We start from the raw sequence: 57671 nt of genomic DNA, 5'->3' as shown, positions 1-57671 counted from the left end.
CCCCGGGTGTGCAGCCGGGCGAGCGCGGTCGTCACGGTGAGTTCCTCGGCCCGCTCCGCACGCAGCGCCGGGACCAGATCGGCGTCCGCGGCCGTGAGGCTGTCGCGGCCCATCGCGCACAGCGTCCCGTCGGGGCCCAGCTCCAGGAAGGTGCGTACGCCCGCGGCCTCCATGGCGCGGACCGCGTCCGCGAACCGCACCGTCCCCCGGGCGTGCCGCACCCAGTACTCGGGCGTCCGCAGCTCCTCCGCGGTGATCTCCCGGCCGGTCAGCGCCGATACGACGGGGATCTCCGGGGAGCCGAACGCGAGCCCGGCGACCACCCGGCGGAACTCCGGCAGCATCGGGTCGATGAGCGGCGAGTGGAAGGCGTGACTGACCGTCAGCCGCTTGGTCTTGCGCCCCTGTTCGGCGAAGTGCGCCGAGATCTCCAGCACCGCGTCCTGCTCACCGGCCACCACCACGGAGGCCGGACCGTTCACCGCGGCCAGGTCGACCCGTGCCGACCGCTCGGCCACCAGCGGCAGCACCTCCTCCTCGGCCGCCTGTACGGCGACCATGGCGCCGCCCTCCGGCAGCTCCTGCATCAGCCGGCCGCGCGCCGCCACCAGGGCCGCCGCGTCCGCCAGGGACAGCACCCCGGCCACGTGCGCGGCGCTCACCTCGCCGATGGAGTGCCCGGTCACATACTCCGGACGGACCCCGTGGTGGGCGACGAGCCGGAACAGCGCGACCTCCAGCGCGAACAGCGCCGGCTGGGTGTACTCGGTCCGGTCCAGCAGCCCCTCGGTGCCGTCGGCGCCGAACACCACCTCGCGCAGCGGCCGCCGCAGATGCCGGTCCAGCTCCGCGCAGACCTCGTCGAACGCCTCGGCGAACACCGGCGAGGCGCCGTACAGCTCGCGGCCCATGCCCACGCGCTGGCTGCCCTGGCCGGTGAAGAGGAAGCCGAGCTTGCCGCGCACCGCCTGACCGAGCGTCACCCGCGGGTCGGGGCGGTCCTCGGCCAGTGCCGCAAGGGCCCGGGCGAGTTCCTCGCCGCTCTCCGCGACGACGGCGGCCCGGTGCTCGAACGCCGTCCGGGTGGTCGCGAGCGCATGGCCGACCGCCACCGCGTCCGGCGCGTCCGCGGCGTCCAGCCGGGCCAGCAGGGCGCGCGCCTGGTCCCGTACGGCCTCGGGGCTGCGCGCCGACAGCAGCCAGGGCACCGCCCGCGGCGCGGTGCCGGCACCCGTGTCCGCGGCCTCCTGCTCGGGCGCCTGCTCCAGCACCACATGGGCGTTGGTGCCGCTGATGCCGAACGACGACACCCCGGCGCGGCGCGGTCGGCCGGTCTCCGGCCACGGCGTGGCCTCGGTCAGCAGCTCCACCCGCCCCGCCGACCAGTCCACGTGCGGCGTCGGCTCGTCCACGTGCAGGGTGGCCGGCAGCACGCCGTGCTGCATCGCCAGCACCATCTTGATGACACCGGCGACACCGGCCGCCGCCTGGGTGTGCCCGATGTTGGACTTCACCGAGCCCAGCCACAGCGGATCGGTGCGGTCCTGGCCGTAGGTGGCCAGCAGCGCCTGCGCCTCGATCGGGTCGCCCAGGGTGGTGGCGGTGCCGTGGGCCTCCACCGCGTCGACGTCCCCGGGGGCCAGCCGGGCGTCGGCCAGCGCCTGCCGGATCACCCGCGCCTGCGCGGGGCCGTTGGGCGCGGCCAGCCCGTTGCTCGCCCCGTCCTGGTTGGTGGCGCTGCCCCGCACCACGGCCAGCACCCGGTGCCCGAGCCGCCGCGCGTCGGACAGCCGCTCCAGCGCCAGCACGCCGACGCCCTCGGCGAGGCCTGTGCCGTCCGCCGCCGCGGCGAAGGAGCGGCACCGCCCGTCCGCGGACAGCCCGCGCTGCCGGCTGAAGCCCTGCAACTGGTGCGGCGTGGTCATCACGGTGATGCCACCGGCCAGCGCCAGCGAGCACTCGTCCCGGCGCAGCGCCTGGCACGCGGCGTGGATCGCCACCAGCGAGGCCGAGCAGGCGGTGTCGACGGTGACCGCGGGGCCCTCCAGGCCGAGCGTGTACGCGATCCGGCCGGAGAGCACGCTCGCCGCACCGGAGGTGAGGAAGTACCCCTCGTACTCGCCGAGTTCGGCCGGGGGAACGCGGGCGTAGTCCTGGAAGGCGGTGCCCATGTACACACCGGTGCGGCTGCCGTGCAGCGTCGTCGGGTCGATTCCGGCCCGCTCCAGCGTCTCCCACGAGGTCTCCAGCAGAAGCCGCTGCTGGGGGTCCATCGCGACCGCCTCGCGCGGCGATATGCCGAAGAACTCCGCGTCGAACTCCGCGATGTCGGTGAGGAATCCGCCGTGGCGCGTGTACACCGTGCCCGGGCGGTCCGCGTCCGGGTCGTACAGCGCCTCCAGGTCCCAGCCCCGGTCGGTGGGGAACCCGGAGACCGCGTCACCGCCCGCGGCGACGAGCTGCCAGAACTCCTCCGGGGTCCGGATGCCACCGGGCAGCCGGCAGCCCATGCCGACGACGGCGATCGGTTCCTGCGCGGCGGCGAGCAGCTCCTTGTTCTCCTGCCGCAGCCGCTCCGTCTCCTTCATTGACGCGCGCAGGGCATCGACGATTTTGTCCGGCGACGTGGCCATGGTCCCTCACTGATCGGTTGCCTTGGAACGACGTTCTTCGCGGTGCGTTGCTACTCTTCGCCGAGCATGAGCCGCACCAGATCGTCGGCGTCCATCTCGTTGATCCGCTGCTCTGCTGCCATCAGTTCCTGCGCACGTTCCCGCGCCCTTTCGTCTTCCGGTTCCGCTTCCGGCTCGCGGGTCTCCGCACCGTCCGCGAGCGCCGTTTCCAGCAGGAAATCCACCAGTTTCCCGAGCGAGGGCCGGTCGAAGATCACGGTGACCGGCAGCCGGAGACCGGTGTCCTCCTGGAGCCGGTTGCGCAGCTCCACCGCGATCACCGAGTCGACGCCCAGCTCCTTGAACGGCTGGCGGTCGCCGATCGCGTCCGGGTCGGCGTACCCGAGGACGCTCGCCACCTGGGCGCGGACCACCCGGGCGGCCTCCTCCCGGCGCCGCCCCGGATCCAGCTCCGTGAGCCGCCGCGCCCAGGTCCCGGCCTCGCCGCCGGCCCCTTCCGGATCCGCCGGCTCCGACTGCCGTACCGCCTCCCGGACCTCGGGCACCTCGTCGAAGAACCGGCTCGGGCTCTTGGCGGTGAACGCCGCGTGGAACGCCGTCCAGTCCACGTCGGCGACGACCGGCGCGGCCGCGTCGTCGTCCAGGCACCGCGCCAGCGCCCCGATCGCCCGCTCCGGGTCCAGCAGCCGTATCCCGCGCCGGACGATGGCCGCGTCCATGCCGTCGCGGGCCATCATCCCGTCGCCGGCCCAGGGCCCCCAGATCACCGAGGTGGCGGGCAGCCCCTGGGCCCTGCGGTACTCCGCGAGGGCGTCCTGGTAGGCGTTGGCCGCCGCGTAGCCGCCGTTGCCCGCGCTGCCCCACATCCCGGAGACGGACGAGAACAGCACGAACGCGTCCAGGTCGTGGGTGATTTCGTGCAGATGCAGCGCGCCCTCGGCCTTGGCCCGGACCACCTCCGCGAAGCGCTGCGGGGTGAGCGCGTCCAGCGGGACGTTCTCGATCAGACCGGCCGTGTGGACGACCGCCCGCACCGGGTGGCCCTCCGCCTCCAGCTCGGCCAGCAGCCCGGCCAGCGCGGCCCGGTCGGCGACGTCGCAGGCGCGGACCGTGACCCGGGCGCCGAGCGCGGTCAGGTCCCGGGTCAGCGCGTCGGCCCCCGGTGCCGCGGGTCCGCTGCGGCTGACCAGCACCAGATGCTCCGCGCCCTGCCCGGCCAGCCAGCGTGCGGCGTGCGCGCCGAGCGCGCCGGTGCCGCCCGTGACGAGCGTGGTGCCCCGCGGTGTCCAGGACGGCCCGGTACCGCCGTCCGGCCGCGGCGCGCGGACCAGCCGGCGCACGAACACCCCGGCGTCGCGGACCGCGACCTGGTTCTCGCCGTCGCCCGCACCGGCCAGCACCGCGGGCAGCAGCCCGAGCACCGCGGCGTCCGGCTCGTCCGGCAGATCCACCAGCCCGCCCCAGCGCTCCGGCCACTCCACCGCGGCGACCCGGCCGAGGCCCCAGACCGCGGCCTGCGCCGGTGCGGTCACCCGGTCACCGGCACCGACCGCCACGGCGCCCTGCGTCACACACCACAGCTGTGCGTCCGTCCCGGCGTCGGCGAGCGCCTGGACCAGCGTCAGGGCCTCGCTCCCGGACTCCGCGGGACGGTCCGGCGAGCCCGGCGCCGGCAGCCACAGCACCCCGGCCGACGGCGCCCCGGCGCGCAGCCGCTCCGCCAGCTCGGCCCGTCCGAGCTCCGCCGGCACCGCCAGTACGGCCGCCTCGGCGCCGCTGCGGGTGAGGGCGTCCAGCAGGGCCGGCACCGGCCGCCGGTCCGGCGCATCCGCCGCGGTCCGCGGGGCCTCCGGTACGACCACCAGCCACCGGCCGGACAGGGTGCCCAGCGGCGCCCGCGGCAGCGGCTGCCAGGAGATCCGGTACCGCCAGGAGTCCACCAGCTCCCGTTCGTCCTGCCGCCGGCGCCAGTCGGCCAGGGCCGGCAGCAGCGCCCGCAGGGCGGCCACCTCCGCGATGCCCGTCTCGGCGGCCAGCGCCTCCGCGTCCCCGCGCTCCACCACGTCCCAGAACCGGCGGTCCGCCGCGCTCTCCGGCGCCGCGGCGGGCTCCGGAGCGGGCGCCGTCAGCCAGTACCGCTCGTGCTGGAAGGCGTAGGTGGGCAGCTCCGTCCGGGTCGCGCCGGAACCGGCGAACACCGCCGCCCAGTCCACCGGCGCGCCCAGCGTGTACGCCTGCGCCAGCGAGGTCAGGAACCTCCGCGGCCCGCCCTCCCCGCGGCGCAGCGAGCCGACGACCGCACCGGACCCGCCGAGCGCGTCGATCGCCTCCTGGGCGCCCACGCTCAGTACGGGATGAGGGCTGATCTCGAACAGCAGGGTGTGCCCCCGCTTCAGGACCGTGCCCATGGCCCGCTCGAACTGCACCGGTTCGCGCAGGTTGCGGTACCAGTACCCGGCGTCCAGCTCGCGCGTGTCCAGCAGTTCGCCGGTCACCGTCGAGTAGAACGGCACCTCGCCCGCGCGCGGCTCGATCCCGTCGAGCGCCTCCAGCAGGCGTTCCCGGATGGCCTCGACCTGGGCCGAGTGCGCCGCGTAGCTCACCGGGATCCGCTTGGCCCGCACATCCCGGGCGGTGCACACGGCGACCAGCTCCTCCAGCGCCGCGGGCTCACCCGAGACCACCACCGAGGAGGGCCCGTTGACCACCGCGAGGTCCAGGCGCTCGTCCCAGCAGGGCAGGGCGCGCACCCCCTCCGCCGACAGTGCCACCGACACCATCCCGCCGAGGCCGGAGATCGCGGTCAGCGCCTGGCTGCGCAGGGCCACGATCCGGGCCGCGTCCGGCAGCGAGAGTCCGCCGGCGACACAGGCCGCCGCGATCTCGCCCTGGCTGTGCCCGACCACCGCGGTCGGCCGCACCCCGTACGACTCCCACAGCCGCGCCAGCGACACCATCATCGCGAACAGCACCGGCTGCACGACGTCGACCCGGTCCAGACCCGGCGCGCCCGGCACCTCGCGCAGCACGTCCAGCAGCGACCAGTCGGTGACCGCGTCGAGCGCCGCCGCGCACTCGTGCATCCGCTCCCGGAACACCGGGGAGGAGTCCAGCAGTTCCACCGCCATGCCCGCCCACTGCGCACCCTGGCCCGGGAAGACGAACACCCGCTCCGCGTCGCCGGCGGCCCGGCCCTGGACGACCGTCTCCGCCGGGGCGTTGCGCGCCAGCGTGTCCAGGGCGGCCTCCAGCGCGGGCCGGTCGTCGCCGATCAGCACGGCGCGGTGCGCGAAGGCGGCCCGGGTGGTGGCCAGGGAGAGGCCCACGTCGGCGGCGCCGGGTGCGGTCCGCCCGTCGAGATGGGCGCGCAGGGCGGCCGCCTGCGCGCGCAGCGCCTGCGGGGTCTTCGCGGACAGCGGCCACAGCACCGGGCCGGCCGGGGCCTCCACGGCCTCCGCGAGCGCCTCGGGGTCCGGCAGCGCCTCGGCGGCCGGGCGGTCCTCGGGCGCCTCCTCCAGGATGGCGTGGACGTTGGTGCCGCTGATCCCGAACGAGGAGATGCCCGCCCGGCGCGGCCGGCTGCCGCGCGGCCAGGGCACCGTGTCGGTGAGCAGCGCCACCGCGCCCGCGGACCAGTCGACATGCGGGGTCGGCGCGTCGATGTGCAGGCTGGCGGGCAGCCGCCCGTGGTGCAGCGCCATCACCATCTTGATCACCCCGGCGATGCCCGCGGCGGCCTGGGTGTGCCCGATGTTGGACTTCACCGAGCCCAGCCACAGCGGCTGGTCACCGGCGCGGTCCCGGCCGTACGTGGCCACGAGCGCCTGCGCCTCGATCGGGTCGCCGAGCCGGGTGCCCGTGCCGTGCGCCTCGACCGCGTCGACGTCCCGCGGGGTCAGCCGGGCGTTGGCCAGCGCCTGCCGGATCACCCGCTCCTGCGACGGCCCGTTCGGGGCGGTCAGACCGTTGCTGGCGCCGTCCTGGTTGACCGCCGAGCCGCGCAGCAGCGCGAGCACCCGGTGCCCCTGGCGCCGGGCGTCCGACAGCCGCTCCAGCACCACCATGCCGACGCCCTCGCTCCAGCCGGTGCCGTCGGCCGCGGCGGCGAACGGCTTGCAGCGGCCGTCCGGCGCCAGCCCGCGCTGCTGGGCGAACTCCACGAACATGCCCGGCGTCGCCAGCACCGTCACCCCGCCGGCCAGCGCCATGGTGCACTCGCCCTGTTGCAGGGCGCGGCTCGCCATGTGCAGCGCGGTCAGGGAGGAGGAGCAGGCGGTGTCCACGGTGACCGCGGGACCCTCCAGGCCGAGGCTGTAGGCCACCCGCCCGGAGATGACACTGGCCGTGGTGCCGGTCAGCACATAGCCCTGCCCGCCCTCGGCCGGCTCGCCCAGCCGGGGGCCGTAGTCCTGCGCGGTCGCGCCCGCGAACACCCCGACCCGGGTGCCGCGCAGCGCGGTGGGGTCGACCCCCGCCCGCTCCAGCGCCTCCCACGCCGTCTCCAGCAGCAGCCGCTGCTGCGGATCCATGGCGAGCGCTTCCCGCGGGCTGATCCCGAAGAAGCCCGCGTCGAACGCGGCCGCGTCGTAGAGGAACCCGCCCTCCCGGGCGTAGCGGACGTCCGGGTTCTCCGGGTCGTGCAGTTCGGTGCGGGGCCAGCCGCGGTCGGTGGGGAAGCCGGAGATCGCGTCCTTGCCGGCGGCGACGAGCTGCCAGAGGTCCTCGGGCGAGCGCACCCCGCCGGGGAACCGGCAGCCCATGCCGACGATCGCGATGGGCTCGTCGTCCGCGGCCGCCGCCTGCGGGGTGTCGTCCGCCGGCTGCTCGCCCGTCGACCGGGCGCGCAGGAAGCGCACCAGCTCGTCCGGTGTCGGGTAGTTGTAGATGAGGGTGGGGGGCAGGTCGGTCAGACCGGTCGCCTCGGCCACCCGGTCCCGGAACTCGACCGCCGTCAGCGAGTCGAACCCCAGCTCCTTGAAGGTCCGTCCGGTGTCCACGGTGTCGGTCGAGAAGTGTCCGAGCACCGTCGCCACACTCGCCCGCACCAGCTCCGGCAGATCCGCCGCCGGAGCGGTGCCCGCCACCTCATGCGGGGTCTGCCCGGGCGCGGTCGGGGCATTGGCCGGTTCCCGGAGCGCCCGGTCCGGCGCGGCCGGGGCCTCGGCCGGGAGCGGCCCGGGGCCGCCCGCCGCGTCGAACCAGTACGACGCGCGCTGGAAGGCGTACGTGGGCAGGTCGACCCGCTCCTCGGCCCAGCCGGTGAGCGGCGTCCAGTCCACCGTCGCCCCGCGGACGAACGCCTCGGCCAGCGCCGCGACGACCGTGTGCTCCTCGGGCCGGCCGTCCCGCAGCAGGGGCACGACCGAGGCGCCCGGCAGCCCGTCCTCGGCGGCCAGGCCTTCCCGGGTCATCGCGGTCAGCCCGCCGGGCCCCAGCTCCAGACAGCAGGTCACGCCCTCGGCGCGCAGCAGGCGGACGCCGTCGAGGTAGCGCACGCAGGCCCGGATGTGCCGGGCCCAGTAGTCGGGTGAGCCCAGCTCGTCGGCGGTGGCGATGCGGCCCGTGACGTCGGAGATCACCGGGATCCGCGGTGCGGAGTAGTCCAGCCCCGCGGCCACCTCGCGGAACTCGTCCAGCACGCCGTCCATGTGCGGCGAGTGGAAGGCATGGCTGACCCGCAGCCGCTTGGTCCTGCGGCCGTCGGCCGCGAACCGGGCGGCGACGGCCGTGGCGGCGTCCCGGTCGCCGGAGACGACCGTGGTCCGGGGGCCGTTGAGGGCGGCGATCGACACCAGCCGCTCGTCGTCGGGCAGCGCGGCCCGTACCTCCCGCTCGTCGGCCTCGATGGCGATCATCGCGCCGCCCTCGGTGGCCTGCTGCATCAGCCGTCCGCGCGCCGCGACCAGGGTGCAGGCGTCGGCGAGGGAGAACACCCCGGCGACATGCGCGGCGGCCAGCTCGCCGATGGAGTGGCCGAGGAGGACGTCGGGGCGCGGCCCGCACCGCTCCACCAGCCGGAACAGCGCGACCTCCAGCGCGAACAGCGCGGCCTGGGTGTAGCGGGTCTCGTCGAGCAGCTCCGCCTCGGGCGTGCCCGGGTCGGCGAAGAGCAACTCCCGCAAGGGACGCGGCAGATGGGGATCCAGTTCCGCGCACACCTCGTCCAGGGCGGCGGCGAACACCGGGACCGTGGCGTACAGCCGGCGTCCCATGCCGGGCCGCTGGCTGCCCTGCCCGCTGAACAGGAACGCCGTACGGCCCGCGCCCCGGGCCGTGCCGCGCACCACGTTCGGCGCGGGCACCCCGCGGGCGAGCGCCGCCAGGCCGTCCAGCAGCTCACCGGTGCCGTCGCCCAGCACGACGGCGCGCTCCTCGAACGCGGTGCGCCGGGCGGCGAGCGTGAACCCGACGCCCGCCGGGCTCAGTTCCGGGCGGCCGGCGACATGCGCGTGCAGCCGCTCCGCCTGGGCGCGCACCGCGGCGGCCGAGCGGCCGGAGACCACCCACGGCAGCGGCGAGAACGCCCCCGGCGTCCGCGCGGGCGCCGGCTCGGCCACCGGCACGGCCTCGGAGAGCACCACATGGCAGTTGGTGCCGCCCATGCCGAACGAGCTGACACCGGCCCGCAGCGGGGCGTCCTCGCGCGGCCAGCCGGTCAGCTCCGTCTGCACCCGCAGCCGCAGCTCCTCGAAGGGGATCCGCGGGTTGGGGGTATGGAAGTTGAGGCTCGGGGGCAGCTCCCGGCGGCTGATGCCGAGCGCCGTCTTGATGAGCCCGGCGACGCCGGCCGCGGCCTCCAGATGCCCGATGTTGGTCTTCACCGAGCCCACCAGCAGCGGTGCGTCCGGCTCCCGACCGGGGCCGAACACCGCGCCCAGCGCGGCCGACTCCAGCGGGTCGCCCTTCTTCGTCCCGGTGCCGTGCAGCTCGACGTAGCTCACCTCGGCCGGGTCGACCCCGGACCGCTGGTACGCCTCGCGCAGCACCTCCTCCTGCGCCCGGGCGTTGGGGACGGTGAGCCCCTCGCTCGCCCCGTCGTTGTTCATCGCCGTGCCGTCGATCACGCAGTAGATCCGGTCGCGGTCGGCGAGCGCGCGGGAGAGCGGCTTGAGGACGACCAGACCGGCGCCCTCGCCCCGCACATAGCCGTTGGCGCGCGCGTCGAAGGTGAAACAGCGGCCGTCCGGGGACAGTCCGCCGAACGTCTCGGAGTGCCGGGTGCTCTCCGGGGAGAGGTTGAGGTTCACCCCGCCCGCGAGTGCCAGCTCCGCCTCGCCCCGCCGCAGACTCTCGCAGGCCAGGTGCACCGCGACCAGCGAGGACGACTGCCCGGTGTCCAGCGCCATGCTCGGCCCGCGCAGATCCAGGGTGTACGACACCCGGTTGGCGATGATGCTGCGGTGCAGGCCGGTCATGCTGTGCCGGCCGGCCGTGGCCGTGCCGTCGCGCCGCACCGCGGTGGCGTAGTCGTCCCACATGACGCCCACGAAGACACCGGTTCTGCTGCCGCTCAGCTCCGCCGGGACGACACCGGCGTCCTCCAGCGCCTCCCAGCTCAGTTCCAGCATCAGCCGCTGCTGCGGATCCATGGCGGCGGCTTCCCGGGGCGATATGCCGAAGAATTCCGGGTCGAACTGGTCGACCTGGTCCAGAAATGCACCGGCACCGGCATCGAGCCCGCGTCCGGCCGGGGCCTGCGATACGGCGTCGGTACCCTCGCGCAGCAGTGTCCAGAAGGCCTCGGGGTTCGGTGCGCCAGGGAATCGGCAGGACAGTCCGACAATGGCGACGGGTTCACCGGTCACGCTGGTGCGGTCAGCTGCGAATGGCCGGGCGGTGCGCATGAATCTCCCGAAAGTCCGACGACCGAGAATGTGGCTGGAAGAGAGCGGAAGAAGGGACGGAGGAAGGGACCGGGATACCGGGCCGCGCCCTGGTGGTGCGCGGTCGCTCAGGGTGGCGGAGCGTGTCCGTCCGCCGGTGCAGACTGCCTGATCGCATCAGGCACAGTCAGTAGACCCCGACGCTCCGTGGGCTGTCCAATAACATCGCCCATGGCATCGATAACCCGTCTTATGAGGGGCGTGCTCAACACGGCGGAAACAACTCGGAAATAGCGCGGAATAGGGGCTCCAGGTGGGCCGAGTAGTGCGTTGACAAACGGAGTTCACTGTTTGTAGCGTCCGAGCGGCGGTGCGCGTGCACCGGTCGGGGAAATAAGGAAGGGCATATCAGGGATGGCCGAACAGCAAATTCCCACCGCGGCGGATGTCGGCAGCATGTACGACCAGTCGACGGACCTTCTCTCCGAAGTGATGGGGGGAAATATCCACCTCGGTTACTGGCACAGTGACGAGGACGACGCGTCGGTCGAGCAGGCCACCGACACCCTGACCGACATGGTCGCCGAGCGGCTGGGACTCTCCTCGGGCCTCAGGGTGCTGGACGTCGGCTGCGGCAGCGGCAAGCCCGCCGTCCGGATCGCCGGCCGGTGGGACGTACACGTCACCGGCATCACCATCAGCGCCCAGCAGGCGGAGACGGCCGCTGCCCGGCCCGAGGTCGGCGAGAACAGCGGCCAGGTGGCCTTCCGGCAGGGCGACGGCATGGCCCTGCCCTTCGGCGACGCGCAGTTCGACGGCGTCTACGCCATCGAGTCCTTCCTGCACATGTCCGACCGCGGCAAGGCCATCGCCGAGGCGGCGCGGGTGCTGCGCCCCGGGGGCACGCTGGTCACGGCCAACCCGTACCAGCAGGGTGAACTGGACGAGCGGGAGGCCGAGATCGTCGCGGCGAACCGCCGGCTCTTCCAGATCCCGCCGCTCGGTGACGCCGACACCTACGTCGCCCACATGGAGAACGCGGGCCTGAAGGTCGTCGAGGTGCTGGACATCGGCGAGAACGTGCGGCGCAGCCACACGCTGGCCGCAGCCGCCATCCGGCAGGCCACCGAGACCTTCGACGACGCGTTCAGCGAGCAGCTCACCGAGGCCGCCGACATCATCGAGCGCTTCGGGGACCTGCCGCAGGTCGGCTACGGCATCATCGTCGCCCGCAAGCTCTGACGCACAGAGCGGTCAGGACAGGATCCGGCGCAGCAGATCCCGCAGCAGCGCCCGGTCCTGTTCCGGCAGCGCGGCCAGCGGTTCGCGGGCGAAGTCCAGCGAGGCGTGCACCTGCCCGGCGGTGGACCGGCCCGCGTCCGTGGCGAGGACCAGTTTGACCCGGCGGTCGGCGGGGTCGGGCCGGCGCTGCACCAGACCGCGGGCCTCCAACCGGTCCACCAGCCCGGTCACATTGGACGGTTCGCACTTGAGCTGCTCGGCGATCCTGCGCATCGGCAGCGGGCCGTGCGACAGCAGGGCGAGCAGCCGCGCCTGGGAGCCGGAGAGCCCGTGCACGGCCGCGGCCGCCTCGTACTCGCCGTAGAAACGGGACACCATCGTGCCGATGAGGTCGATGACCTCCAGGGTCAGCGGAGACCTGGCTAACGTCATTTCACCAGCTTAACCATGCAGGTGACGGACTGTCCGGAGTCAGTACAGTTCGGCCAACGCAAAGGCCAGATCCAGTGCCTGCTCTTGGCCCAGGCGGGAACCGGCCAACTCCAGCCGGACCCCGCCCGGATGGCCGCCGAGGGCGCGGAGCACCTCGAAGAAGCCGCCGATCTCGTCCAGCACCCGGGCGGGCGTCCCGTCGGGCACCGGGTCGCACACCCAGCCCACCGGGGCGCCGCTCGCGGTGGCCTTCGCCACCAGCCCGGGCAGCCGGTCCCGCACCGCCGCCGCGCCCATCCGGACGAGGAACGTCAGCCGTCCCGGCTCGCGCCCCGGATCGAGGCGGTCGACCAGCGCAGGCACCTCGTCGGCCGCCGTGGCCGGCCCCAGCCGCACCCCGAGCGGGTTGCGGATGCCCGCGGCGTACGCCACCTGCGGGCCGTCGGGCCGGCGGGTGCGCCCGTCGAGCCAGAGCAGATGCCCGGACAGACCGTACCGTCCGCCGCGCTCGGCGGTCCGGGTCAGCGCCCTCTCGTACGCCACGTCCCGCGCCTCGTGACCGGTGAAGAACTCCGCCCTGCGCAGCGCCTCCGGCGTCGCCCCGCAGGCCTCCATGAAGCGGATCGCCGCGGCGATCCGCCGGGTCAGGCGGGTGTGCCGGGCTCGCGCGGGGGAGCGCGCCACGAAGTCCTGGATCTCTCCGTGCACCCGCCGTACGTCGGTGTGGTGTCCGGCGGTGAGCCCGCGCAGCAGGTTCAGGGCCGCGGCCGTGGCCTGGTACGTCCCCCGCGCCGGCGCCCCGTCGCCGAGCGGTCCGACCACCTTCACGACCGGACGCGCACCCGCGTAGGAGAGTACGACGGCCATCCGCAGCAGCGTCCCGAACGCCTCGGCGACCTGCCCGCCCGCGACGTCGTCCGCGGCCAGCAGGAACGCCTCGCCCCGCGCGACCGCGGCGAGCCGCGCCCGCAACCGGTCGCACTCACCGGGCAACAACAGCGGCGGACACCCCGCCAGTTCGGCGAGCGCGCCATCGACCCCACCCATCAGCCACCCCCCTCACCCACGCCACCGCGCTCGGGACCCGCTCCGGTGCCGGAGGGCGTGCCGCCGAGGAGCGCCGGCTTCGTGCCCGGGCCCGCGGGTCCACCCCGTGGGGGTGCCGTGGTCGGCCGGGGTGCCGGGTTCGGGGCCGGATCCGGGGGTCCACCTGGTGGGGGTGCCGTGGTCGGCCAGGGTGCCGGGTTCGTGCCCGGGCCCGCGGGACCACCCCGTGGGGGTGCCGTGGTCGGCCGGGGTGCCCGGTTCAGGGCCGGATCCGGGGGTCCACTTGGTGGGCGTGCTGTGCTTGGCCAGGGTGCTGGGGTCGTGCCCGGGCCCAGCGGCCCACCCGGCGGGCGCGCCGCTCTCGGCCGGGGTGCCGGGCGCGCGGCCGGGTGTCTTCCGGCGGGGGGACGGGGGGTTCTTGTTGTGGAGGGGCCGGGTGGGGTGGTCACGAGCGGGGGCCGGTCACCGAGGCGGCCGTGCGGCCGCGGGCGAGGGAGGTCACGGCGCCCGCGACCACCAGATGGCCGCTCCGGCCGCCCGCCGACATGATCGACTCGGGGTGGAACTGCACCGCGGCCAGCGGCCGTTCCCGGTGCTCGACCGCCATCACCACGCCGTCCCAGGTCTCCGCGGTCACCCGCAGCTCCGCCGGCATCTGCGCCGCGCTGGCGTACAGCGAGTGGTACCGGCCCACCGTGAACTCCCGGGGCAGCCCCGCCAGCAGCCGGCTGTCCTGCGCGGTCACCCGGACCTGGGACGACTTGCCGTGCACCGGCCGGTCCAGCACCCCGAGGCTGCCGCCGAAGTACTCGACGAGCCCTTGCAGTCCGAGGCAGACCCCGAACACCGGCAGGTCCAGCCGCTCCGCCTCGGCGAGCGTCGCGCCCAGCCCGAAGTCGGCGGGGCGGCCCGGCCCCGGTGAGAGCACCAGCAGATCGGGCCGTTCCCGCGCCAGCACCGGCAGATGCCCGGGGCTGCGGTACGTCGTCACGCTCGCGCCGGTCTGCCGCAGATAGTCCGCCAGGCAGTGCGCGAACGAGTCACGGTGATCCACCATCAGGATCCGCAGCCCCTCGCCCGGCCGGTCCGGGCCCACGGTCAGCGGCCCCGGACCGGAGTGCGGCAACGGCACGGTGAGCACGTCGAGCAGCGCCCGCGCCTTCAGCTCGGTCTCGGCCTCCTCCGCCTGCGGCGAGGAGTCGTACAGCAGGGTCGCCCCCGCCCGCACCGTCGCCACCCCGTCCCGCACCTGGATGGTGCGCAGGGTCAGCACCGTGTCCAGTGTGCCGTCGAAGGCGAGGCAGCCCACCGCGCCCGCGTACCAGCGGCGCGGCGAGCGCTCCACCCGCTCGATGAACTCGACCGCCGCCAGCTTGGGCGCCCCGGTGACGGTCACCGCCCACAGATGGGCGAGAAAGCCGTCCAGGGCGTCCCGGCCCGGCGCGAGCACCCCGCGCACCCGGTCCACGGTGTGGATGAGCGTCGCGTACGTCTCGATCCGCCGCCGCGCCGTGACCTGCACCGAACCCGGCACACAGACCCGCGCCTTGTCGTTGCGGTCGACATCCGTGCACATGGTCAGCTCCGACTCCTCCTTGACGGAGCCGAGCAGTTCCCGCACGCGTTCGGCGTCCTCCAGGGCGTCGCGGCCCCGGCGGACGGTCCCGCTGATCGGCGCGGACTCCACCACCAGCCGGTCGCCGAGCCCGGCCGGGTCGCCCTCGCGCCGTACCCGTACGAACATCTCCGGGGAGGCGCCGATCAGATACTCGCCCTCCCCGAGGTTGGCCAGCAGGCTGTGCGGAGCGGGGTTGGTCTCGCGCAGCCGTCTGAAGAGCACGGAGGGCGGCTCGGCGCAGGCTCGGCGGAACACCTGGCCGGGCACCACCTCGAACAGGTCGCCGGACCGGAACAGCTCCTTGGCCTGTTCGACCACCTCGGCGTACTCACCGGGCGCGTGGTCGCGCAGCCGGCCGGGGGAGCCGGGGGCGAACGGCGCGGCCTCGGTGGTGCGCTCCAGCCCCTCGGTGCTCGTGCCCTCGGCGCTGAACTCGTAGACGTGCCGCAGCGCCTCGTCCCGGCGCAGATCCAGCTCGTGGATCTCGTCCGGCAGATGCAGCACCAGGTCGCGGTCGTCCGGGTCGCGGACCTGGTGCAGCTCGACGGGCTCCACCTGGAACAGCAGGTCGTAGCCGAACGCGCCGTACAGGCCCAGCAGTCGGTCGTCCGGTCCCGCCATGGCCGCGAGCAGCGCGCGCACCGCCTGGAACACCCCGGCGTGCGCGGTACGGTCCTCCTCCGCGAAGACCCCGCCCGGCCCCGGCGCCCGTCCCACGACCTCGTCGGCGTCGGCCGACCACTCGGTCAGCACCGGCTCCAGCGCCGCCCGCAGCGCGGGAAGCAGCACCCGGCCCCGGGAGTTGAGCGCCCGGACGGCCACCCGGTCACCGCGCACACTCACCTCGACCGGCGGATCGGCATAGCCGATGACCAGGTCGTCACCGCAGTACCGCAGCATGCCGCGCCGCTGGTCGAGGGTGTTCTCCAGCCGGGCGCGGGCGAGCCGGGCCGGACCGGCCGGCAGCGTCGAGCGGTGCACGCCCACCCCGGCGGGCGTGGTCCAGCGTGCCGTGCGCCGGTCGGGCCAAGGGGTGCCGACGGCGTCCGTCAGCGACATGAGAACTCACCTGCCTGAAAGAACCGGAAAAGATAAGGGGAGACGGCGCGCGGCCGGCGGACCGGATGCGCGGCTGCCGGGCCGGTCAGGGACGGTCCACCGGCGCACCCGCGCGCAGCACATGGCGCTGGAGCTTCCCGGTGGCGCCGATCGGCAGCGCGGCGACGAACTCCACGAGCCGCGGATACTTGTACGGGGCTATCTCCGACTTGACGAACTCCTGGATGTCCCGCGCGAGTTGCTCACTGGGCTCGACCCCGGGCGCCGGCACCACGAAGCCCTTGACGACCGAGCCGCGCTCCGCGTCGGGCACGCCGACCACCCCGCAGTCGAGGACGGCCGGATGACGCAGCACCGCCTGTTCGACCTCGGGGGCGGCCACGTTGTAGCCGGCGGTGACGATCATGTCGTCGGCGCGGGCCTGGTAGCGGAAGTAGCCGTCGGCGTCGCGGACGTAGATGTCGCCGGTGATGTTCCAGCCGTCCTGGACCTGGGCGCGCTGCCGGTCGTCGCTGAGGTAGCGGCAGCCGGTCGGCCCCTGCACCGCGAGCCGCCCCGGCACGCCGTCCGGCACCACGGCGCCCTGCTCGTCGATCACCCGGGCCCGGAAGCCGGGCACCGGCCGGCCGGTGCAGCCCGGCCGGATGTCGTCGTCGGCGGCCGAGATGAACACGTGCAGCATCTCCGTGGAGCCGATGCCCTCGATGATCCGGTGACCGGTGGCCCGTTCGAAGGCGTGCCAGGTGTCGGCCGGCAGCGCCTCCCCGGCCGACACACAGCGCCGCAGGGACCGCAGATCGTAGGTGTCGATGCGGCGCAGCGCCGTCCGGTAGGCGGTGGGCGCGGTGAACAGCACGGTGACGCCGTGCCGGCCCACCGCGGTGAACAGCTCCTCCGGGGCGGCCTTCTCCAGCAGCAGCGCCGACGCGCCCGCGCGCAGCGGGAACACCAGCAGTCCGCCCAGGCCGAAGGTGAAGGCGAGCGGCGGGCTGCCGCCGAACAGGTCGTCCGGCCGGGGCCGCAGCACCCGCGCCGAGAAGGTGTCCGCGATGGCCAGTACGTCGCGGTGGAAGTGCATCGTCGCCTTGGGCAGCCCGCTGGTGCCCGAGGTGAACGCGATCAGGGCGACGTCGTCCGCGGCCGTCGGCACCGCCGCGAACTGTGCGGGCTTGGCATCGGCGCGCCGGTTCAGCTCGCTCCCGGCGTCCCCGTACTCCATGACCCGCAGCCCCGGCAGCCCGGCCCGCTCCAGCTCGTCGGTGTAGCCGCTGTGGCACAGGGCCAGGCCGATGCGGGCCTTGGTGGCGATCTCGCGCAACTCCGTGGCGCGCAGCAGCGCCATGGTCGTCACCGCCACCCCGCCCGCCTTCAGCACCGCCAGCCAACAGGCGGCCAGCCAGGGCGAGTTGGGCCCGCGCAGCAGTACCCGGTTGCCCGGCACCAGACCCAGGTCCTCGGTCAGCACCCGGGCGATCCGGTCGACATGCTCCCGCAGCAGCCCGTACGACCAGACCCGGCCGGACCCGTCGCGCAGGGCGGGCCGCTGGGCGCCGAACCGGGCGATGGTCGCGTCCAGCAGCTCCTCCGCGCAGTTGAGCCGCCCGGGATAGTGCAGCTCCGGCAGGTCGAAGACCAGCTCGGGCCACTCCCGTCGCGGCGGCAGACTGTCGCGGGGGAAGGTGTCCAGATGCGCGGACGGTGCCAGTGGTTGCAACGTCGCTCCTCGGTCAGGGGCCCCGCCGCGGAGACACGCCGATTTCTCTGTCTGGGCTCCGCGTGCCGGGGCTTCCGGTGAGCCCATGCTGGGGGCGCACCGTCCCTTGCGCCCTGGCCGTGGCACCTTCCTGCACCTTCGGGCAGTGGGGTGGCCCTCGGCCGCCCCGGCGGAGTACAGGCCCGCGCGGGGCCGCCCCGGCTCAGGGCCGCTCTTTCGGATCTTGCCGGCGAGAGAAAGGCCCTAGTCGCGCAGCCGCAGCGCGATGTCGAGCGCCGGCGCGGAGTGGGTGAGCGAGCCCACCGAGAGGTAGTCGACGCCGGTCTCGGCATAGGCGCGGGCGGTGTCCAGGGTGAGCCGGCCGGAGGACTCCAGCAGGGCACGGCCTGCGACGACGGCCACGGCCTCGGCGGTCGCGGCCGGGGTGAAGTTGTCCAGCAGGATCAGGTCGGCGCCCGCGTCGAGCACCTCGTGCACCTGGGGCAGGGTGTCCACCTCGACCTCGATCGCCAGCTCGGGAAAGCGCCGGCGCACGGCCCGGAACGCCTGGGCGACCCCGCCGGCCGCGACGACATGGTTGTCCTTGACCAGGGCCGCGTCGGACAGCGACATCCGGTGGTTGACGCCGCCGCCGCACCGCACCGCGTACTTCTCCAGCGCCCGCAGCCCCGCCGTGGTCTTGCGGGTGTCGCGGACCCTGGCCCGCGTACCGTCCAGGACGTCGGCCCAGCGGCGGGTCGCGGTCGCGATCCCGGACATCCGGCACAGCAGGTTCAGCGCGCCGTTCCCGGCGGTGAGCAGCGCACGGGCGGGAGCGGTGAGGCTCAGCAGCACCTGCCCGGCCTCGACCCGTGCGCCCTCCTCGGCCCGGCGCCGCACCGTGAACCCCTCGGCGCAGGCGACGGACAGGACGGCCTCCACGACCCGCAGCCCTGCCACCACGCCGTCCTGCCGGGCGGTGAAGTCACCCACCAGGACGGCGCTTTCGGGCACCAGGACGGCCGTGGCCCGGTCCACCCCGGTGCCGGTCTCCTCCCCGACCACCCGGCGCGCGACCTCCTCGACGTGCTCGGGGACGAGACCGGACCGCGCGAGCAGCGCCGCGAGATCGGGATCCAGCCCGCACGCGGGCCGGCGGTCGGTACAGGCGAGGACGGAAGTGTTCATGACCACCGTTTCCGAAGGACGCCGACGGGACGCCCCGACGTTACCGCCGGTCGGCACCAATTCCCTTGCTCCGTACACGAATTGGCGCGAAGGCCGGGGGAGGGATCAGGGTGGGGATCAGATCCCTTATCGAGGTGATAGCGCACCTTATTTGACGGCCCTCGCGGCCGGTTGCCACAGTTGCCTGGCTTGAGCGGCGGGTTCCGCGGTGCCTCGCGGACCCCTTCGGAGCCGATTGCCGCCGCACGGTGAGACCGCTGGGCCGCCTCGTCGCCTCACCCTCTGCCCACGACGGCACAACCTTCCCTCAGGAGAGTCCCGTGGACTTCGGTCTGAACTTTTTCCCGGTCTTCACACCTGATCACAAGCCCGCCTCGCAGTTCTACCGCGAGGCCATCGCGCTCAGTCAGATCGCGGAGGAGTACGGCTTCGACCACGTCCAGACCGTGGAGCACTACGGCACCCCGTACGGCGGCTACAGCCCGGACCCGGTGACCCTGCTCTCCGCGATCGCCGCCCGCACCAAGACCATCCGGGTCGCCACCGGCGCGGTCATCCCGGCCTTCTCCCACCCCCTCCAGCTCGCCAGCAAGCTCGCGATGCTCGACAACATCTCCGAGGGGCGCCTGGACGTCGGCTTCGGCCGGGCCTGGCTGCCGCAGGAGTTCGAGTGGCTGGGCGTGTCCATCGACGAGAGTCGCCGCCGCTTCAGCGAGGGCATCGAGGCCTGCCGCCGGCTGTGGACGGAGGAGAACGTCGTCTTCGAGGGCGAGTTCCACTCCTTCGGACCGGTCACGCTGTCGCCCCGCCCGTACCAGCAGTCCGGCCCCCCGGTGTTCGTGGCCTCCGCCTCCAGCCCCGAGTCCTGCGCCGCGGCCGGCCAGGCCGGCTACCACCTCCAGATCGTGCCGACGATCGTCAGCCCCGAGACCGTGGTGGAGATGCTCACCGCCTACCGCAAGGCCTGGGCGGACGCCGGCCACCGGGCGGGCGCGGCGCGCATCCAGCTCAAGTACAACTGCTACCTCTCCGACGACCGCGACGAGGCGCTCCGCCGCGGCGAGGAGATGGAGAACAACCACGTCGTGCTGATGTCGCAGGCCGCCGAGGGCTGGCTGCGCAAGAGCTCGGACCAGTACAAGGGGTACGACAAGCTCGTCGACAAGGCGCGCGAGTACGACTTCGGCAAGGCGCTCGGCGACGGCCGGATCCTGGCCGGCAACACGGACGACGTGGTGCGCCAGCTGGACACCACCCGGGAGAAGTACGGCGACGACCTGTGCGTCAGCATCCAGGTCAACTCCGGCTACACCGACTTCCGGGACTCGGAGCGGACGCTGCGCCTGTTCGCCGAGCAGGTCGCCCCCCGGTTCCGCCCCGCCGCTCGCTGACCGATCGCGGCGAAGCCGCCGGGCCGCCAGGGGCTCATCCCGTCGACGAATGCGAGGTGGACCGTGCTGGAGGCGCGGATGTCCGTGGTGGAACCCGAGACGTTCCGCGACGCGATGAGCAGCCTGGCGTCCGGCGTCGCCGTGGTGACCGCCGCCGACCGCGAGGGCGGCCCGCGCGGACTGCTGGTGTCCTCGCTGTGCTCCTACAGCGCGTCACCGCCGTCGGTGCTGCTGGCGGTCGACCGGCGGTCACGCTGCTACGCACCGCTGCTCGCGGCCGAGGAGTTCGGCGTCCATCTGCTGCACGCCGGACAGGGCGCGGCCGCGACGGCGTTCGCGAGCCGCGCCGACCACAAGTTCGCCGGGCAGCAGTGGTCCTGGGACGGACCGGTGCCCCGGCTGGCCGACGCGCTGGTGTACCTGCGCTGCCTGCGGGCCCGGGTGGTCGAGCACGGCGACCACGCGGTCCTGATCGGGGACGTGACCCGCTGCGAGGCCGCGCCGGGCGAACCGCTCGTCTACTTCCGGCGCACCCTCGACTGGCGGCTGACCGCCCCCGACCGCCCCTGATGCCCGGCCAGGTGCGCCGGTCCGGCGCGTCAGTTCCAGCCGCGGCCGCAGGCGAGGAGCCTGCTCTGGGCGGCGGCGACCTGCGGACGGGACACCGCGTCCCCCTCGCGGGTCGCCAGATACATGGTGGTGATCGGCGGTATCTCGGGGGCGAGCAGCGGGACGAGCGTGCCGCGGGCGAAGTCGTCGGCGCACAGGTACGTCGGGACCACGGCGATGCCGATCGACGCCCGGAGCGCGGCCAGCACCGCCCGGTGGTCCGGCACCACCACATCGGGCGCGTTGGGCGCCGGCCGGTGGAAGACCGACCACCAGTAGTGGTCGATCAGCGGCACCGACTCGGCGTAGGCGACCAGCGGCCGGTCGGCCAGCACCTCCGGCGCACCGCCCGCCACCAGCTCGGGCCGCAGCACGCGGGCCAGCTCGGGCGAGGCGACCAGGCTGCACTCCTCGTCGTACAGGGGCAGTGCGGTGATACCCGTCAGCCGGGGCCGGACCCGGACGACGACGACATCGAGTTCACCCGCGGCCAGCTGGGGCAGCAGGACGTCGGAGAGGGCGAGGGTGGTGCGCAGCTGGAGGCCGTCCCCGAGCATGTCGGCGAGGGCGGGCAGGATCCGCTCGCCGATCAGGTCGCTGGGCGCGCCCAGCCGCAGCGGGCGGGCCGGACCGTCGGTGCCGAAGTAGCGCTGGAGCACGAAGTCCAGGGCGTCGACCGCGCCTTCGGCGTCCCTGGCCAGCGACTCGGCGGCCGGGGTGGGCCGGGAGCCGGTGGCGTGCCGGACGAACAGCGGCACGCCCACCCGTTCCTCGAGCATCCGGATCTGCTGGGTGACGGCGGGCTGGGAGATGCGCAGCCGCTGGGCGGCCTTGCCGAAGGAGCCGGTGCGGTAGACCTCGACGAAGGTCCGTAACAGGGCCGGGTTCAGCGGCCCGGTCTCCTCTTTGCAGTCCGCGGCCGCCGCGTGGCGGTGTGCGTGCGGCTCCGGGGCGCGGCGGCGGTCCGTGGTCGTGACGCGTGCTGAGGGCATGTGGAACTCCCTGTGTTCAGCCGGGCGGACGGTGGGGGGTGAGTACCGGGGGCCGGACGGCCCCAGGGGCTGCTACGGCATCGGACCGGTGCCCGGCGCGCGGTCAGGCCGTGGAGCCGTGCGCATCAGGTGATCCGCGGGGCGGCGGCGCCGGTCCGCTCCGCGACGGGTGGTTCGGCGGCCGGCCGGCCGGAGGTCGTGACGGTCATGCGCCCCTCCCTGGGATCGTCAAGTGCTTAACGAACCCACTGTGCGTGCTGAGGGCGCGAGGACAGCGACGGGCGGCAGCTTGTTGCCGTTCCCGGAGGAACATGGCAAGAAGCTGCCGCCTACAGGCGAAATGCCGTCCCGGGTCAGTCGAAGACCGGCCCGGTCTCCCGGCTCCGCTTGAGCTCGTAGAAGCCGGGCGTCGAGGCGACCAGCAGGGTTCCGTCCCACAGCCGGGCCGCAGCCTCGCCCTTGGGGGCCGGGGTGACCACCGGCCCGAAGAACGCGATGCGTTCGCCGTCCGCGCCGGGCAGCGCGATCACCGGGGTGCCCACCTCCTCGCCCACCAGCTCGATGCCCTCCCGGTGGGAGGCGCGCAGCGCCGCGTCGAAGGCGTCGGTGTCCGCGGCGTCCGCCAGCCGCTCGGGCAGTCCGGCCTCCGCCAGCGCGGCGGTCAGGGTGGCCCGGTCCCGCGGCAGCCCCCGCGGGTGCAGCCGGGTGCCCAGCGCGGTGTACAGCGGGCCCAGGACCTCGGCGCCGAACTCCTGCTCGGCGGCGATGCACACGCGCACCGGGCCCCAGCCCGTGCGGACGATCTCCCGGTAGCGTTCCGGGAGATCGTCGAGCCCGTGCTCGTTGAGCACCGACAGGCTCATCACGTGCCAGCGCACCCGCACCGGCCGCTGTCTCTCCACCTCCAGCATCCAGCGGGACGTCATCCACGCCCAGGGGCAGATGGGGTCGAACCAGAAATCCACCCCGGTCGCGCCGCTGTCCGGCATGGCCGAACTCCTTTCCCCGGCCGGCTGCGAGCCGGTCCGTTCGTTCAGGCCGCTGCCCGCGGCCGGGTCGCCACGGTGACCGTGATGCTGAGGGCGGCGAGCAGGCTGATGATGACGGCGAAGACGAGGGCCGAGGTGAGCAGCGGCAGTTCCATGACCATCACCCCGATGCCGAGCACGGGCACGGTCAGGCCCAGGTAGGCCGAGGCGAAGTAGCTGGAGACGACCTGGCCGACCCGGTCCGGCGGTGCCTGGTGGGACACCATGGCGAGGCCCGCGCGGAAGGCGAGCCCGCTGCCCGCGCCGCCGATCACCGAGCCGACCAGGAAGAGCGCCAGCGAGGTGGCCGGCAGCGCGGCCACGAACAGGCCGAGCCCGACCGGCACCGCCACCATGCCGGCCACCGAGCCCACCCGGGGCGCCAGCCGGGCGCCCACCAGCTGTGCGGCCGCCGCGGAGCCGAACGCGCAGAACGCGACGACGCCCACCATCAGATGGCTGGTGATGTGCAGACCGCTGACCAGGAACTTGCCCGCGAGCGCCGCGAGCAGCCCGAGCAGGGCGAAGGAGCCGAAGACCGCGACCGCCATCGCGGTGAACACCGTCCGCATCTGCGCCGGAACCCCGAGCCGCTGCGGCCGGAAGCGCGCCGGACCCTCCCGGCGTACCGTCTCGGGCATCAGCAGCAGCCCGAGCCCGGGCAGCAGCAGGGCCCCCAGCACCAGGTACGACAGCGTCAGCGGAGCGGACACGTACTGCACCAGCACCCCGGACAGCAGCGCCCCCGTCCCGAGGCCCAGCATGTTGGCGACCGAGGAGGTCAGCGCGGCCCGGCCGCGGTCCTGGAACAGCTCGCCGAGATAGGCGGTGGCCGCGCCGTTGGCCAGCCCCACCGACAGGCCGGTCAGCAGCCGGCCGGCGATGATGCCGGGCAGGGTGTGGAAGCCGGCGAACACCGCACAGCTGGCCAGGGCGAGACAGACCGCCGGGACGATCGTCGCCCGCCGCCCGATCTGGTCGGACAACGAGCCGAAGAGCATCAGGGCACACAGCGCCCCGACCGCGAACGCGGCGAACACGGCCGAGACCACGACCGGGGTGAGAGCGAGCCGCTGGGCGTACAGCGAGTACATCGGGGTGGGCACCGTCCCCCCGAGCAGCAGCGTGAACACGATGTAGGTGACCGTCCGGACCGCCGCCGTCCGGCGTTCGGGCCTGGCGGGTGTGCTGGCCGCCGGCATGTGCAGCCTGGGTGTCGGCATGGGCTGTTCTTTCTCTGACTGACGTACCGGAAGAGGTGACCCGGGCGTGCCGTCGGGGGGGAGCAGCACGCCCGGGTGATCCGGGGGGGGAGGGGAGGAGGGCGAAGGCGTCACACGCTCTGATAGGCGTCCCGCATGGTGCGCTTGAGTGCCTTCCCGGTGAGGCCGATGTGTTCGTCGGGCGCCTTGACCACGAGCCGGTCGATCACCGGGAGTTCCCGCTGGGCCAGCACGGCGTTGATCCGGGAGCGCAGGTCCGCCAGATCGGTGCCGGCCGACGGCAGGTCGACGGTGAGGACCAGCCGCTGCGCGGCCTCGGGGGCCGGCCGGGAGTGGACCAGCGAGCAGTCGAACACCTCCGGCACCTGCCGCATGATCAGCTCCTCGATCTCGCAGCTGTAGATGGTGCCGTGCGGGGTGTCGATGCTGTCGGTGGTGCGGTCGACGTGGTAGAAGCGGCCCTCCTCGTCGCGGTAGGCGAGGTCGCCGGTGAGCCAGTAGCCCCGCACCCGGTTCTTCTCGCTCAGCAGCGAGTTGTTCCAGTAACCGGCGGTCACCGTGGGGGACTTCAGCGCCAGCCGGCCCACCGTGCCGGGCGCCGCCGGCTCGTCCTTGTCGTCGAAGACCTGGGCGTCGATCCAGTCGAAGGGCCGCCCTATGCACCGCCCGTAGCGGTTGGTGGTGGGGGAGTGGACATTGCGGAACATGGCGAAGCCGAACTCGGACGAGCCGAAGTTGTCGATGAACAGCGACCCGGGGGCCGGCCGCCCGCTGCGGTCGCGGTGGTTGCCGAGCTGGACGAGCTTCCTGATGTGCCGCTCGTGGTTGGCGTCACCGGTGGACATCCAGCGGGCGACCGAGCCGAAGTCGTAGCGGTCCAGGTCGAGCCGGCACAGGTCGACGAAGACCTTCGGGAAGGCGGCGACCAGCTCGGGCCGGAACTCCTCGATTCCCCGCGCCAGTTGCTCGCCCTCGCGCGCGGTGACCAGCAGCACCCGGCTGCCCCGGGCCACGCAGGACATCAGCACGGAGATCGCCGAGGCATGGCTCTGCGGCAGCGCGGACAGCACGCGCCGGCCGAGGTCGGCCCCGATCTGCTGCCGGATCCCGAAGAAGAAGCCCGTGTGGTTGAACTGGACGGCCTTCGGGACGCCGGTGGTGCCGGAGGTGTGTGCGATGAGGACGGGGTCGTCGTCCGCGTGGGTGAACGCCGTGTAGGGGCCGGTGGCGTAGGGCTCGGCGTCGTAGTACGGCAGGTCCAGCGCCGTACGCTCGAGCCTGCCGTCGCTGACCACGGCGACCGCGCCGACCCGGGAGACGAACGCGGCCGCGATGTCCGGCCGGAGCCCGCTGTTGAGGAAGACCGGAATGGCGCCGATCTTCGTCAGGGCGATGTAGTGGATCAGATAGCGGACACTCTCGTCCAGGAAGACCGCCACCGGGTCCTTGGCCTCGATGCCGTCACGCTGGTACCCGGCGGCCACCCGGTCGGTCAGCTCGTCCAGTTCGGCGAGCCCGAACTCCCGTACCGTGTGCCCCTCGGGGTGCCGGTACTCCTTGTCCAGCTCGATGACGCTCGCTGCGGCGGTGCCGCCGACGGCGGCCGCGGTGCGGAAGAAGTTGCCCGCGCCCAGCCCGTCGACGAGCATCAGTTCGTCTGCCATCTCGGTCTCGTCCTTCCGCTGTCACGTCGTCGCGTCGGCCACCGGGACCAGCCACTCCTGCATCGCGTCACGGATGTCGCCGGGAATCGGGACCGGGCGGTGCTCGTCGAGCGACATGCACACCAGGACGGCCTTGATCTGCACCCGGACGTCGGACGGGTCCGGGCCGGTGCACGAGAAGCGGAGATGGAACGAACTGGTGCCGATCCGCGGCACCGACAGAGCGAAGCGCACGGTGTCGCCCAGCCGGCTCGGGGCGTGGAAGTCACACTCCAGCCGCACGGTGGGGATGCCGAGGCGCCGCTCGGCGAACAGCCCCGCGTAGTCCGTCCGCAGTCCGGTCTCGAACCACTCCTGGAGCAGCTCGTTCATGAGCAGCAGATACTGCGGGTAGAACACGATGCCGGCCGGGTCGCAGTGGTGGAACCAGATGCGCTTGTCCCGCGCGAAGATCGGTGTCGCGTCGTCAGCAGCTGTGGTGTGCACGGTTCCCGGGTCTCTTCCGTCGCGTCGTGGGGCTGTGCCCTGGCGGGGACGCCTCGCCGGAAGCGTAGGGGGCGGCCCGTCCCGCCCCGGCCCGCGAGTCAGCAAGCTGCCAAACCGGGGGCGGGGACGGGACGGGCCCTAAGGGCCTGTCTTTCGGATCTTGCCGGCGTCGCGGGCCCTGGCACGCACATCTGCTGCGTTGTCGTCGCTCTCCCCCACGCTCGGCTGCGCTCGCGCGGGGGGACCCCCATCGCTCCGCGTCGCTTCCCTCCTCCGCCTTGCCTCTGCACGCAGCAGAGCCCGCTCGGGTTGGCCAGAAGGCGCCGGCGCCGCAGCCGACCTGATCCGAAAGACAGGCCCTAGGTCACCTCGGGCACCAGCGGGGCGCCCACGGGGCCGCCGTCGCGGTACCGCGCAGCGACCGCCCCAGCCCGAAGGAACCGGACCCGCGGGGCTGCCGCTCGATGGGCTCGTGATCGAGGTCGACGTCCGCGTGGACGTCGATGAGCCCCAGCGCGGCCGCCTTCACCCCGGCCTCGAACCGGGACTCCGCCCCCAGCACCTCCATCAGGCTCGCCACGCACCGCCGGTAGGTGCGCACGGAGATGCCGAGCTGGCGGGCGGCGACCTCGTCCTTGCGGCCCGAGCCGAGCAGCCGCAGGATCTGCGGGGTCTTCTCGTCCAGGACGTTGCGCTGGTAGTGGAGGAACCGGTCCAGGTCGCAGGCCCCGTCCCAGGCCGCGTCGAGCAGGGCGACCAGCGGCTCGACCACGACGGGGGAGTGCACCAGGACACAGCGGCGGCTCCGCCCGGGCTGCCACATCAGGATCCGCTTGCGGTCGAACACCACCATCCCGTGCAGATCCACGGTGCTGATCCGGACCCGGGCCCCGTTCTCCCGGCTGATCCGCTCCAGGAACTCCAGCCGGCCGTGGCCGTCCAGCTCGTCCGGGGGGCAGATCACGGACGTCGTGACCGACCGGCCGGCCAGGGCGGTGATGCTCTCCCGGGCCCGCTCGATCTCCTCCCGGCCGTACCCGTTCATCTGGCAGTTGACGAAGAGCACTTCCCTGCGCACCGTCCGCAGCAGACTCTCCGTCAGCTCGACGTACTCGACGGCGTGCTGGTCCGCGATCTCTCCTCGGGCGGGCTGCGCCGGAACCCGGACGACACGCGGACCGGCGCGGCCGTCGATCCGACGCAGTACTGCCTCGACCTGCTGTGTGCCTGTCACTGGACACCTCTCTTCACCGTGCGCGGATCGAACCGTTCCATGCCGCCCGCCGGCGGGTCCGGCGGACGGCGGTCCTGTTCAGTCGAGCGAACCGCGGTGGGGCCGGCTCATACGGGGCCGGTCCCGGTGCGGAAGCGGTTGATGGCGCTCAGGTGGCGGGCGCGCAGCTCCGCGTCCCGCACCCCCAGCCCTTCGTGCGGGGCGAGTGCCAGGACGCCGACCTTGCCGTGGTGCAGATTGCGATGGACGTCGTAGGCGGCCTGCCCGACCTCCCCCAGCGGGTACACCCGCGACAGGGTCGGATGGATCCGCCCCTTGCCGATCAGCCGGTTGGCCTGCCACGCCTCGCGGTAGTTCGCGAAGTGCGAGCCGATGATGCGCTTCAGCGACATCCACAGGTAGCGGTTGTCGAACTGGTGCTGGTAACCGGAGGTCGACGCGCAGGTGACGATCGTGCCACCCTTGCGCGCCGCGTAGACCGAGGCGCCGAAGGTCTCCCGTCCCGGGTGCTCGAAGACGATGTCGACGTCCTCGCCACCGGTCAGCTCACGGATCCGGGAGCCGAACCGGCGCCACTCCTTCGGGTCCTGGGTGTGCTCGTCCTTCCAGAACCGGTAGCCCTCGGCACTGCGGTCGATGATCGCCTCGGCGCCCATCCGCCGGCAGATCTCCGCCTTCTGCTCGCTGGAGACCACACAGATCGGGGTGGCGCCGCCGACCAGCGCGAGCTGGGTCGCATAGCTGCCGAGCCCGCCGCTCGCGCCCCAGATCAGCACGTTGTCGCCGACCTTCATGCCCGCGCCGTTGCGGGAGACCAGCTGCCGGTAGGCGGTGGAGTTCACCAGCCCGGGGGCGGCGGCCTCCTCCCAGGTGAGGTGGCCGGGCTTGGGCATCAGCTGGTTGGACTTGACCAGGGCCAGCTCGGCGAGCCCGCCGAAGTTGGTCTCGAACCCCCAGATCCGCTGCTCCGGGTCGAGCAGCGTGTCGTCGTGCCCGTCCGGGGACTCCAGCTCCACGGACAGACAGTGCGCGACGACCTCGTCGCCGGGCTTCCAGGCGTTGACCCCCGGACCGGTGCGCAGCACCACACCGGCCAGGTCCGAACCGATCACGTGGTACGGCAGGTCGTGCCGCGCGGCGAGCGGCGAGGTACGGCCGTACCGCTCCAGGAACGCGAAGGTCGGTACCGGCTCGAAGATCGAGGACCAGACGGTGTTGTAGTTGACGGAGCTGGCCATGACCGCCACCAGCGCCTCACCCGGGCCGAGTTCCGGGGTGGGCACCTCCTGGACGTGCAGGGACTTGCGCGGGTCCTTGTCCGCGCTGCTCATCCCGGCGAACATCTCCGTCTCCTCGCGCAGCAGCACGGCCGCCCGGTAGGACTCGGGCACCGGCAGCGCGGCCACCTCCTGCGCGGACAGCCTGGGGCGTCCGGACTCGCCGGACTCCGCCAGGACCGACGTCAGCTGGTCCCTCACCTGCCACCGTCCGCGCTGCGGAAGGCGTGCAGCCGGTCCTCGCCGATCCGCGCCCGGGTGGCGGGGTCGGTGATCCCGAGCCCCGGCTCGGGAGCCAGGCACAGCACACCGACCTTGCCGATGTGGCGGTTGGTCTGGATGCTGCGGGCGGCCTCGGCCACCTCGTCCAGCCGGTAGACGGCCGACAGGGCGGGGACGATCCGGCCCTGCTGGATCAGCCGGTTGGTCTCCCACTGCTCCTGGAGGTTGGCGCCGTGGCTGCCGATGATGCGCTTCAGCTTCATCCACAGGTAGCGGTTGTCGAACTGGTGCTGGTAGCCGGTGCTGGAACCGCAGGTGACGACCGTGCCGCCGCGCCGGGCGAGGAACACCGACGCCGCGAAGGTCGCCTTGCCGACGTGCTCGAAGACGATGTGCGGGTCCTCGCCGACCGCCTTGCGGATCGCCTTGCCCAGGCGCTTCCAGCCCTCCGGCCGCTGGAGGCTGCCGGGGTCGCCCTGCTCGATCTCGGTGCGGTCGATGACGACGTCGCAGCCCAGTCCGGCCAGGATCTCGGCCTTCTCCGGGGAGCTGACCACACCGATGGACGTGCCGCCGCCGTTGCGCACGAACTGCACGGCGTAGGACCCGAGTCCACCGCTCGCGCCCCAGATGAGCACCACGTCGCCCTGCTTCATCCGGGCGCCCCGGTCACTGACCAGCATGCGGTAGGCGGTGGCCGCGCACAGTGGGTTGACGGCCGCCTCCTCCCAGGACAGATGCGCGGCCTTGGGCAGCAGCTGGCTGGCGCGCACCACCGTGTAGTCCGCGAGGCCGCCGAAGTTGGTCTCGAAGCCCCAGGCGCGCTGGTCCTCGCCGAGCATGCTGTCGGCGTGGCTGGCCGGCTCCTGGTCGTTGACATGGGCCGTGGCGATCACGACGTGGTCGCCGGGCTTCCAGTGCTGGACGGCGGAGCCGACGCGCACCACCACACCGGACGCGTCGGAGCCGAGGACGTGGTACGGCTGGTCGTGCCGGGCGTGCCAACCGCCCTGGGAGGCGAGGTGCTTGAGGAACCCGAAGGTCGGCAGCGGCTCGAACATCGCCGACCAGACGGTGTTGTAGTTGATGGCACTGGCCATGACCCCGACCAGCACCTCGTCCGGCGCCAGTTCGGGCATGGGCACATCGCCGACGTGCAGGGACTTGCGTACGTCCTTGTCCTCGACACCGACGAACAGCTCCGTGTCCTCGGCGCGGACGAAGGCGGCCCGGTACTGCTCGGGAACCGGGTGCCGCAGCAGCTCCTCGGCGCTGCTCCCCGTCGTGACGGCTTCGGTCAGGGTCGTCATGGTCTTCCTTCGGTGCTCGTGGGGTCGGTCGGGGATCACGGGTGGAGGAGATGGTCGGGCGCGCCGTCCAGCAGGGCGCGGGCCAGCCGTGCGTAGGCCGCCGGCGGCTCCTTCGCCACCTGCTCCCACAGCGGGGCCAGCCGCGCCCGCGCGCCGTCGCAGACGACGGCCGCGAGGTCCTGGGCGTTCGGCTCGTCCCGCGCGTCGGCCTGGGCGGCCCGCGCCAGGACGACGGCCATCGTGAACAGCTCGGTGGCGATGCGGTTGACGGCGATCAGCGTCTGCTGCCGCTCCAGCAGCTCGGCGGCCGGCTGGGCGCTGGTCAGCTCGCGGCAGATCCGGGCCAGCCGCCCGACGTCCTCGCGCACCGCCTGAAGGTGGGCGCGGTTGCCGGGCGACAGGGCACCCGGATCCAGAGCGCCGTCGGTGCCGGGCAGCTCCTGGCCGCCGTCCCGGTAGTAGCCGGCGAGCATCCGCGCGGCCAGATACCGGTCGAGGTTGAAGTCGACGCCACCGGCGACCCGCATGCCGCGGATCTCCCGCTGTGCCTGCTCCACGGGGTGCGGGGCCAGCCCGCGCGCCGCCTTGCTGTCCGCGGTCTCGTACCCCCGCGCGCCCAGCAGCGACACCGTACGGTCCACCACCCGCCACGCCGTCATCGAGGTGAGGTTCTTCAGCGCGTCCCGCTCCCAGTTCAGGGCGGTGGCGTCGGTGTGCAGCATGGCCCAGCGGACCGCGCTGTCCATGGCGTAGACGTCCGCGACGGACTCGGCGAGCAGCTGCCGGATCGCCTCGTACGACGCCAGCGCCCGGCCGTCCACGGCCCGCTCGGCGACGAAGGAGCGGGACCACTCCAGGCAGCGCCGGGCGAGCGCCATCGACGGCGCGCTGGTCACATAGACCCGGGCCAGCGCGTGGATCTCCGCGTACGGCGAGGCCCTGCGCCACTCGGCCTGCGCGGGCAGCGTGTGCCCGGCCGGGACGAACACCTCGGTCAGCCGCAGATGCGAGATCGGGGTGGCGTGCAGGCCCATGAACGCGTGGTGGGCGACCACCTCGAAGCCCTCGGCGGGCAGCTCGACGAAGAACAGGCCCACCTGGTCGCCGTCCCCGCCGCCCTCGACGGTGGCGGTCACCGCGACCAGGCCGGCCGCGGCTCCGTTGGTGATGAACATCTTCTCGCCGGTGAGCAGGTACCCGGACCCGTCCGCGGTGGGCCGGGCCACCGTGGACCGGCCCGTGTTGCCCGCTCCCTCGGGCTCGGTGCTGGCCAGCGCGCCCACGGTGCCGGCGGCCACGTGCTTGGCGAGCAGCTCGCGCAGTTCGCCGTCGGGCACCGCGGGCAGGAAGGCGATCGGGCCGAGGGCGTTGTGCGCGGACAGCAGCATGCTGAGGGCCGGGGCGCGCTCGGCGGCGGTCTCCAGCACCCGGAAGCCGTTGTAGTCCGACAGCGCCAGGCCGCCGTCCTCGCGGGGCAGCAGCATCGCCAGGAAGCCGGCCTCGTGGAGCGCGTCGAGCAGCCCGCCGGGCAGCTCGCTCCGGCCGTCCAGGCCGTCCGGGACATGGGTGTCCAGCACCCGCGTCATCGCCCGGACCGCCTCGTCCCCGGCCCGCCGGTCCGCCTCGGACTGCCGGGGGAAGGAGCGCAGCCGGTCCCAGGGGAACCCGCCCCGGCTCATCTCCTGAAGGACACTCACGGTCATATCAGCTTCCTCAGCGCCTGCATGAACGCCTCCGGATGTTCCCGGAGGTAGAAATGTCCGCCGGGGAACAGCTCCACGGTGCACTCGGCCGTGGTGTGCTCCCGCCACTGGGGCAGATACGGCGACGCCAGGTCGCTCTCCCCGCCCAGCACCGAGATCGGGATGTCCAACGGCTCCTGGCGGACGTGCTGGTAGGTCTCGAAGATGGTGAAGTCGGCCCGGTAGGCGGGCAGCACGAGCCGCACCAGCTCCGGGTCCGCGAGCAGCGGCGCGGGCAGCCCGCCGTAGCGCTCGTCGACGGCGGCGAGCAGCTCGTCGTCGCCCAGGGTGTGCAGCGGGCTGCGCGGGTGCGGCAGGTGCGGCGCCGGGTAGGCGGACAGCACCAGCCGCTCGGGCAGCGGACGGCCCGCCGCGCGCAGCGCGCGGGCCGTCTCGAAGGCGGTCAGCCCGCCGAGGCTGTGCCCGAAGAACACGAACGGACCGGCGAAGTCGACGGACTCGACGAGGCTCTGGACGAAGGTGTCGATGGAGTCCAGCGGGGTCTCCATGACCCGGGTGCCGCGCCCGGGCGGCTGGATGCCCCAGACCTCCACGTCCGGCAGCTCGTCCGCCCAGCGCACGTACTCGCCCGGCGAACCGCCGCTGTGCGGGAAGCAGTACAGGCGCAGGGACGCCTCCGGGCGCCGCCGTCGGCGCACCAGCCAGGGTGACTTGTCGGCCATCAGTGCTCGCTCTCCTTCAGCCGGCGCTCGGTCAGTTCGGCGAGGCCCGCGACGGTCGGGGTGGTGAAGATCTCCCGGGCCTCCAGCGGGATGCCGTAGGTGTCCCGCAGCCAGGCGGCCAACCGGGTGACCAGGACGGAGTCACCGCCCAGGTCGAAGAGGCTGTCGTCCGGGTCGACCTCGTCCAGGCCGAGGAGCTGCCGGAAGGTCTCCGCGATCCGCTCCTCGGTCTCGGTGCCCGGCTCGGCCGCCGCGGCCTCGGTCCGCGGCCGGGCGGCGGGGGAGGCGGTGCCCGGCGTACGGCCCAGCCACGCGTCCGGGGTGGCCTGCGCGGTCCCTCCGGCGGTGCCGGGATCGGCCGGCTCCACCAGGAAGTGGCGCCGGTCCAGCGGGTGGCCGGGCAGCTTGGCGCGGCGCCGGCCCGCCGCGTCCTGCACCCGGCCGAAGTCGACCGGGGCACCGGTCAGCCAGAGCCTGCCGAGCGCCTCCAGGGCGACGGACAGCGCGGAGGCCGGATCGGTGGGGTGCGGCTGGGACTGGAGCACCAGCTGGTGGTCGCTCAGCTCGGGGTGCTGACGCGACAGCGTGGTCAGCGTCATGCCCGGCCCGACCTCCAGCAGGATCCGCTCCGGGTCCGCGAGCAGGGTGGAGACCGCGTCCCCGAACCGGACCGCGTTGCGCATGTGCGCCATCCAGTAGGCCGGGTCGGTCAGCTGTCCCGGCTCCGCCCAGGTGCCCGTCATGTCGGACACGAAGGGCACGGTGGGCTCGTGCAGCTCGATCGCGGCCACCGCGGCCCCGAACTTGTCCAGGACCGGCTCCACCAGCGGCGAGTGACCGGCACCGGAGATCTTCAGCTTGCGGAAGTCGATCCCCTTCTCGGTCAGTTGCGCGGCCAGCAGGTCGATGTCGGCCTCGCGGCCCGACACGGTCACCTGCCCGGGGCCGTTCACCGCCCCCACCGTGACGGAGTCGGGCAGCAGCGGCACCACCTCCGCCTCGGGCCGTTTGACGGCGAGCATGGCCCCGGCCTCGACCGTGGACAGCAGCTGCCCGCGCAGACCCACCAGGGAGATGCCGTCCGCGAGCGAGAACACCCCCGCGGTGCAGGCCGCGGCGTACGCCCCGAGGCTGTGGCCGACCAGGGCGCTCGGCGTGATGCCCCAGTGCTGCCAGAGCCGGCCCAGCGCGTACTCCAGGATGAACACCGCGGGCTGGGCGACGGTGATGGTGTTGATCCGGCGCCCGGCCTCCGCCACCGCCTCCGCGTCCCGCGGGTCGGGGTAGACGATGCTGCGCAGGTCCAGGCCGAGGCGCTCGTGCGCCGCCTCGAAGGCCTCGTCGACATGGCGGCGGAACACGGCGTTGTGCTCGTACAGGTCCCGCGCCATGCCGACGTGCTGGCCGCCCTGACCGGGGAACATGAAGGCCACCGGCCGCTCGGCGGGCGCACCGGCGGACGTCGGCACCCGGCGGGCGTTCCCGGAGGTCAGGGCCCGCGCGACCTCCGCGGTGTCCTGGCCCACCACGAACCGGCGGAAGGGATAGGTGCGCCGGCCCCGCTGGAGGGTGAACGCCACGTCGGTGAGCGGCAGCCCGGGCTCCCCGGCGAGGCGCTCGGCGAGGTCCTCGGTCAGCCGGTCCAGCGCCGCCTCGGAGGCGGCGGACAGCGGCAGCAGCTGCGGGGTGCCGGTGGGCCGGGCGGGCTCGCGCGCCGGCGGCTGCTCGACGACGACATGGGCGTTGGTGCCGCCGATGCCCAGCGCGCTGACCCCGGCCCGCCGTGGGCCGGCGGACGGCTGCCACGGGCGCAGCTCGGTGTTGACCCGGAACGGGCTCGTCTCGAAGTCGATCTCCGGGTTCGGGCGTTCGAAGTTCAGGCTCGGCGGGATGACGCCCTTCTCCACCGCCAGGACGGCCTTGATGAACGCGACGACACCGGCGGCGGCGTCGGTGTGCCCGATGTTGGTCTTGACCGAGCCGAGCCAGCAGAACCCCGAGCGGTCGGTCCCGGCCCGGAACGCCTTGGTGAGCGCGGCCACCTCGATGGGGTCGCCGAGCCGGGTGCCGGTGCCGTGCGCCTCGACGTAGCCGATCGAGTCGGGCTCGATCCCGGCGGCCAGGTGCGCGGCGCGGATGACCTTGGCCTGGCCGTCGATGCTGGGCGCGGTGAAGCCGATCTTCTCGCCCGCGTCGTTGTTGACGGCCGACCCGCGCAGCACCGCGTGGATGTGGTCACCGGCGGCGACCGCGTCCGACAGCCGCTTGAGCACCACCACCGCGGCGGCGCTGCCCCCGACGATCCCGTCGGCGTCCGCGTCGAACGCCCGGACGTGGCCGTCCACCGCGAACGGGCCGCCCTCGGTGTACCGCACCGGCAGCAGCGGCACCCGCACCCCGGCACCGCCGGCCAGCGCGACGTCGCAGTCCCCGGACGCCAGCGCCTGCGCGGCCAGGTGGATCGCCGTCAGGGAGGTGGAGCAGGCGGTCGCCACCGTCACCGCGGGGCCGTTCAGCCCCAGCTTGTGGGCGGCACGGCTGGTCAGGTAGTCGGGCGCGGTGGAGATCCGGAACTGCCAGTCGTCGGCGAACGGCAGCTTGCCGCGCTGCGACTGGAGCGTGGAGTAGTACGTCGTCATGCTGCCGCCGGCGAAGATGCCGACGGACGGGCCGTCCGGCTCCGGCACCAGACCGGCGTTCTCCAGCGCGCTGTGGGCGACCTCCAGGAAGACGCGCTGCTGGGGGTCGATCAGCAGGGCCTCACGCGGCGAGTAGCCGAAGAAGGCCGCGTCGAACTCCGCGGGGGAGTCCAGCAGACCGAACGCGGTGAGCCCCTCCCCGTCGGGCTCGACCGGGCCCAGATAGGTGATCGACTCGACGCCGTCGCACAGGTTCTCCCAGAACGCGCCGACATCGGCCGCCCCGGGGAAGCGCCCGGCCATGCCGACCACGGCGATCGGCTCGGGACCGCCCGTGCCGCCGGCGCGCTGGACGGGCGCGACGAGCGGCTCCGCCGCCTCCCCGCTGAGATGCGCGGCCAGGGAGTGCACCGTGGGGAACTCGAACAGGGTCATCAGCGGTGCCTTGATGCCCAGATCGGCCTCCAGCCGGTGCTGCACCCGGGTGAGCAGCAGCGAGTGCCCGCCCAGGTCGAAGAAGCTCTGGTGCGAGCCGACGCCCTCGACCCCGAGCACCTCCTGCCAGATGCCGGCGATCCGCCGCTCCAGCTCACCGGCGGGCGGCCGGACCGCGGCCGCCGCCTGCCGGACGGGCGCCGGAAGCCGCTTGGCGTCGACCTTGCCGCTCGGGTTGAGCGGCAGATGGGTCAGCGTGACGAACGCGGCCGGGACCATGTACTCGGGCACCGCGCGGGACAGATGCTCGCGCAGCTCGGCCGCGGCCGGCTCGGTGTCCGGGTCCGCGGGCACCACGTACGCCACCAGCTGCCGGTCGGCGGGGTCGTCGGACGGGGTGTCACCCGCCGCGCGCACCAGCACATGGGCGTCACCGACCTGCGGGTGGGTGCGCAGCGCGGCGGTGATCTCGCCCAGCTCGATGCGGTACCCGCGCAGCTTGACCTGCTCGTCCATGCGCCCGATGAACTCGATCTCACCGTCGGCACGGAGCCGGGCCAGGTCCCCGGTGCGGTACATCCGGGCGCCGGGGTCCGCGGCGAACGGGTCGGGCACGAAGCGTTCCCCGGTCAGCTCCGGGCGGTTGCGGTAGCCCCGCGCCACACCCACGCCGCCGATGTACAGCTCGCCGATCACGCCGGGCGGCACCGGCCGCAGCGCGCGGTCCAGCACCCGGACCGTCCAGCCCGGCAGCGGCCGGCCGATGGGCGGGTCCCCCGGCTCGTCCTCGCGGGTGCGGACCGTACCGGCCGTGCTCAGCACGGTGGCCTCGGTCGGGCCGTAGGCGTTGACGAAGCGGAACGGGGTGCCGGGGCGGGGCCGCGCGGTCAGCCGCTCACCGGCGACCAGCATCATGCGCAGCGTGGTGTCCGCGTCCCACTCCCGGTCCAGCAGCGGCGCGGCCAGGGCGGTCGGCAGGACGGTGAGGGTGATGGAGTTCTCCCGCAGCCACGCCTGGTAGTCGGCGGCGACGAGCACCGTGGCCCGGTCCGGGCAGTGCAGGGTCGCGCCGGCCGCCAGGGCCGGCCAGATCTCCAGCTGGGACACGTCGAACCCGGGAGAGATCAGCAGGGTGGCCGCGTCCTCGGGGGTGACGTCGTACTCCCGGACGTACCAGGAGGCCAGATGGCCGAGCCCGCGGTGCGGCACCTCGACGCCCTTGGGGCGGCCGGTGGAACCGGACGTGAAGATGATGTACGCGATGTCGTCGGGCCCGGCCTCGTCCGCGACGGCGTCCCCGGTCCGGCCGTCCTCCGCGCGGCCGTCCCGTACCGTCAGGCACCGCCGGGCCGGGAACCGGTCCCGCAGCTCCTCGCTCGTGATCACGGCGAGCGCGTCGGCGTCCTGAAGCATGCCGTCCATCCGCGCCTGCGGCTGGCCGGGGTCGACGGGCAGGAACGTGGCGCCCGACTTGAGCACCGCCAGCTCCGCGAGGACCAGGTCGGCGCCGATCGGCAGGCAGACGGCGACCACCGTGCCCCGGCCGGCCCCGGCCTCCCTCAGCCGGGCGGCCAGGCGCTCGGCGCCCTCGTCCAGCTCGCCGTAGGTCATGGTCCGGCCGGCCTCCACCACGGCGGCCTTGCCGGGCTGTGCCTGCGCCTGCCGCTGCACCCGGCGGTGCACCGGCAGTTCGTGCGCGGCCGGGTCCACGGGCTGCGGGGCGCTCCATGCGCGCAGCCGCTCCGCGGCCCGGTCCTCGTCCAGCAGCCGCAGTTCGCCGACGGGGGTGTCCGGGGCTTCCAGCGCGTGGGCCAGCAGTTCCTGGAAGGCCGCGGCGATCGACTCCACCGTTCCGGCGTCGAAGAGGTCCGCGTTGTACTCCCAGATCAGCGCGATGCCCTCGTCGCCGGCCCGCTCACCGGAGGCGTGCTTCTTGCCCTGGGGCACCACGATGAGGTGCAGGTCCATCTTCACCGTGTCGTTGAACGGCTCGGTGATGGACGACTCGCAGTCCCCGAACCGGGGCGCGGCCTCGGTGTGGTCGTGCGCGGTGACCATGGTCTGGAACAGCGGGAGGTGCGCCGGGGTGCGGGGAACGCCGAGGGCGTCGATGACGACCGGCAGCGGGCACGCCTGGTGCGCCGCGGCGTCCAGGACCGTGTCCCGCACCTGCTTCAGCAGCCGGCTGAACGGCAGCTCGGCCGAGACCCGGGTGCGCAGCGCGGCGCTGTTCATCACCATCCCGACCATCTCTTCTTCCGCCGGGCTGCGGCGGTTGGCCAGGGGGGTGCCGACGCAGATGTCGGTGTCACCGCTGTAGCGGTGCAGGACGGCGGTGAAGCACGCGAACAGCGCCATGAAGGGGCTGACCCCGTCACTGCGGCGCAGCCTGCCGAGGCCGTTCAGGAGCGAGGCCGGGACCTCGCTGTACACCCGGCGGCCCCGGGTCGTCTGGACCGGCGGCCGGGGCCGGTCGGTCGGCATGCTCAGCACACCGGAGTAGTCGGCCAACTGCTGCTGCCAATAGGCGAGATGGCCCTGCATCGCGGGGCCGTCCTGCTCCGCGCGCTGCTGCCGGGCGTAGGCGCCGTGCTGGAGCGCCGGGGCCGGCAGAGCGGCGTCCCGGCCTGCCGCGCGGGCGTTGTACAGGGTCTCGACCTCGCGCAGCTCGACGGCGAAGGACCAGCCGTCGTGCAGGATGTGATGGGCCACGACCAGCAGTTCGTGCTCGTCGGGGCCCAGGCGTATCGCCAGCCAGCGCTCCAGCGGGTAGTCCGCGAGGGAGAACGGCCGGGCCAGCTCCGCCGAGACCCGGCGGGCGCGAGCCGACTCCCGTTCGTCCTCGGGGAGCCCGGACAGGTCCGCCCGCTCGATGCGGACCGGGCGCGGCTCGTGGACGACCGGCACCGGGGTGCCGTTCTCCTCCCGGTAGCTGGTGCGCAGTGCCTCGTGGCGCCGGTAGACCTCGGTGAGGGCCCACTCCAGGACGTCGAGGTCCAGCGCGCCGCGCACCCGGATGCTCCGGGAGCCGTTGTAGACGGGGTCGTCCGGGGTGAGCTTGTGCAGGAACCACATCTGTTCCTGGTTGGCGGACATCACCCGCGGTGCGGTGCCGTCCCCGGCCGCACCGCGCCCGGGGTGGGACTCGGCCGGAGTAGACGTGACGGCGGCTTCGCCGGCCGCCGCGGCGGCGGCCACGGCATCGGCGAGTTCGTCCAGCGTGGGGTGGACGAAGATGTCGCGCACCGGGATCTCGACACCGAGCCGTTCCCGGACGCGCACCACGATCTGCGCGGCGAGCAGGGAGTCGCCGCCCAGCTCGAAGAAGCTCTCCTGGGGGTCGAACCGCTCGATCTGGAGCACCTCGCGCCAGATCGAGCCCAGCGTCTCCTTGCCGGACGCGGGGTCGTAGGGAAGGGATGTGCCGGTGGTGGGGTCTTGCCGGCTGCCGGGGCTTTGCTCGGCGGAACGCACAGTGGTAACTCCGGATCACGGTCGGACGTCGGAACGGGTGCCGCGCGGGGTGCCGGGGGAGCGCGCGGTGGTGACGACCGCCGGGGTGACCGGCGGTCGTCGCGTGGGTAGTACGGCCGCCGGGGCGGTCGGTGGCCGGTGGGTGGCTCGGCGTGACCGCCGGGTCGCGGCGGTCAGTTGGTGGCGGACAGGTCGCGTTGCGCGCTCTTCGGGCCGGCGGCGGCGCGCCGGCGGGCGAACAAGGCCGCGGCCACCGCGAGCACGATGACCGCCAGCACCTCGATGCCGGTGGCGGTCAGCGTCAGCGCGGTCATCGAACCGCCGCCCATCGCCACACCGCCGAGGGCGCCGCCGGCGGCGATGCCCAGGTAGGTGGAGGAGCTGTTGAGGGAGAGGGCGACGGTGGGCGCCGGGATGTCCAGGCTCGCGATGCGGTGGTTCTGCCCGGTGGGCAGCGACCAGCAGGAGACGCTGATGACGGCGAGGATCAGCCCGAACAGCCCGCGGCCGACCCAGGAGCCGCTCGGCGTGGGGAGCGTGAACAGGGCGAGCACCAGCAGTCCGACGGACAGCACCGCGGCGGACCCGAAGTAGGCGCGGTCACCGCCCCAGCGGTCGGCGGCCCGGCCGCCCACCGCGCTGCCGGCGACCGCGGCGACGCCCCACACCAGCAGGAAGACGCTGACTCCGGTGGAGTCGACCTTCGTGGTCTTCATCGCCAGCGGTGCGATGTAGGTGAACATGGTGAACACACCGGCGCAGGCGAGCGCGTTGGACAGCAGGGCGGCCAGCACCCGCGGGTGCGCGGCCACGCCGAGCCGCTCCCGGATGGTGACCGACGGCGGGGTCGGCACCTCCGGCAGGGCCACCATCAGGACGATCGTCGCCAGCAGCGCCATCGCCGCCACCAGGACCAGGGTGATCCGCCAGCTGCCGATGGCGCCGACCAGCGTGCCGATCGGGACACCGAGCGCGGTGGCGGCGGACATGCCGCCCGCCACCAGGGCGATCGCCCGGCCGCGCCACTCCTCGGTGGTGACGCTGACGGTGACCGCGATGCCGCAGGGGATGTACAGGGCGGCGCCGAAGGCGGCCAGCACCCGCGCGAGCATGAGGACTTCGTAGGTGGGGGCGACGGCGCCCAGCACGTTGGACACCACGAACGCGATCAGGGCGGCCACCAGCAGCTGCTTGCGCCGCACCCGGGCGGTCATGGCCGCGAGGATCGGCGCGCTGATCGCGTAGAGCAGGGCGAAGACCGTCACCAGCTGTCCGGCCACGGACGTGGTGACGTCGAAGTCCCGCGCGATGCGGTCGAGCAGGCCGCTGATCACGAAGCCGTCGGTGCCGATGCTGAACGCACCGAGGCTCAGCGCCAGCAGCAGAATCCGGTTCGGCATCTGGCTAGATCCTCTCTTCTGCTGACGGGCGATGCTGCGGGCCGATGCCGGTGAGGACTCTGGGGGGCATGTTCTTTCGGATCCCATCGGGCTGGGGGCTGGCTGAGGTGGGGGGACGGCAGCAGGGGGCGGGAGCCGGGCGGGAGCGTGCGTGGGCGGCCGGACGGCGGCGCCGCCCGGCTGTGTGCGGAACAGGTCTGTACATGATCCGGGAAACGGACCGAAAAGGGATATCCGTGACCAGCGATAAGCGCCGTCGGTAAACCCGGTGTCACGTGAATTCAAGGTTACGCGGACTCGGCCGATACTCTGCGGCTCATCTCTGTCCCACCCCCGTTTCACTCCCCCGTAAACCCCGCAAGATGATGCCGGTTTTGCGGCAGCACTGAAGTTAGCCTCGGCTCACTAAGAGAGTCAAGCTTGGGGCGGACGACCGCATTGTGACGCGGAACTCAGTGCCCGGATCGCCCACTTGACCTGCGGAGACGAGGCGTGGAGCGGCGATCCGGGAGGTGCAGGAAATTGCACATCGGGATGATCTGCAAAAAGTTTCACCTCACACGCGGTCGCGCCGCTAAAACGGCCGGGGGTGAGGTGCAATTGTTTGCAGTCGGGCCCTCCGGGGGCCCTCCGGGGGCCCTCCGGGACGCCGTACGGCCATGCCCGTGTCCCCAATAAATACCGAGCGGATCTCCCGCGCGGAATGTACACTCCACGACGCGGCGGCGTACGCCGTTCTCCGCACCCCGTCCGCGCCCGGCCGATCCGAACCGGTGCGGCGAAGCGAAGAAGCAAAGGAGTGGCGGACGTTGAACACCCCCGAGCACAACAGCCCGTGGATACGGCGCTTCCACCCGTCCCCCGAGGCCCGCATCCGGCTGGTCTGCCTGCCGCACGCGGGCGGCGGCGCCACCTACTACCACCCGCTCTCGGCGGCTCTGGCCCCGGACGTCGAGGCTCTGGCCGTCCAGTACCCCGGCCACCAGGACCGCCACCGGGAGCCCTGTATCGACTCCCTTCCCGAGCTGGCCCGCCGGCTCGTTCCCGAACTGCTGCCGTTGACCGACCGGCCGTTCGCGGTGTTCGGACACAGCATGGGCGCCTCGCTCGGCTTCGAGGTCGCCCGGCTCCTGGAGCACGAGCACGGCGTCGTCCCGGCCGCGCTGTTCGCCTCCGGGCGGCGGGCCCCCTCCGAGTACCGGGAGGAGTTCCTGCACCAGCAGGGCGACGACGTCCTGGTCCGCGACGTCCGGGAACTCAGCGGCACGGACGCGCGGTTGCTGGCCGATCCCGAGCTGCTTGACATGGTCCTGCCGGCGCTCCGCAGCGACTACAAGGCGATCGAGACCTACCGCTACGTCCCCGGCCCCGACCTGAGCTGCCCGGTCACCGTCCTCATCGGCGACGAGGACCCCCGGGTGACGCTCGACGAGGCCCGGTCCTGGACCGCCCACACCACCGGGGACTTCGCCCTGAAGGTCTACGGCGGCGGCCACTTCTACCTGACCCGGCACACCGACGCGGTCGCCCGCGAGATCTCCGGCCGACTGCTGTCCACCACTGGCGCGTCCCGGTCCTAGCCGCTCTGCTCCCCGGCCCGGGGCGCCGCCGTGAACCCGGCCGCGCATCAGCAACAGCGTTCCCTCTCCCGGGCCGTACGCGGTGCGCGCGACCTTGGGGGTCTCCGCGGTCGGCAGCGGCTCGGGCGACCTCAGCGCCCGGTACCGGACCCACGCCGCGTCCGCCACGGTGGTACGTGCCAGTGCGCTTCCGGTGTGCTCAGGAGCGGACGCGGAGGTCGTGCCGCCGCATGAGACGCACCATGAGGTGGTCGATCTGCTTCCGTTCCGCGCGGAGCGAGGCGTTCTCGCGTTCCAGCGCGGCCAGCCGGATGTGGGCGTCCTGCGGCAGGGCGGTTTTGTGGCCGCCGAGTTCAGGATGCTGTTCCAGAATTCTCTGCTCCAGGGCCCGAAGGCGCTGCGAGGGGTCTATTCCGAGTTCTTCGGCGAAGCGCCGTTTCACATCCCGGTAGACATTCAGCGCGTCCGCCTGCCGGCCCGCGTGATAAAGCGCCCTCATGAGCTGGGACTGGAGAGTCTCCCGGAAAGGGTGCTCGGCGGCGCTCGCCATCAGCTCCGGAATGATGCGATGGTGCCGGCCCAGTCGCAGCTCCAGTCCGAAGCAGCGCTCCAGGGCGCTCATGCGCTCCTCGTCGAGCCGGGCCGCGGCCGCCCGGACGAGCGGGCCGGTGAGCCCCTCGGCGGCGGGGCCGCGCCACAGGCCGAGTGCCGAGCGCAGCAGCCGTACCGCCTCCGCGTCGTCCCCCGCGGCCTCGGCCCGGGCGGCCCGGTCCACCAGGGCGGTGAAACGCCGCACGTCGACGCGGCCTTCGGGCACGGTGAGGCGATAGCCCTGGCTCTCGGTGCTGATCACATCCGGCAGCCCGCCCTCGGCCAGCACGCGCCGCAGCCGGGAGACGCAGATCCTCAGCTGCACCTCAGCGGTCTGTGGAGCCCGGCCGCCCCAGATGCCGTCGATCAGCCGCGCGCCGGTGATCGTCTTGCCGACGTCCAGCAGGAGCAGCGTGAGGAGCGTCTGCTGGCGGGCCCCCGCGACAGTGATCTCCGTACCTGCCGCAATGATTTCCAATGGGCCAAGGATATTGAAGGAAAACGTGCCGTCAGCGATGTCCAGTCGCATTCAACTCCCCCTCCTTGGCGATGCTTTGGGCGACGCAACGCTACCTCCGTACCAGTCGGTAACAGCCTGTGACGAGCGCCACGAAATAAAGTTGCGTGGTGCGGTAAACCGAATGGGTTGGTCGGGCAACGTGAAGTCGGGTGAGGTGCAGGAAGAGCAATGTACCGGTTATCGGAGTCCGTGTTCGGTGGAGAAGTGTGCCGGTGCGGAAGAGGTGGCCGGCCGCGGCTCAGCCCAGCAGCCGGGCCAGCTCGACCCGGGAGGCCACGCCCAGCTTCCGGAAGATCTGCCGCAGGTGGTAGTTGACGGTGTGCGGCGAGCACGACACCCGCGTCGCCACCTGCTTGTTGGTCAGCCCCTGTGCGACCAGCCGCGCGATCCGCTGCTCGGCCGCCGTCAGCGCGCTCCCGGCCGGTGGGTCGGCCCGCTCCGGGCGGGCCGCGGGCTCGGCGTCGGCGGGCCGCTGCCGGGCCTGCGCGCTCTCCCGGAGCAGCGCTTCCAGGCGGGCCACGGCGGCGTGTGCGCCGATCGCGTGGTACCGCTCGGCCGCGGCCCGCAGATGGCGGCGCGCCGCGCCGGTGTCGCTGCCGGGCCGGCCGAGCAGCAGCGTCCCCAGGTCCTCGCTCGCCGCGGCGGCGGCCCAGGGTGCCCGGTGCTCGGTCGCCGCGTGCTCCAGGGCGTCGGGGTCCTCGTACAGCAGCCCCCGGGCATGGGTCGCGGCGGCGGCCAGGCCCGGGTGCGCGGGGTTCCGCTCCGCGAGCCGCTCGACGCGCCGGGTGACCGCGGCGGCCAGGGAGTTCTCCTCCGCGGCCAGGCTCAGCCGCACCAGCCGGGCCGCGGCTGCCGGGTCGCGCACGAACAGCGACGGCCTGGTCAGCAGATCGGGGTAGCGCTCCACCAGCAGGCCGACGGCGCCGCGCGCGTCCATGCCGGCCGTGGCCACCTGGAAGTCGGCCCAGGTGTGCCGCAGGGAGAGGAACGAGCCGGGCTGGGCGACGAGTTCCATCCGGGCTCGCCACACCTGGTCGGCGGCCTCGCCCCGCTGGCCGCGGGCCAGCGACAGCAGCGACAGCAGGGACAGGCCCTGCGAGGCGGGCAGCCGGGCGTGGGTGCGCTGGGCGAGCGAGACCCCGGAGGAGATCTCGGCCTCCGCGGCGTCGGTGCGGCCCGCCCCGAGCAGCAGCCGGCCCCGTACGACCGCCGCCTCGGCCCGGGCCCGCTGGTGCCCCAGGCGCTCGGCCAGCTCGCTCGTCCGGGTCAATGCGGCCTCCGCCTCGGCGAACCGGCCGAGCTGGGTCAGCTTCACGGCCAGTGCGAGCGAGGGGTACGGCCGCCAGCCGGGCGGCAGGACGGCGTGGTCCGCGGCCAGCGCCTCGCGGCCGCAGCGGAGCGCCTCGTCGAGATGTCCCGCCGCCCACTCCAGGTTGGACAGCACCACGGCCGCGACGACCGGGACGGCCCCCGGTCCGCCCGCCCGGACCATGGCCCGGGCGCGCTCCCGCCGCCCCTGCTCGTCCGGGCCGAACAGCGAGAGGACCCGGGACGCCTCGGCCTGCGCGGACGCGGGGTCACCGGTGGGGGAGAGGGTCTCGGCCAGCGCCAGGTGGGCCGCCTCCGCGGTCCGCGGGTCCAGTGGGCCGCTCGGGTTGTCGTGCGACAGGAAGAGGGCGGACACCAGGGCGTCCGGGGTCGCGTGCGCCTCCGTGGCCGGCTGCCCCGCCGGCCGGGCGGCCGGCGCCCCGCGCAGCAGAGTCCGGCGCACCGGTGCCGGGATCCGGGCGTGCAGCGCCTGGCGGACGTCGGGGGACCGGAAGGCGAGGCGGTCACCGGTGAACCGGATGAGCCCGGCCTCGACCGTCTCCTCCAGGGCGGGCAGCATCGACAAGGTTGTCACCGACTGCACCCGGGCGATCTCCTGCAAGGTGAACACATCGCCGACGAGCGCGGCAGCTTGGGCGAACTGCCAGGCGGACTCGGACAGTTCACCGTAGACCGGGGCCGCGTCGCGTGGTGCTTCGTGGGGGGCTGCGTGGTCCAGCATGCGGGTTTCCATCAGCTTCGCTCGGCCGAACTCCTGGGTCGTCCCGAGAGTCTGCGGGCCGGCGGGGAAGCCGGACAAGCCGGAACGGCCGTACCGGGCGCCGCGGATGCCGCGGTGATACGCCCGTGATACACGGCGGATACGCGATCGTCACCGGGCCACCGTGGTCCCCCGGTGCCGGCGGCACGGGGAGAACACGGTGGCCCGCAGGGTCGTAGACGAACGGACGAACGAACCAACAGGCGGACGGACGGAGGAGCCCGTCTCACGCCTCGGCGGTCTTCTCCTGAGCGGCGATCCGCCGGAAGACCCCCATCATGCCCATCACGACCAGCACCATCGCCAGACACACGGAGGTGGCCGCCACCATCGCGTGCGGGTAGCCGGTACCCGGCCGCCCGTTCCCCGCGGCGGCGAAGAACACCGCACCGACGGCCGCGACGCCGGCCGAACTCGAGAACTGCTGCGCCGTGGTGAGCGCACCCGACGCCATGCCTGCCTTCTGCGGCGGCACGCGCAGCAGGGCCGCGCCGATCAGCGAGGGCAGCACGACACCGTTGCCGAGGCCGACCAGGCACAGGCAGCCGCAGATCCAGGCGACCTCGGTGTCCGCACCGGCCGCCCGCACCCGCAGCAGCAGCGCCAGCAGCCCCAGGGCGGTCACCGCCGAACCCCCGATCAGGGCGTTCATGCCGAAACGGGCCGTCAGGCGCTTGCCTACCAGCGACGACACCATGTAGCTCACACCCATCGGCGTGAACGTCAGACCGGCTTCGACCGGGCTGAGCGAGAGGCCGCCCTGGAGCAGCAGCGTCAGCGTGAAGATGAAGCTGCCGAAGTAGATGTAGAAGGCCGCGCTCGCGATGATGCCGGCCCGGAACGACGAGCCGTGGAACAGCGTCAGGTCGAGTACGGGGGAGCCGCCGCGCGCCCCCAGCGTCCGCTCCCACCACAGGGTCAGCGCGCCGAGCAGCACACCGCCCGCCATGGACAGCCAGGTCCACACCGGCCAGCCCGAGGAGTGACCGAGCGCCAGCGGCACCAGAAGCAGGGCGAGGGAGGCGCTGAGACCGGCCGCGCCCACCGGGTCGATGCCGGCGCCCCGTCCGGAGTGGGCCGGGGGCAGCACCCGCGGGGCGCACAGCGCGACCAGTGTGCACACCGGCACGTTCACCAGGAAGATCACACGCCAGCCCAGTCCCGCGATGTCGGCGTTGAGCAGCAGCCCGCCGAGGAGCTGTCCGGCGATCGAGCCGATGCCCGCCGTCACCCCGTAGGCGGCGATCGCCCGGGGCCGCTCCGCCGGAGCGAACGTCGCCGTGATGGTCGCCAGCACCTGCGGCGCCATCAGCGCCGCGGTCAGTCCCTGGAGCAGCCGGGCCGCGATGAGCTGCCCCGGGCTCACGGCGATGCCGCACAGCAGTGAGGCGAGGCCGAACCCGGCCATGCCGATCGTGAACAGCCGCCGGTGGCCGTACAGGTCACCGAGCCGGCCGCCGGTGACCATGCCGCTGGCGAGGGCGAACGCATAGCCGCCCACGATGAGTTCGAGGGCCGTGGCACCGGCCCCGAGGTCGCTCTCCAACGACGGCGCCGCCACGTTCACGACGAAGAAGTCGAACTGGGTGACGAAGGTGCCCGCCAGCAGAACGGTGAGCACGGCCGCGATGGACGGTCTGCGCGGGGACGTCCCGTCGGCCGAGCGGGTGTGCGCAGGGGTGGAAGAAGCCGCTTCGGTCATCTTTTTCCTCGTTGCATGCGCTGAGCGGTGTTGGGGGCAACGGTGATCCGCGCGGTGCACGTACGCCGGCCCGCCTCATCGGTGATCACAACATCGTACGAGGCAAGGGTCGGACCGAGGGACAGTGCAGTCGCCACCGCGGTCACCACACCGCTGCGCACCGGCCGGTGGTGCGTGGCGTTGACATCGACCCCGAGGGCGATATGGCCGCCGCCCGCGTGCATGGCCGCGCCGATGGACCCGAGGGTCTCGGCGAGCACCACGGACGCGCCCCCGTGCAACATGCCGTACAACTGCTTGTTGCCGTTCACCGGCATGGTGCCGACGAGCCGTTCGGGCGACGCCTCGACCAGCTCGATGCCCATGCGCGCGGCGAGGGTCTCGGGGCCGCCGGGCCGGGTGATCCACGCCGACAGGTCGGCGCTCTCCTCCGGCCCGGCGGCGGAGGACTGGGTCATAGGGCCGCCGCGTCCTTCGTCTCGGTGGCGAACCGGCCGGTGGCCGAGGCCGTGTAGGCGTCGAGGTCCGCGTACTTCTCCCGCAGCCTGCGCTTGAGCACCTTGCCGGTGGGGCCGGTCGGGATGGCGGCCTTGTCGAGGGTCGTCTCCAGCAGCGCCAGCGGCGGCTGGCCGGCCTCGCGCAGCGCCGCGTTGGCCCGTGCCAGCAGCTCGGCCGGGTCCGCGTCGGCGGGCGCCCGGACCACGGCCACCGGCGCCGGGACGCCCGCGCGCCTGCCCGCGGCCACCGCGCAGTCCGCCGCCTCCGGCAGGGCGAGCAGCAGGATCTCCTCCATCAGCACCGAGTAGCCGGGGCCCTCGGGGGTGTGGATCGTGTCCACCGCGCGGTCCACATGGAAGAAGTCCTCGCCCTCCCGGTAGGCGAGATCGCCCGACAGCCAGTAACCGGCCAGCTTGCTGCGGTAGTACGTGTCGGCGTCGTTCCAGTACCCCGGGATGACGGACTTGCTGCGCAGCCCGAACAGGCCGACCTCGCCGTCGGCGGCCGGGGTGCCGTCCTCGCGCAGCACCGCCACCTCGCCGGCCGGCACCGGGTTGCCCAGGAAGCGGGGGCGCGGCGGGGTGTCCTGGGTGATGTAGCGGCGCAGCGTCGCCCAGCCCAGCTCCGAGGAGCCGAGGCCGTCGCTGAACACCGAGCCCGGCCGGCGCTCGCCGTCCACCACATGGTGGCCGTACCGGATCAGCTTGCGGATGTGCGCGTCGTGCGCCGAGTCACCGGTGTTCTGCCACTCCCGGACCGAGGTGAAGTCCTCCGGGTCCAGCTCCATGGAGGCCAGCTCCGAGTACGTCTGGTTGAACGCCAGGATGCGGGTCGGACGGTGCTCCCGGGCGCCCCGCGCGACCCCGGGCCCGGACTGGTCGGAGAAGGAGATCAGCGGCAGGCCGCACAGCAGCGAGTAGAAGGTGTACGCGATCGCCGACGAGTGCGACTGCGGCGCCGCCGACAGCATCACCGTCGGGTCCTCCGGCACGGACAGCCGCCAGCCCGGACCGTACAGGCTCTGCCGGTGCGCCCAGATGACCGGCTTCGGGATGCCGGTGGTGCCGGAGGAGTGGCACAGGAACACCGGGTCGTCGTCGCCGTGCCGGTACAGCGCCCGGTCGGGCAGGCTGCGCCGGCCGAGGATCCGCGCGTCGTCGGCGGTGACGGTCCAGCGCAGCGTCGCCAGCTTCTCCTGGCGGCCGTCCAGCAGGGCCAGGTGGGCCGCGTCGGTGAACAGCCCGACCGGGTCGGTGCGCGCCATCAGACCGAGGGCGAGGTCCGGTTCCATGCGCCCGTTGACGAGCAGCGGTATCGCGCCGATCCGGGCCAGCGCCGCCAGATGGACCTGGTCGTCGAAGGAGTCCTCGATGTAGACCGCGACCCGGTCGCTGCGCCGCACCCCACGGTCCCAGTAGAACGACGCCCAGGACTCGGCCAGTTCGTCGAGCTGCCGCAGATTGAATTCCGCCTGCGGCACACCGTCGACATTCATGACCGGACGATCGGCCACCAGGCAGGTCAGATCCGGATGCGGACTGAGTTCGAGCGCCTTTCTCCACGCATTCCCGCCGCCCACGGACGTGTCTTCGTAAATGCGCCGGCGGGCGTCCTGATCGAGCATGGATCGCGTCGTGAGCGGCATGTTCACCTGGCCTTGGTCGGGTGCAGACAGATGCGCGGCGAGGGGGCGCGCCACGTCGGTGACGACGGTAGACGCCGACCCGTGGCGGCCGTAACTACTCGAACGAGTAGGTGAGTCGGTGGGGTGCCTACTCGTTCGCGCGGTGTGCGGGCACCGACTGCCGGGCTAGCTTTTCGGCCATCGGCAGAAGGGAATCCACCAGTGACCACGCAGAGAAAGCTCGCAAGCGAAAAGCTGCGCGAGATCGTGGCGACCGTTCTGGAACTGGAACTGTCCGACGTGGGCGAGTCCGACCCCTGGGTGGATGAACTCGGCATGACGTCCCTCGAAAAGGTCGAGGCCATCACCCGCATTCAGGAGAACTTCGGCACCGCCCTGACACCGCGGCAGGCGGCGGCGATCGGCTCGGTGGCCGACGCGCTCGCCGTCCTCGCCCCGGCGGACGCCGCGGCCGGGCAGGCCGACCTGGTCGGGCGTCTGGTGCGGCACCGGATCGACGCCAAAGAGGGCGACCGGACCGCCTACACCGACCCCGACGTGGGCCGGGTGTCGTACGCCGGGCTGCACGCGGCCGCCCGTGACTACGCCGCCGAGCTGCGTGCGGCGGGCGTCCGGCCCGGGGAGCGCGGCGTGGTGATCGCCGAGGACTCCGTCGCCACCGTGGCGGCGGTCCTCGGCCACTGGTGGCTCGGCTCCGTGCCGGTCGTGGTGAGCCCGCTCCTCGACGACGCCGACATCGCCTTCGCGGTCGAGGACTGCGGGGCCCGCGTGGTGCACGTCGACGGCTCCGACGCCAAGCGCGCCGCCCTGCACCAAACGCTCGCGCACCTCCCGCGCCTCGACGGCGAGGACACCCGCCGCAGGATGACGGAAGGTCACGCGCCCGCCGCCGACACCCCGCCGCCGCACACCGGGCCCGCCGACGCCGAGGCCCTCGTGCAGTACACCTCCGGCAGCACCGGCACCCCCAAAGGCGTACGGCACTCGGCGGCCGGCCTGCTGGCCATGATCGACGGCTTCGGCGGCGTCCTGGGGCTGCGCCCCGACGACACGCTGCTGACCACCGCCCGCCTGTCCTTCGGCTACGGCTTCGGCAACGCGGTGCTCTGCGTCCTCGCGGCCGGCGCGAGCGCGGCCCTGATCCGCGGCGCGGTCGACCCGTACACCGCGGCCGAGGCCCTCGCCACCCACCGGCCCACCGTCTTCTGCTCGGTACCCCGGCTCTACGCCGCCCTGACCCAGCTGCCCGGCCAGGACAGCGCCGCCTACGACGCCGTACGGCTGTGCACCACGGCCGGCGAGAACTGCCCGCCGGCGCTCGCCGAGCGCATCCGGGCGGCCTTCGGCGCCCCGCTCGTGAACTGCTTCGGCGCCACCGAACTGATGCATGTCGCCCTGGTCGCACCGGCCGACCGCACCCCCGAGGGCGCGCTCGGCTTCCCCGTCCCCGGGGTCCGGGCCACCGTCCGCGACGCCGACGGCACCGAACTGCCCGACGGGCAGGAGGGGCGGCTGCACATCGCCGGCCCCACCGTCGCCCTCGGCTACGTCAACCGGGCCGAGGCCGACCGGGCGGCCTTCGCCGACGGCGGCGCCTACACCGGCGACCTGGTACGACGCGCCCCGGACGGCTCCTTCGCCTACCTGTGCCGGGCCGACGACATCCTCAACATCGGCGGCTACAAGGTGGTTCCGGCCGAGATCGAGGGCGTCCTGCGCACCGTCGAGGGCGTCGCGGCCTGCGCGGTCGTCGCCGGCCGCGACGCCGACGGCCTGGAGCAGGCGGTGGCCTGCGTCCAGCCGGCGGACGGCGCCGACCCGGCCCGGGTGCGCCGCGCCGTGATCAGTGCCGCGCGGCGCGGACTGCCCGCGCACAAGCGGCCCTCCCGGGTGGAGCTGTTCCCCGAACTGCCGACGACCGTCAGCGGCAAGACCGCGGCCCACACCCTGCGCACCCGGGTGGCCGAGGCATGACCTGGGACATCATCGGCCTGGGCGCGGTCAGCAGCGTCGGCGCCGACGCCCGCGCCACCTACGACGCGCTGTGCGCGGGCCGCGACGGCCGCGCCCCGGTCCGCGTCTTCGACCCGGCCTTCTACCGGGCCCGGCACGCCTACGAGATCGACGACCGCGGCCCCGGCGGCGACCGCCCGCTGCGCGCCACCGGCTGGCTCCTCACCGCGGTCGAGCAGGCCCTCGCCGACGCCGGACTGGACGACGACCTCAGCGAGGTCCCCGTGCTCGTCGGCACCACCCTGCGCGAGCAGCGCAGCGTGGAGCTGTGGTGGCGCGAGGGCGCCCGAGTGGCCACCGACGAGCTGCACTTCGGCAGCGCGCTGCGCCGCCGCTTCCACGCACGGACCAGCTACACCTTCGCCAACGCCTGCGCCGCCTCCCTGTACGCCCTCGGCATGGCCGCCGACCTGATCTCCCTCGGCCAGGCCGACACCGTCGTCGTGGCCGGCGCCGACTCCATCGCGGAGTCCACCTTCGCCGCCATGGACCGGGCACAGACCCTGGTACCGGACGCCGCACGCCCCTTCGACCGCGGCCACAAGGGCATGGTCATGGGCGAGGGCGCCGTGGCCGTGGTCCTCACCCGGGCCGGAGCGCGGCGGACGGGCGTCGCGGCCCGGCTGCGCGCCGTCGGCCTCAACTGCGACGCGGGCCACCCCACGGCCCCGGACCCGGCGGGGGTGGAGGCCGGGATCCGTGACGCCCACCAGCGGGCCGGGGTGCGCCCCGGCGACATCGACCTGGTGATGCTGCACGGCACGGGCACCGCCCGCAACGACGAGACCGAGGCGGCGGTCATGTCCCGGCTCTTCACCGACGCCCCGGGCCCGCTCATGACGGCCGTCAAGTCGGGCGTGGGGCACACGCTGGGCGGCTCCGGGCTGCTGAGCCTGGTGACGGCCGTACTGAGCATGCGGCACGGCGCCGTACCGCCGGTCATCGGACTGACCGACCCCATCGAGGAGGCGGCGGGACTGCGCCTGGTGCAGGGCGCCGCGGCGCCCGCCCCGATCGCACTGGCCCAGGTCAACGCGTTCGGGTTCGGCGGGATCAACGCCGTCGCGGTGGTGGAGAAGGCGTGAACAGCGAACCGACAGCGGGGGTGGGAACAGGCGTGAACAGCGAACCCACGGCACACCGTTCGGCGGTGGTGGTCACCGGAGCCGGGCTCGCCGTACCCGGCCTCGCGGGACCCGCGGACCTCCTGCACCGCGACCGCGGCGGCACGCCGTTCGACCCGGAGACCGGTCTGAAGGGCCGAGATCTGCGGCACAAGGACCGCGCCACCCGCCTCGCGCTGCGCGCCGTCGAACCGGCGCTGCGCGACGCCGGGCTGTACGGCCCGGACGGCCCGGACCTCGACGGCGCCCGCACCGCCACCGTCGTCAGCTCCAACACCGGGAACTACGACAGCGTCTGCGGCTACGTCGACACCGCGGCCCAGCAGACCTCGCGGGCCATCAGCGCGACCGGACTGCCGCAGACGTCCACCAGCGCCATCGCGGGCTGGATCGCGGCCGGCTACGGGCTGCGCGGGCCCGCGGTCACTCTGTGCAACGGAGCGACGAGCGGACTCGACGCCCTGCACTGGGGCCGCAACCTGATCGCCGCGGGCCGCGCCGACACCGTCGTCGTGACCGGCGTCGAACCGGCCAACGAGGTCGTGGCCAAGCTGCTGGGCGCCGACCCCGTGGACGGCGCCGCCACGGTCGTCCTGGAGTCCGCCGCGCACGCGGCCGGGCGGGGCGCCCGGGCCCGCGCCCGGTGGCGGGGATACGACCGCGGGCACGACCACGCGGAGGTCCTGCGCGCCGCGGCCGACCCGCGGGCCGAGCCGATCGGCCTGTGGCTGACCGGCGCCCCCGAGGACGACCGGCCGCACCTGCCCGAACGGGTCCGGCTCGCCTGCCTGGCCGACCGGTTGGGGGAGTGCGGCGGAGCCCTCGGCGTGCTCCAGTGCGCCGCCGCGGTCGCCTACTACGACGACGGTGGCGACGGCCTGGTGCTGGCCACGGCCCACGGCACCGACGCGTCCGCCGTGGTGGCCCTCCTGCCGCCCCGGGCGGCGGCCCGCACCGCCCTGTGACCCCACAGCCTCCCGAGAAAGGAACCCGACCGTGCCCGACACCACCTCCGTCTCCGTCGACCTGGAAGAGCTGCGCGCCCTGATGGCCGTCACCTTCGAGCTGTCGCCCGAGGAGGTCACCGACGACGCCCACTTCACCGAGGACCTGGGCATGGACTCCCTCATCACGCTGGAGATCGCCACCCGGCTGGAGGACCGCTACGGCATCGACGTCACCGACGACGAGCTGAAGACCATCAACACCCTGGCCGGCGTGCACGAGCTGGTCCGGCAGAAACTCGCCGCCGCATGAGCGCGCCGACCGCCCCCACGTCCCCGGCCGCCCCGGAGGACACCGGCCGGCCCGTGGCCCTGGTCACCGGCGGCTCCCGCGGGATCGGGCGCGCCGTCGTGGCACGGCTCGCCCGGGAGGGACACGACGTGGCCTTCTGCCACCGCTCCAACGAGTCCGCCGCGAAGGAGGCGGCGGACGCCGCGGCCGAGGCCGGCGCCCGCGTGCTGCACCGCACCGTCGACATCGCCGACGCCGAGCAGGTCCGGCGGTTCGTGACCGAGACCGAACGCGAACTCGGCCCGGTGCGCACGCTCGTCAGCGCCGCCGGCATCACCCGGGACCGGCCCCTCGCCCTCATGTCCGACGACGAGTGGCACGACGTGCTGGCCACCAACCTGGACGGCACCTACGCGGTCTGCCGCGCCGTGATCACCCGCATGATGCGCCGCAAGGCCGGCTGCGTCATCACCCTGTCCTCGGTCGCCGGGGTCCACGGCAACGCCCACCAGACCAACTACTCGGCGTCGAAGGCTGGGATCATCGGCTTCACCCGGGCCCTGGCCAAGGAGTGCGGCCCCTACGGCGTCCGCGCCAACGTCGTGGCGCCGGGCTTCATCGACACCGACATGACCGCGGCGCTGACGGACACCGTGCGCGAGCGGCTCCGGGAGCGGATCCCGCTCGCCCGGTTCGGCCGGCCCGACGACGTCGCCCACCTCGTCGCCTTCCTCGCCTCCGACCGCGCCGCGTACATCACCGGCCAGGTCCTCGGCGTCGACGGCGGACTGGTCGTGTGACCGGCCCCCCGACCGTCGTACGCCCGCACCTCGCATGGGAGAGACATCAGTGGACAACGCCCTGCTCGACCTCCGTCACCAGGAGGCCCGGCAGCAGCCGCCCTGGGAGGACCTGGCCCAACTGGCGCGGGTGCGCCGGGCCCTCGCCCAGCGCCCCGCCCTGGTCCGCGCCGAGGACGTCGCCGTCCTGCGCGGGCTGCTCGCCGACGTCGCCGCGGGCAAGGCCGAGGTCGTCCAGGCCGGCGACTGCGCCGAGGACCCCGACGACTGCACGGCCCGGCACGTCGCCCGCAAGAGCGCCGTCCTCGATCTGCTGGCCGGGGCGCTGAAACTCACCACCGGCCGGCCCGTGGTCCGGGTGGGGCGGCTGGCGGGACAGTTCGCCAAGCCCCGCTCGCAGCCCACCGAGATCGTCGCCGGACGGGAACTGCCCGTGTACCGGGGTCACTTGGTCAACGGACCGGAACCCGACCCGGAGAGCCGCCGCCCGGACCCGCTGCGCCTGCTCACCGGGTACATGGCCGCCGCCGACATCATGGGGCACCTCGGCTGGACGGCGGGCCCGCGGCCGGCCGGCACCGAGGCCGTGGTGTGGACCAGCCACGAGGCGCTGCTGCTCGACTACGAACTGCCCCTGCTGCGCCGCACCGAGGACGGCGCCCTGCTGCTCGCCTCCACGCACTTCCCGTGGATCGGCGAACGCACCCGCGGGCTCGACGGCGCCCATGTCGCCCTGCTCGCCGAAGTGGTCAACCCGGTGGCCTGCAAGGTCGGTCCGGGCATGACCCCCGACGAGCTGGTCGCCCTGTGCGAGCGGCTCGACCCGCTGCGGCAGCCGGGCCGGCTCACCCTCATCGCCCGCACCGGCGCCGACCGGGCCGCGGCCGTGCTGCCCCGCCTGGTCGCCGCCGTCCGGGCCGAGGGGCACCCGGCGATCTGGCTCACCGACCCCATGCACGGCAACACCGTCACCGGCCCCGACGGGCGCAAACGGCGGCACACGGACACCATCCGGCGGGAGATCGAGGCGTTCCAGACGGCCGTGCGCGAGGCGGGCGGTGTGGCCGGCGGGCTGCACCTGGAGACCACCCCGGACGACGTCCTGGAATGCCTGCCCGGCGGCTCGTACACCGCCCCCGGCGCGCCGGCCCGCGGCCCGTACACCAGCCTGTGCGACCCCCGGCTCAATCCCGCCCAGGCGCTGGAAGTCGTGGCCGCCTGGCGGCCCTGAGACATCCCGGCAGCGAAAGGAAGAGCATGCAGGACAAGACAGCCATCGTCACCGGAGCCGCGGGCGGGATCGGCGGCGCGGTCGTCGCCGCCCTGGTCCGGGCCGGCGTCCGTGTCGCCGCCGTCGACCGCGAGGCCGACCGGCTTCACAAGTGCGCCGACGAGGCGACCGGGGGACCGGGCACGGTCACGCCGTACCCCGCGGACGTCACCGATTCCGGCGCCGTCCGCGACCTGGTCGACTCCGTCGAACGGACGCTGGGCGCCGTGGACTTCCTCGTCAACGCCGCCGGGGTGCTGCACCTGGGACCCGTCGTCGGATACGGCGACGAGGAGTGGGCCCGCACCTTCGCGGTGAACGCCACCGGCGTCTTCCTCATGTCCCGTGCGGTGGCCGAGCGGATGGTGCCCCGCCGCTCGGGCGCGATCGTGACCGTGGCCTCCAACGCGGCCCGCACCCCGCGCGCCGAGATGGCCGCCTACGCCGCCTCCAAGGCCGCCGCCGCCCACTTCACCAAGTCGCTCGGCGTCGAGCTGGCGCCGTACGGCATCCGCTGCAACGTGGTGGGCCCGGGCTCCACCGACACGCCGATGCTCACCTCGATGTGGCGGGACGAGTCGGACCGCGAGGCCACCCTGCGCGGCCGCCCGGAGACCTACCGACTCGGCATCCCGCTGGGCCGCATCGCCCGGCCCGAGAACATCGCCGACGCCGTGCTGTTCCTGCTGTCCGACGCCGCCGCGCACATCACGCTGCACGACCTGACGGTCGACGGCGGAGCCAGCCTCGGCGCCTAGCGCCCCGCTCCCCGCCCGCCCTCCGAGAGGACCGCCATGCCAGGCATCCCGCCCATCGCGCCCTACCCGATGCCGACCAGCGGCGAGCTGCCCGCCCGCATCCCGCGCTGGACGGTCGACCCCGCCCGCGCCGTGCTCCTCGTGCACGACATGCAGCGGTACTTCCTGCGCCCGCTGCCCGACCCGCTCCGCGCCGAACTGGTCCGCAACACCGCCGCGTTGCGCGACCACTGCGCCCGCGCCGGCATGCCCGTCGCCTACACCGCGCAGCCCGGCGGGATGACCCCCGAGGAGCGCGGACTGCTCAACGACTTCTGGGGACCGGGCATGCAGGTCAGCCCGGCCGACCGGGAGATCGTCGAACCGCTGGCCCCGGCCGACGGCGACTGGGTGTTCACCAAGTGGCGCTACAGCGCCTTCTTCAAGTCCGACCTGTTGCAGCGGATGCGCGCGGCCGGACGCGACCAGCTGATCGTCTGCGGTGTGTACGCGCACGTGGGGGTCCTGATGAGCGCCGTGGAGGCCTACACCCACGACATCGAGACCTTCCTCGTGGCCGACGCCGTCGCGGACTTCAGCGCCGCCGACCACCGGATGGCCCTGGAGTACGCGGCCCGCACCTGCGCCGTCGTCACCACCACCAAGGAGGTCCTCGGATGACCGGTGTGCCCCCCGCCGATCCGCTCGGCCGCGTCCTGGCGCCCGAGCCCGGACCCTTCGCGCTGCTGCACCGTCCCGGCTCGGCCGGCCCCGGTGTCGTGGACGTGCTCCTCGGCGAGGTGTCCACCCCCGGCACGCTCGCCGCACTGCCGCTGCCCACCACGCCCCGGCAGCCCGGAGCCCACCACGAACTGCTCACCGTCGTGCCCTTCCGGCAGGTCGCCGAGCGGGGCTACGCCTGCGCCGACGACGGGGCGCCGCTCATCGCGCTGGAGGTGCGCGAGCAGGCGGCCGTACCGCTCGCCGACGTCCTCACCCGCGTCCCCGACCGGGGGATCCGGCTGTCCGGCGGGGACTTCGACGTGTCCGACGAGGCGTACGCCGACATCGTCAGCCGGGTCGTCGCGGACGAGATCGGCACCGGCCAGGGCGCCAACTTCGTCATCAAGCGGTCGTTCGTCGCCGAGATCGCCGACTACGGCGTGGCCGACGCGCTGACCCTGTTCCGACGGCTGCTCGAGCGCGAGTCGGCCGCGTACTGGACCTTCCTGATCCACACCGGTGAGCGCACCTTCGTCGGCGCGTCGCCGGAGCGGCACGTGAGCCTGCGCGACGGCACCGCCGTGATGAACCCGATCAGC

37 protein-coding genes (2 of these 37 cut by a window edge) are annotated in these 57671 nt (G+C 73.6%); 13 read left to right on the top strand and 24 right to left on the bottom strand.

Features of this window, described 5'->3' with window-relative positions; genetic code table 11:
* Together ACZ5CZ_RS19610 and ACZ5CZ_RS19605 are read right to left on the bottom strand one after the other, a co-directional pair.
* On the bottom strand, positions 1–2600 hold the 5' portion of the coding sequence (locus tag ACZ5CZ_RS19610; RefSeq protein WP_468944652.1) for an SDR family NAD(P)-dependent oxidoreductase. The gene continues 9202 nt to the left of window position 1, outside the view; only the first 2600 of its 11802 coding nucleotides appear in the window; it begins with the start codon at positions 2598–2600; its stop codon lies off the left edge, out of view.
* Positions 2601–2683: 83 nt separating this feature from the next.
* A complete protein-coding gene (locus tag ACZ5CZ_RS19605; RefSeq protein ID WP_468944367.1) occupies positions 2684–10477 on the bottom strand; it encodes a type I polyketide synthase in 7794 nt (2597 codons plus the stop codon).
* Between the two features lie 393 nt (positions 10478–10870).
* Here ACZ5CZ_RS19605 and ACZ5CZ_RS19600 point away from each other — a divergent pair, with 393 nt between their 5' ends.
* Entirely contained in the window at positions 10871–11698 is an 828-nt protein-coding gene (locus tag ACZ5CZ_RS19600; RefSeq protein ID WP_385844335.1) for a class I SAM-dependent methyltransferase, read from the top strand.
* Between the two features lie 12 nt (positions 11699–11710).
* Here ACZ5CZ_RS19600 and ACZ5CZ_RS19595 read toward each other — a convergent pair whose 3' ends face one another.
* The 5 genes from ACZ5CZ_RS19595 to nadC all read right to left on the bottom strand — a co-directional run bounded on the left by ACZ5CZ_RS19595 (position 11711) and on the right by nadC (position 18735).
* Positions 11711–12130 (bottom strand): MarR family winged helix-turn-helix transcriptional regulator, encoded by a 420-nt coding sequence (locus ACZ5CZ_RS19595; RefSeq protein ID WP_467540828.1) that lies wholly within the window; start codon positions 12128–12130, stop codon positions 11711–11713.
* A gap of 39 nt (positions 12131–12169) precedes the next feature.
* Positions 12170–13177 carry a 3-deoxy-7-phosphoheptulonate synthase gene (locus ACZ5CZ_RS19590; protein WP_385844337.1) on the bottom strand — a complete coding sequence of 336 codons (1008 nt, stop codon included), beginning with the start codon at positions 13175–13177 and terminating at the stop codon, positions 12170–12172.
* 445 nt (positions 13178–13622) lie between these two features.
* Positions 13623–15854, bottom strand: coding sequence for an anthranilate synthase component I (locus ACZ5CZ_RS19585; RefSeq protein WP_468944363.1), 2232 nt, complete (start codon positions 15852–15854; stop codon positions 13623–13625).
* 85 nt (positions 15855–15939) lie between these two features.
* Positions 15940–17655 carry an AMP-binding protein gene (locus ACZ5CZ_RS19580; protein ID WP_468944361.1) on the bottom strand — a complete coding sequence of 572 codons (1716 nt, stop codon included), beginning with the start codon at positions 17653–17655 and terminating at the stop codon, positions 15940–15942.
* 156 nt (positions 17656–17811) lie between these two features.
* Entirely contained in the window at positions 17812–18735 is a 924-nt protein-coding gene (nadC, locus tag ACZ5CZ_RS19575) for a carboxylating nicotinate-nucleotide diphosphorylase (protein WP_385844342.1), read from the bottom strand.
* Positions 18736–19055: 320 nt separating this feature from the next.
* Between nadC and ACZ5CZ_RS19570 the strand changes: the two genes are divergently transcribed.
* Both ACZ5CZ_RS19570 and ACZ5CZ_RS19565 read left to right on the top strand, forming a co-directional pair.
* Complete coding sequence (locus ACZ5CZ_RS19570) at positions 19056–20126, top strand: LLM class flavin-dependent oxidoreductase (protein WP_385844344.1); 1071 nt, start codon at positions 19056–19058, stop codon at positions 20124–20126.
* Between the two features lie 78 nt (positions 20127–20204).
* Complete coding sequence (locus ACZ5CZ_RS19565; RefSeq protein WP_468944358.1) at positions 20205–20696, top strand: flavin reductase family protein; 492 nt, start codon at positions 20205–20207, stop codon at positions 20694–20696.
* 29 nt (positions 20697–20725) lie between these two features.
* Here ACZ5CZ_RS19565 and ACZ5CZ_RS19560 read toward each other — a convergent pair whose 3' ends face one another.
* The 12 genes from ACZ5CZ_RS19560 to ACZ5CZ_RS19505 all read right to left on the bottom strand — a co-directional run bounded on the left by ACZ5CZ_RS19560 (position 20726) and on the right by ACZ5CZ_RS19505 (position 40544).
* Entirely contained in the window at positions 20726–21727 is a 1002-nt protein-coding gene (locus ACZ5CZ_RS19560; RefSeq protein WP_385844347.1) for a LysR family transcriptional regulator, read from the bottom strand.
* Between the two features lie 353 nt (positions 21728–22080).
* Positions 22081–22716: a mycothiol-dependent nitroreductase Rv2466c family protein gene (locus ACZ5CZ_RS19555; protein ID WP_468944355.1), complete on the bottom strand. Its 636-nt coding sequence runs from the start codon at positions 22714–22716 to the stop codon at positions 22081–22083.
* Positions 22717–22760: 44 nt separating this feature from the next.
* On the bottom strand, positions 22761–23978 hold the full coding sequence (locus ACZ5CZ_RS19550; protein WP_467540810.1) for an MFS transporter: 1218 nt from the start codon (positions 23976–23978) through the stop codon (positions 22761–22763).
* A gap of 110 nt (positions 23979–24088) precedes the next feature.
* Positions 24089–25642, bottom strand: coding sequence for a class I adenylate-forming enzyme family protein (locus ACZ5CZ_RS19545; protein ID WP_385844351.1), 1554 nt, complete (start codon positions 25640–25642; stop codon positions 24089–24091).
* A gap of 21 nt (positions 25643–25663) precedes the next feature.
* On the bottom strand, positions 25664–26128 hold the full coding sequence (locus ACZ5CZ_RS19540; RefSeq protein WP_385844352.1) for an acyl-CoA thioesterase: 465 nt from the start codon (positions 26126–26128) through the stop codon (positions 25664–25666).
* Between the two features lie 364 nt (positions 26129–26492).
* Positions 26493–27362, bottom strand: coding sequence for a hypothetical protein (locus ACZ5CZ_RS19535; RefSeq protein ID WP_468944350.1), 870 nt, complete (start codon positions 27360–27362; stop codon positions 26493–26495).
* 107 nt (positions 27363–27469) lie between these two features.
* Complete coding sequence (gene ccrA / locus ACZ5CZ_RS19530) at positions 27470–28816, bottom strand: crotonyl-CoA carboxylase/reductase (protein WP_385842471.1); 1347 nt, start codon at positions 28814–28816, stop codon at positions 27470–27472.
* Positions 28817–28836: 20 nt separating this feature from the next.
* Entirely contained in the window at positions 28837–30171 is a 1335-nt protein-coding gene (gene ccrA, locus ACZ5CZ_RS19525) for a crotonyl-CoA carboxylase/reductase (RefSeq protein ID WP_385842221.1), read from the bottom strand.
* A 35-nt stretch (positions 30172–30206) separates the two neighbouring features.
* Positions 30207–31874 carry an acyl-CoA dehydrogenase family protein gene (locus ACZ5CZ_RS19520; RefSeq protein WP_468944347.1) on the bottom strand — a complete coding sequence of 556 codons (1668 nt, stop codon included), beginning with the start codon at positions 31872–31874 and terminating at the stop codon, positions 30207–30209.
* On the bottom strand, positions 31871–32596 hold the full coding sequence (locus ACZ5CZ_RS19515; RefSeq protein ID WP_385842223.1) for a thioesterase II family protein: 726 nt from the start codon (positions 32594–32596) through the stop codon (positions 31871–31873). The genes ACZ5CZ_RS19520 and ACZ5CZ_RS19515 overlap by 4 nt, the downstream gene beginning before the upstream one ends.
* Positions 32596–39144, bottom strand: coding sequence for an amino acid adenylation domain-containing protein (locus tag ACZ5CZ_RS19510; RefSeq protein WP_468944344.1), 6549 nt, complete (start codon positions 39142–39144; stop codon positions 32596–32598). Before ACZ5CZ_RS19510 ends, ACZ5CZ_RS19515 begins: the two co-directional genes overlap by 1 nt.
* Before the next feature lie 173 nt (positions 39145–39317).
* Positions 39318–40544 (bottom strand): MFS transporter, encoded by a 1227-nt coding sequence (locus tag ACZ5CZ_RS19505; protein ID WP_385842225.1) that lies wholly within the window; start codon positions 40542–40544, stop codon positions 39318–39320.
* A gap of 809 nt (positions 40545–41353) precedes the next feature.
* On the opposite strand from ACZ5CZ_RS19505, the gene ACZ5CZ_RS19500 reads away from it, so the two are divergent.
* Positions 41354–42124 (top strand): thioesterase II family protein, encoded by a 771-nt coding sequence (locus tag ACZ5CZ_RS19500; protein ID WP_468944342.1) that lies wholly within the window; start codon positions 41354–41356, stop codon positions 42122–42124.
* Between the two features lie 199 nt (positions 42125–42323).
* Here ACZ5CZ_RS19500 and ACZ5CZ_RS19495 read toward each other — a convergent pair whose 3' ends face one another.
* The 5 genes from ACZ5CZ_RS19495 to ACZ5CZ_RS19475 all read right to left on the bottom strand — a co-directional run bounded on the left by ACZ5CZ_RS19495 (position 42324) and on the right by ACZ5CZ_RS19475 (position 49019).
* Positions 42324–43244 (bottom strand): AfsR/SARP family transcriptional regulator, encoded by a 921-nt coding sequence (locus ACZ5CZ_RS19495; protein WP_467540794.1) that lies wholly within the window; start codon positions 43242–43244, stop codon positions 42324–42326.
* A gap of 229 nt (positions 43245–43473) precedes the next feature.
* Positions 43474–45285 (bottom strand): helix-turn-helix transcriptional regulator, encoded by a 1812-nt coding sequence (locus tag ACZ5CZ_RS19490; RefSeq protein WP_468944339.1) that lies wholly within the window; start codon positions 45283–45285, stop codon positions 43474–43476.
* Between the two features lie 265 nt (positions 45286–45550).
* Positions 45551–47026 carry an MFS transporter gene (locus ACZ5CZ_RS19485; RefSeq protein ID WP_468944337.1) on the bottom strand — a complete coding sequence of 492 codons (1476 nt, stop codon included), beginning with the start codon at positions 47024–47026 and terminating at the stop codon, positions 45551–45553.
* Positions 47023–47484: a PaaI family thioesterase gene (locus ACZ5CZ_RS19480; protein ID WP_385842231.1), complete on the bottom strand. Its 462-nt coding sequence runs from the start codon at positions 47482–47484 to the stop codon at positions 47023–47025. The genes ACZ5CZ_RS19485 and ACZ5CZ_RS19480 overlap by 4 nt, the downstream gene beginning before the upstream one ends.
* Positions 47481–49019, bottom strand: coding sequence for a class I adenylate-forming enzyme family protein (locus ACZ5CZ_RS19475; protein ID WP_468944333.1), 1539 nt, complete (start codon positions 49017–49019; stop codon positions 47481–47483). The genes ACZ5CZ_RS19480 and ACZ5CZ_RS19475 overlap by 4 nt, the downstream gene beginning before the upstream one ends.
* A 351-nt stretch (positions 49020–49370) precedes the next feature.
* On the opposite strand from ACZ5CZ_RS19475, the gene ACZ5CZ_RS19470 reads away from it, so the two are divergent.
* The 9 genes in view from ACZ5CZ_RS19470 to ACZ5CZ_RS19430 are tightly spaced (at most 49 nt apart) and all read left to right on the top strand, a layout consistent with a single transcriptional unit that may run on beyond the window.
* Positions 49371–51143, top strand: a complete 1773-nt coding sequence (locus ACZ5CZ_RS19470; protein WP_468944330.1) for an AMP-binding protein — start codon at positions 49371–49373, stop codon at positions 51141–51143.
* On the top strand, positions 51140–52267 hold the full coding sequence (locus ACZ5CZ_RS19465; RefSeq protein ID WP_468944328.1) for a beta-ketoacyl synthase N-terminal-like domain-containing protein: 1128 nt from the start codon (positions 51140–51142) through the stop codon (positions 52265–52267). Before ACZ5CZ_RS19470 ends, ACZ5CZ_RS19465 begins: the two co-directional genes overlap by 4 nt.
* Before the next feature lie 32 nt (positions 52268–52299).
* Positions 52300–53271 (top strand): beta-ketoacyl synthase N-terminal-like domain-containing protein, encoded by a 972-nt coding sequence (locus ACZ5CZ_RS19460; protein WP_468944326.1) that lies wholly within the window; start codon positions 52300–52302, stop codon positions 53269–53271.
* A gap of 31 nt (positions 53272–53302) precedes the next feature.
* Entirely contained in the window at positions 53303–53563 is a 261-nt protein-coding gene (locus tag ACZ5CZ_RS19455) for an acyl carrier protein (RefSeq protein ID WP_385842237.1), read from the top strand.
* Positions 53560–54342, top strand: a complete 783-nt coding sequence (gene fabG, locus ACZ5CZ_RS19450; protein WP_468944322.1) for a 3-oxoacyl-[acyl-carrier-protein] reductase — start codon at positions 53560–53562, stop codon at positions 54340–54342. The genes ACZ5CZ_RS19455 and fabG overlap by 4 nt, the downstream gene beginning before the upstream one ends.
* Before the next feature lie 49 nt (positions 54343–54391).
* Positions 54392–55573, top strand: coding sequence for a 3-deoxy-7-phosphoheptulonate synthase (locus ACZ5CZ_RS19445; protein WP_468944649.1), 1182 nt, complete (start codon positions 54392–54394; stop codon positions 55571–55573).
* Between the two features lie 26 nt (positions 55574–55599).
* Positions 55600–56370, top strand: a complete 771-nt coding sequence (locus ACZ5CZ_RS19440; RefSeq protein ID WP_468944319.1) for a 2,3-dihydro-2,3-dihydroxybenzoate dehydrogenase — start codon at positions 55600–55602, stop codon at positions 56368–56370.
* A 36-nt stretch (positions 56371–56406) separates the two neighbouring features.
* Entirely contained in the window at positions 56407–57030 is a 624-nt protein-coding gene (locus ACZ5CZ_RS19435) for an isochorismatase family protein (RefSeq protein WP_468944316.1), read from the top strand.
* Positions 57027–57671: the start of an anthranilate synthase family protein gene (locus tag ACZ5CZ_RS19430; RefSeq protein ID WP_468944313.1), read on the top strand. It continues 1314 nt past the right edge of the window; 645 of the gene's 1959 nt are visible here — the first part of the coding sequence; it begins with the start codon at positions 57027–57029; its stop codon lies off the right edge, out of view. The genes ACZ5CZ_RS19435 and ACZ5CZ_RS19430 overlap by 4 nt, the downstream gene beginning before the upstream one ends.

Source organism: Streptomyces sp. NPDC031418, assembly GCF_055581605.1.
This window is presented reverse-complemented; position numbering and strand designations above follow the sequence as displayed.

Bases quoted from the DNA above. Each gene is read 5' to 3' on its own strand.
- ACZ5CZ_RS19605 (WP_468944367.1), bottom strand. From the start codon at position 10,477: ATGCGCACCGCCCGGCCATTCGCAGCTGACCGCACCAGCGTGACCGGT.
- ACZ5CZ_RS19600 (WP_385844335.1), top strand. From the start codon at position 10,871: ATGGCCGAACAGCAAATTCCCACCGCGGCGGATGTCGGCAGCATGTAC.
- ACZ5CZ_RS19595 (WP_467540828.1), bottom strand. From the start codon at position 12,130: ATGACGTTAGCCAGGTCTCCGCTGACCCTGGAGGTCATCGACCTCATC.
- ACZ5CZ_RS19590 (WP_385844337.1), bottom strand. From the start codon at position 13,177: ATGGGTGGGGTCGATGGCGCGCTCGCCGAACTGGCGGGGTGTCCGCCG.
- ACZ5CZ_RS19585 (WP_468944363.1), bottom strand. From the start codon at position 15,854: ATGTCGCTGACGGACGCCGTCGGCACCCCTTGGCCCGACCGGCGCACG.
- ACZ5CZ_RS19580 (WP_468944361.1), bottom strand. From the start codon at position 17,655: ATGGGCTCACCGGAAGCCCCGGCACGCGGAGCCCAGACAGAGAAATCG.
- nadC (WP_385844342.1), bottom strand. From the start codon at position 18,735: ATGAACACTTCCGTCCTCGCCTGTACCGACCGCCGGCCCGCGTGCGGG.
- ACZ5CZ_RS19565 (WP_468944358.1), top strand. From the start codon at position 20,205: ATGTCCGTGGTGGAACCCGAGACGTTCCGCGACGCGATGAGCAGCCTG.
- ACZ5CZ_RS19560 (WP_385844347.1), bottom strand. From the start codon at position 21,727: ATGCCCTCAGCACGCGTCACGACCACGGACCGCCGCCGCGCCCCGGAG.
- ACZ5CZ_RS19555 (WP_468944355.1), bottom strand. From the start codon at position 22,716: ATGCCGGACAGCGGCGCGACCGGGGTGGATTTCTGGTTCGACCCCATC.
- ACZ5CZ_RS19550 (WP_467540810.1), bottom strand. From the start codon at position 23,978: ATGCCGACACCCAGGCTGCACATGCCGGCGGCCAGCACACCCGCCAGG.
- ACZ5CZ_RS19545 (WP_385844351.1), bottom strand. From the start codon at position 25,642: ATGGCAGACGAACTGATGCTCGTCGACGGGCTGGGCGCGGGCAACTTC.
- ccrA (WP_385842221.1), bottom strand. From the start codon at position 30,171: ATGACGACCCTGACCGAAGCCGTCACGACGGGGAGCAGCGCCGAGGAG.
- ACZ5CZ_RS19520 (WP_468944347.1), bottom strand. From the start codon at position 31,874: ATGACCGTGAGTGTCCTTCAGGAGATGAGCCGGGGCGGGTTCCCCTGG.
- ACZ5CZ_RS19515 (WP_385842223.1), bottom strand. From the start codon at position 32,596: ATGGCCGACAAGTCACCCTGGCTGGTGCGCCGACGGCGGCGCCCGGAG.
- ACZ5CZ_RS19505 (WP_385842225.1), bottom strand. From the start codon at position 40,544: ATGCCGAACCGGATTCTGCTGCTGGCGCTGAGCCTCGGTGCGTTCAGC.
- ACZ5CZ_RS19495 (WP_467540794.1), bottom strand. From the start codon at position 43,244: ATGCGACTGGACATCGCTGACGGCACGTTTTCCTTCAATATCCTTGGC.
- ACZ5CZ_RS19490 (WP_468944339.1), bottom strand. From the start codon at position 45,285: ATGCTGGACCACGCAGCCCCCCACGAAGCACCACGCGACGCGGCCCCG.
- ACZ5CZ_RS19485 (WP_468944337.1), bottom strand. From the start codon at position 47,026: ATGACCGAAGCGGCTTCTTCCACCCCTGCGCACACCCGCTCGGCCGAC.
- ACZ5CZ_RS19480 (WP_385842231.1), bottom strand. From the start codon at position 47,484: ATGACCCAGTCCTCCGCCGCCGGGCCGGAGGAGAGCGCCGACCTGTCG.
- ACZ5CZ_RS19475 (WP_468944333.1), bottom strand. From the start codon at position 49,019: ATGAATGTCGACGGTGTGCCGCAGGCGGAATTCAATCTGCGGCAGCTC.
- ACZ5CZ_RS19465 (WP_468944328.1), top strand. From the start codon at position 51,140: ATGACCTGGGACATCATCGGCCTGGGCGCGGTCAGCAGCGTCGGCGCC.
- fabG (WP_468944322.1), top strand. From the start codon at position 53,560: ATGAGCGCGCCGACCGCCCCCACGTCCCCGGCCGCCCCGGAGGACACC.
- ACZ5CZ_RS19440 (WP_468944319.1), top strand. From the start codon at position 55,600: ATGCAGGACAAGACAGCCATCGTCACCGGAGCCGCGGGCGGGATCGGC.
- ACZ5CZ_RS19435 (WP_468944316.1), top strand. From the start codon at position 56,407: ATGCCAGGCATCCCGCCCATCGCGCCCTACCCGATGCCGACCAGCGGC.